General features: G+C 48.5%; 46 protein-coding genes. 39 read left to right on the top strand and 7 right to left on the bottom strand.

Annotated features, from left to right (window positions below; translation table 11 throughout):
* Window positions 1–80: 80 nt before the first annotated feature.
* Window positions 81–2,129, bottom strand: coding sequence for a methyl-accepting chemotaxis protein (locus tag ACQ5DJ_RS26170; RefSeq protein ID WP_429844994.1), 2,049 nt, complete (start codon window positions 2,127–2,129; stop codon window positions 81–83).
* A 234-nt stretch (window positions 2,130–2,363) separates the two neighbouring features.
* Here ACQ5DJ_RS26170 and pstB point away from each other — a divergent pair, with 234 nt between their 5' ends.
* Window positions 2,364–3,116 carry a phosphate ABC transporter ATP-binding protein PstB gene (pstB, locus tag ACQ5DJ_RS26175; RefSeq protein ID WP_376900471.1) on the top strand — a complete coding sequence of 251 codons (753 nt, stop codon included), beginning with the start codon at window positions 2,364–2,366 and terminating at the stop codon, window positions 3,114–3,116.
* A 64-nt stretch (window positions 3,117–3,180) separates the two neighbouring features.
* Here the strand turns inward: pstB and ACQ5DJ_RS26180 are convergent, their stop codons facing one another.
* The gene (locus ACQ5DJ_RS26180) at window positions 3,181–3,519 is read right to left on the bottom strand and encodes a winged helix-turn-helix transcriptional regulator (protein ID WP_429844995.1); all 339 of its coding nucleotides are present in this window, start codon (window positions 3,517–3,519) and stop codon (window positions 3,181–3,183) included.
* 174 nt (window positions 3,520–3,693) lie between these two features.
* On the opposite strand from ACQ5DJ_RS26180, the gene ACQ5DJ_RS26185 reads away from it, so the two are divergent.
* The 8 genes from ACQ5DJ_RS26185 to ACQ5DJ_RS26220 all read left to right on the top strand — a co-directional run bounded on the left by ACQ5DJ_RS26185 (window position 3,694) and on the right by ACQ5DJ_RS26220 (window position 10,241).
* The gene (locus ACQ5DJ_RS26185; protein ID WP_429844996.1) at window positions 3,694–4,317 is read left to right on the top strand and encodes an ester cyclase; all 624 of its coding nucleotides are present in this window, start codon (window positions 3,694–3,696) and stop codon (window positions 4,315–4,317) included.
* Between the two features lie 28 nt (window positions 4,318–4,345).
* Window positions 4,346–4,897: an NAD(P)H-dependent oxidoreductase gene (locus ACQ5DJ_RS26190; RefSeq protein ID WP_429844997.1), complete on the top strand. Its 552-nt coding sequence runs from the start codon at window positions 4,346–4,348 to the stop codon at window positions 4,895–4,897.
* 35 nt (window positions 4,898–4,932) lie between these two features.
* The gene (locus tag ACQ5DJ_RS26195; RefSeq protein ID WP_429844998.1) at window positions 4,933–5,646 is read left to right on the top strand and encodes an SDR family oxidoreductase; all 714 of its coding nucleotides are present in this window, start codon (window positions 4,933–4,935) and stop codon (window positions 5,644–5,646) included.
* A gap of 107 nt (window positions 5,647–5,753) precedes the next feature.
* Window positions 5,754–7,046: an arsenic transporter gene (locus ACQ5DJ_RS26200; protein ID WP_429844999.1), complete on the top strand. Its 1,293-nt coding sequence runs from the start codon at window positions 5,754–5,756 to the stop codon at window positions 7,044–7,046.
* A 136-nt stretch (window positions 7,047–7,182) separates the two neighbouring features.
* Window positions 7,183–7,572, top strand: a complete 390-nt coding sequence (locus tag ACQ5DJ_RS26205; RefSeq protein ID WP_144617979.1) for a hypothetical protein — start codon at window positions 7,183–7,185, stop codon at window positions 7,570–7,572.
* 27 nt (window positions 7,573–7,599) lie between these two features.
* Entirely contained in the window at window positions 7,600–8,202 is a 603-nt protein-coding gene (locus ACQ5DJ_RS26210) for a gluconate 2-dehydrogenase subunit 3 family protein (protein ID WP_429845000.1), read from the top strand.
* Complete coding sequence (locus ACQ5DJ_RS26215) at window positions 8,189–9,808, top strand: GMC family oxidoreductase (protein ID WP_429845001.1); 1,620 nt, start codon at window positions 8,189–8,191, stop codon at window positions 9,806–9,808. Before ACQ5DJ_RS26210 ends, ACQ5DJ_RS26215 begins: the two co-directional genes overlap by 14 nt.
* 97 nt (window positions 9,809–9,905) lie before the next feature.
* Window positions 9,906–10,241, top strand: a complete 336-nt coding sequence (locus ACQ5DJ_RS26220) for an ArsR/SmtB family transcription factor (protein ID WP_144617976.1) — start codon at window positions 9,906–9,908, stop codon at window positions 10,239–10,241.
* Between the two features lie 21 nt (window positions 10,242–10,262).
* Here the strand turns inward: ACQ5DJ_RS26220 and ACQ5DJ_RS26225 are convergent, their stop codons facing one another.
* On the bottom strand, window positions 10,263–10,514 hold the full coding sequence (locus tag ACQ5DJ_RS26225; RefSeq protein WP_429845002.1) for a glutaredoxin family protein: 252 nt from the start codon (window positions 10,512–10,514) through the stop codon (window positions 10,263–10,265).
* Window positions 10,515–10,685: 171 nt separating this feature from the next.
* On the opposite strand from ACQ5DJ_RS26225, the gene ACQ5DJ_RS26230 reads away from it, so the two are divergent.
* The 14 genes from ACQ5DJ_RS26230 to ACQ5DJ_RS26295 all read left to right on the top strand — a co-directional run bounded on the left by ACQ5DJ_RS26230 (window position 10,686) and on the right by ACQ5DJ_RS26295 (window position 22,990).
* The gene (locus ACQ5DJ_RS26230) at window positions 10,686–10,934 is read left to right on the top strand and encodes a gamma-type small acid-soluble spore protein (RefSeq protein ID WP_069852110.1); all 249 of its coding nucleotides are present in this window, start codon (window positions 10,686–10,688) and stop codon (window positions 10,932–10,934) included.
* Between the two features lie 155 nt (window positions 10,935–11,089).
* Window positions 11,090–11,476 (top strand): holo-ACP synthase, encoded by a 387-nt coding sequence (acpS, locus tag ACQ5DJ_RS26235; RefSeq protein WP_429845003.1) that lies wholly within the window; start codon window positions 11,090–11,092, stop codon window positions 11,474–11,476.
* A 266-nt stretch (window positions 11,477–11,742) separates the two neighbouring features.
* The gene (locus ACQ5DJ_RS26240; protein ID WP_429845004.1) at window positions 11,743–12,780 is read left to right on the top strand and encodes a DUF4367 domain-containing protein; all 1,038 of its coding nucleotides are present in this window, start codon (window positions 11,743–11,745) and stop codon (window positions 12,778–12,780) included.
* A gap of 615 nt (window positions 12,781–13,395) precedes the next feature.
* Window positions 13,396–14,769 carry a hypothetical protein gene (locus tag ACQ5DJ_RS26245; protein WP_429845005.1) on the top strand — a complete coding sequence of 458 codons (1,374 nt, stop codon included), beginning with the start codon at window positions 13,396–13,398 and terminating at the stop codon, window positions 14,767–14,769.
* A 184-nt stretch (window positions 14,770–14,953) separates the two neighbouring features.
* Complete coding sequence (locus tag ACQ5DJ_RS26250; RefSeq protein WP_376900458.1) at window positions 14,954–15,394, top strand: hypothetical protein; 441 nt, start codon at window positions 14,954–14,956, stop codon at window positions 15,392–15,394.
* Between the two features lie 2 nt (window positions 15,395–15,396).
* Window positions 15,397–16,599: an alanine racemase gene (gene alr / locus ACQ5DJ_RS26255; RefSeq protein WP_429845006.1), complete on the top strand. Its 1,203-nt coding sequence runs from the start codon at window positions 15,397–15,399 to the stop codon at window positions 16,597–16,599.
* A 229-nt stretch (window positions 16,600–16,828) separates the two neighbouring features.
* Complete coding sequence (locus tag ACQ5DJ_RS26260; RefSeq protein ID WP_007721089.1) at window positions 16,829–17,128, top strand: CopG family ribbon-helix-helix protein; 300 nt, start codon at window positions 16,829–16,831, stop codon at window positions 17,126–17,128.
* 3 nt (window positions 17,129–17,131) lie between these two features.
* Window positions 17,132–17,482 (top strand): type II toxin-antitoxin system PemK/MazF family toxin, encoded by a 351-nt coding sequence (locus ACQ5DJ_RS26265; protein WP_005830205.1) that lies wholly within the window; start codon window positions 17,132–17,134, stop codon window positions 17,480–17,482.
* A gap of 210 nt (window positions 17,483–17,692) precedes the next feature.
* Entirely contained in the window at window positions 17,693–18,121 is a 429-nt protein-coding gene (locus ACQ5DJ_RS26270) for an anti-sigma regulatory factor (RefSeq protein WP_007721070.1), read from the top strand.
* 5 nt (window positions 18,122–18,126) lie between these two features.
* On the top strand, window positions 18,127–19,128 hold the full coding sequence (locus ACQ5DJ_RS26275) for a PP2C family protein-serine/threonine phosphatase (RefSeq protein ID WP_429845007.1): 1,002 nt from the start codon (window positions 18,127–18,129) through the stop codon (window positions 19,126–19,128).
* A gap of 24 nt (window positions 19,129–19,152) precedes the next feature.
* Window positions 19,153–19,479, top strand: a complete 327-nt coding sequence (locus ACQ5DJ_RS26280) for an anti-sigma factor antagonist (RefSeq protein WP_429845008.1) — start codon at window positions 19,153–19,155, stop codon at window positions 19,477–19,479.
* Window positions 19,479–19,973, top strand: coding sequence for an anti-sigma B factor RsbW (rsbW, locus tag ACQ5DJ_RS26285; protein ID WP_429845009.1), 495 nt, complete (start codon window positions 19,479–19,481; stop codon window positions 19,971–19,973). The genes ACQ5DJ_RS26280 and rsbW overlap by 1 nt, the downstream gene beginning before the upstream one ends.
* Window positions 19,942–20,730 (top strand): RNA polymerase sigma factor SigB, encoded by a 789-nt coding sequence (gene sigB, locus ACQ5DJ_RS26290; RefSeq protein ID WP_429845010.1) that lies wholly within the window; start codon window positions 19,942–19,944, stop codon window positions 20,728–20,730. The genes rsbW and sigB overlap by 32 nt, the downstream gene beginning before the upstream one ends.
* Before the next feature lie 97 nt (window positions 20,731–20,827).
* On the top strand, window positions 20,828–22,990 hold the full coding sequence (locus ACQ5DJ_RS26295; RefSeq protein ID WP_429845011.1) for a Tex family protein: 2,163 nt from the start codon (window positions 20,828–20,830) through the stop codon (window positions 22,988–22,990).
* Window positions 22,991–23,033: 43 nt separating this feature from the next.
* Here the strand turns inward: ACQ5DJ_RS26295 and cmpA are convergent, their stop codons facing one another.
* Complete coding sequence (gene cmpA / locus ACQ5DJ_RS26300; RefSeq protein WP_012684250.1) at window positions 23,034–23,156, bottom strand: cortex morphogenetic protein CmpA; 123 nt, start codon at window positions 23,154–23,156, stop codon at window positions 23,034–23,036.
* 76 nt (window positions 23,157–23,232) lie between these two features.
* The gene (locus ACQ5DJ_RS26305; RefSeq protein ID WP_429845012.1) at window positions 23,233–23,571 is read right to left on the bottom strand and encodes a hydrolase/acyltransferase; all 339 of its coding nucleotides are present in this window, start codon (window positions 23,569–23,571) and stop codon (window positions 23,233–23,235) included.
* 113 nt (window positions 23,572–23,684) lie between these two features.
* On the opposite strand from ACQ5DJ_RS26305, the gene ACQ5DJ_RS26310 reads away from it, so the two are divergent.
* The 7 genes from ACQ5DJ_RS26310 to ACQ5DJ_RS26340 all read left to right on the top strand — a co-directional run bounded on the left by ACQ5DJ_RS26310 (window position 23,685) and on the right by ACQ5DJ_RS26340 (window position 30,548).
* Entirely contained in the window at window positions 23,685–24,146 is a 462-nt protein-coding gene (locus ACQ5DJ_RS26310) for a SprT family protein (RefSeq protein ID WP_429845013.1), read from the top strand.
* A gap of 99 nt (window positions 24,147–24,245) precedes the next feature.
* Window positions 24,246–25,262, top strand: coding sequence for a thiamine-phosphate kinase (gene thiL / locus ACQ5DJ_RS26315; RefSeq protein WP_429845014.1), 1,017 nt, complete (start codon window positions 24,246–24,248; stop codon window positions 25,260–25,262).
* Between the two features lie 5 nt (window positions 25,263–25,267).
* The gene (gene tsaE, locus ACQ5DJ_RS26320; RefSeq protein WP_429845015.1) at window positions 25,268–25,738 is read left to right on the top strand and encodes a tRNA (adenosine(37)-N6)-threonylcarbamoyltransferase complex ATPase subunit type 1 TsaE; all 471 of its coding nucleotides are present in this window, start codon (window positions 25,268–25,270) and stop codon (window positions 25,736–25,738) included.
* Entirely contained in the window at window positions 25,719–26,441 is a 723-nt protein-coding gene (tsaB, locus tag ACQ5DJ_RS26325) for a tRNA (adenosine(37)-N6)-threonylcarbamoyltransferase complex dimerization subunit type 1 TsaB (RefSeq protein WP_429845016.1), read from the top strand. Before tsaE ends, tsaB begins: the two co-directional genes overlap by 20 nt.
* Window positions 26,442–26,445: 4 nt before the next feature.
* Window positions 26,446–26,901, top strand: a complete 456-nt coding sequence (gene rimI / locus ACQ5DJ_RS26330) for a ribosomal protein S18-alanine N-acetyltransferase (protein ID WP_429845017.1) — start codon at window positions 26,446–26,448, stop codon at window positions 26,899–26,901.
* Complete coding sequence (tsaD, locus tag ACQ5DJ_RS26335) at window positions 26,901–27,983, top strand: tRNA (adenosine(37)-N6)-threonylcarbamoyltransferase complex transferase subunit TsaD (protein ID WP_429845018.1); 1,083 nt, start codon at window positions 26,901–26,903, stop codon at window positions 27,981–27,983. The genes rimI and tsaD overlap by 1 nt, the downstream gene beginning before the upstream one ends.
* A gap of 327 nt (window positions 27,984–28,310) precedes the next feature.
* The gene (locus ACQ5DJ_RS26340; RefSeq protein ID WP_429845019.1) at window positions 28,311–30,548 is read left to right on the top strand and encodes a hypothetical protein; all 2,238 of its coding nucleotides are present in this window, start codon (window positions 28,311–28,313) and stop codon (window positions 30,546–30,548) included.
* 7 nt (window positions 30,549–30,555) lie between these two features.
* On the opposite strand, the gene ACQ5DJ_RS26345 is transcribed toward ACQ5DJ_RS26340, so the two are convergent.
* On the bottom strand, window positions 30,556–32,490 hold the full coding sequence (locus ACQ5DJ_RS26345) for an ABC-F family ATP-binding cassette domain-containing protein (protein ID WP_429845020.1): 1,935 nt from the start codon (window positions 32,488–32,490) through the stop codon (window positions 30,556–30,558).
* Window positions 32,491–32,597: 107 nt separating this feature from the next.
* Here ACQ5DJ_RS26345 and ACQ5DJ_RS26350 point away from each other — a divergent pair, with 107 nt between their 5' ends.
* The 6 genes from ACQ5DJ_RS26350 to ACQ5DJ_RS26375 all read left to right on the top strand — a co-directional run bounded on the left by ACQ5DJ_RS26350 (window position 32,598) and on the right by ACQ5DJ_RS26375 (window position 36,566).
* Window positions 32,598–33,176, top strand: a complete 579-nt coding sequence (locus ACQ5DJ_RS26350) for a 5-formyltetrahydrofolate cyclo-ligase (RefSeq protein WP_429845021.1) — start codon at window positions 32,598–32,600, stop codon at window positions 33,174–33,176.
* A 131-nt stretch (window positions 33,177–33,307) separates the two neighbouring features.
* Window positions 33,308–33,823 carry a MogA/MoaB family molybdenum cofactor biosynthesis protein gene (locus ACQ5DJ_RS26355; RefSeq protein ID WP_007721035.1) on the top strand — a complete coding sequence of 172 codons (516 nt, stop codon included), beginning with the start codon at window positions 33,308–33,310 and terminating at the stop codon, window positions 33,821–33,823.
* On the top strand, window positions 33,817–34,818 hold the full coding sequence (locus ACQ5DJ_RS26360) for a molybdopterin-binding protein (RefSeq protein ID WP_429845022.1): 1,002 nt from the start codon (window positions 33,817–33,819) through the stop codon (window positions 34,816–34,818). Before ACQ5DJ_RS26355 ends, ACQ5DJ_RS26360 begins: the two co-directional genes overlap by 7 nt.
* Before the next feature lie 61 nt (window positions 34,819–34,879).
* A complete protein-coding gene (gene tatA, locus ACQ5DJ_RS26365; protein WP_429845023.1) occupies window positions 34,880–35,245 on the top strand; it encodes a twin-arginine translocase TatA/TatE family subunit in 366 nt (121 codons plus the stop codon).
* A gap of 21 nt (window positions 35,246–35,266) precedes the next feature.
* Window positions 35,267–36,043: a twin-arginine translocase subunit TatC gene (gene tatC, locus ACQ5DJ_RS26370; RefSeq protein ID WP_429845024.1), complete on the top strand. Its 777-nt coding sequence runs from the start codon at window positions 35,267–35,269 to the stop codon at window positions 36,041–36,043.
* 103 nt (window positions 36,044–36,146) lie between these two features.
* Window positions 36,147–36,566, top strand: a complete 420-nt coding sequence (locus ACQ5DJ_RS26375; RefSeq protein WP_429845025.1) for a hypothetical protein — start codon at window positions 36,147–36,149, stop codon at window positions 36,564–36,566.
* A 67-nt stretch (window positions 36,567–36,633) separates the two neighbouring features.
* On the opposite strand, the gene ACQ5DJ_RS26380 is transcribed toward ACQ5DJ_RS26375, so the two are convergent.
* Window positions 36,634–37,953, bottom strand: a complete 1,320-nt coding sequence (locus ACQ5DJ_RS26380) for a CAP domain-containing protein (RefSeq protein ID WP_429845026.1) — start codon at window positions 37,951–37,953, stop codon at window positions 36,634–36,636.
* A gap of 265 nt (window positions 37,954–38,218) precedes the next feature.
* On the opposite strand from ACQ5DJ_RS26380, the gene groES reads away from it, so the two are divergent.
* The 3 genes from groES (at window position 38,219) to ACQ5DJ_RS26395 (ending at window position 41,150) form a co-directional block, all read left to right on the top strand.
* The gene (groES, locus tag ACQ5DJ_RS26385) at window positions 38,219–38,503 is read left to right on the top strand and encodes a co-chaperone GroES (protein WP_007721023.1); all 285 of its coding nucleotides are present in this window, start codon (window positions 38,219–38,221) and stop codon (window positions 38,501–38,503) included.
* A 55-nt stretch (window positions 38,504–38,558) separates the two neighbouring features.
* Window positions 38,559–40,190, top strand: coding sequence for a chaperonin GroEL (gene groL, locus ACQ5DJ_RS26390; protein ID WP_429845027.1), 1,632 nt, complete (start codon window positions 38,559–38,561; stop codon window positions 40,188–40,190).
* A gap of 177 nt (window positions 40,191–40,367) precedes the next feature.
* Window positions 40,368–41,150, top strand: a complete 783-nt coding sequence (locus ACQ5DJ_RS26395) for an HAD family hydrolase (protein ID WP_429845028.1) — start codon at window positions 40,368–40,370, stop codon at window positions 41,148–41,150.
* Window positions 41,151–41,396: the final 246 nt, after the last annotated feature.

A 41,396-nucleotide genomic window follows, 5' to 3' on the forward strand; every position in this document is an offset into this window, starting at 1 on the left:
GGTCGCATTCTCTTGAAGGTGTTTTGATTTGTCTTACGTTATGGGGTCAGTCCCTGTGCTTGCAGGAGGGCTTTTTCTTATCATTGTGAATGTCTTTGGAGAGAGGGGCTGTCTTCCGCTTTGAAAAATTTGATCGCTTGCTCCAGATCCTCAACGATATCTGCCAAACGCAGGGAGTCATCGAGAAATTGCTCCGATAAGGATAGACTTTCTTGATTGGCGGCTACGGCTTGCTGTGTGCCTGATACGACTTGATGTGCAGAGGCAGACAGATTGTCTACGCGCTGTGAAATGGCTTGGCTCTGCGTCGAGATTGTTCCTGTGAGCATTCTGATCGATTCAAATTGCGCAGTCAACGCTTCACTGAGCTGGATCGTATTGTGAAAGATAGAAGCGGCCTGGTGCAAGGTTTGAATGCCATTTACAGTAGCGTGATCGGTCGTTTGCAAGCAGGCGGCTACGTGCTCCATTCGTTCTTCCCCTGATTCAATTACCTTTTGAATGCGGGCCGATGCCTCTTCAGTCTGGTCGGACAGCAAGCGAATCTCGTCTGCTACAACACTGAAACCAATTCCGGCTTGTCCAGCCCTGGAAGCTTCGATTCGAGCATTGAAGGACAAAAGCTTGGTTCGCTTGGAGATGGCGGAAATCAGACCGAGCATTTCGTTGATGTCACTCATGCTTTCTCTCATGGAGGACATGGCATGCATAGAAGCTTTCATATCCTCTGAGATACTGTGCATATTTTCTTTTAGCAAATCAATGGAGGTTGCTGCTTTCGCATTTTGCTGACGTGATTCCTGGCTCTGTACGATTGCTTGTTCCATGGAGTCTGTGATCCGAGACATTTCTTGCGTGATGTCGGCCATCGTGGCGTGGATATCATCGATCTGCTCCTGCTGGTTGTCCATTTCTTGGGCAAGCCGTTCTGTTACGGATACGACTTCTGACTGCATGGCGTGAGAATGGCGGGAGCCTTTTCCCACATGATCGGCTACTTGTTTGACGTCTGAGATGACATACTGGATTTTACCGATGATTGTTCGGATTTGTTCACTCATTCGATTGAAGCTGTCAGCTAGCTGGCGAATTTCATCATTGCTTTGAACGTGCATGGTTTGCAGGAGATCGCCCTCGCTAAAGGCGGACATTTTTTGTTGTGCTTCCTTAATCGGCTTGATGATTCGACGTACGTATACATACAGCATCAGGGCGAGTGCAGCGAGCCCGACGAGTGAGACGGCCAAAATGGTAAGCTGGAGGCGACGGACCTCTTTTTTTACCTCGGATACCGACTGAGCGACGATCACACCCCATTTTAGGGAGGGGTCAAATTGATAGGCGGCAAAAGAGTCCACTCCATTAATCCTGCTCGGTTCGTAGCCAGATTGACCAGCGATGACGTTTTGCACGATCGCAAGCTCTGAGAGAAGGGGGCGCTGCAGCGCGTAGGATTGATCGGGATGAGCGACCAGCTTGCCTTGTTGATCAACGATCATGGCATATCCAGTTTCCCCTAGTTTAATCTGCCCGATGGATTCGCTCAGCTTCGGGACAGAGACAAATGCCACGACAACGCCTACGGGCTCCTCGTCTTCATTGCGCAAAGGGAGTGAGACGGCGATCTTGGGAAATTCCGTCTCGGAAAATTGGAAGACATCTGAGACAAAAACCCCCTGCTGCGGCTGATTCAATGCGCCCTCATACCAGTCCATTTTTCGCGGATCGTAGGAGCTGTCGAGGGGTGATCCCGGAAAGGTCAAATACCGTCCGTCTGTGGTGACGATCTGTAACTCGGAAATCGTAGGATTGCTGGCAGACATATCTGTAAAAATGCCAAAGATCTGATTGTTGGTGACCTTACTGTTTTTATAAGTGGAAGCAAATGATTGCAAGGCGGTTACGATGTCATAGACCCTGCTATGTACTTTCTGTAGAGCTGCACCTGATGCCTCGTGTAATTGCTGCTTTGTTTTTTCATTAAGCGTGGCTTCGGATTGATAGCTGATGAAGAAAGCGGCGATTGCCATCATGCAGACAACCATCCCCATAATGCCTGCGAACAGCCTGGTAAAAATTGAACGATAATGAAACGACGAGTGACCCCATAGTTTTCTTATGTCTGGCATTCATTGTTCTCCCCTTATTCGTCAAAACGTTCAGTTTCATTGTAGGGGGTACCTAGGGGAGCGTATATGCTTTACCAGCAAGATTTACCATAACTTAATGTAAAATGACCTATGTACAAAGTCCCAAAACAAAAACTTTATCGAAACTTAATAAACATCACACGGAACCCTAACATTGGTGCGCTATAGTGGGGAAGTAAAAGGACGTAACAATCACGAAGGAGCGAAGACCGTATGAGCGTTATTTCGGTGAGAGAGTTGAATCTCTTCTACGGTAATAAGCAAGCCCTCTATCATATAAATCTGGATGTAGAGCCTGATTCTATTACAGCCTTAATTGGTCCGTCCGGTTGCGGTAAGTCTACCTTTTTACGGACGTTGAATCGAATGAACGATTCTGTACCGAACACGAAAATTACGGGAACAGTTAAAGTGTTCGATGAAGATATTTATAGTAATCGCGTTGAAGTTGAGCGACTTCGCAAAAATATCGGCATGGTGTTTCAGCATCCGAATCCTTTTCCGAAGAGCATCTATGACAACATCACGTACGGGCCGAGACTCCATGGCATGAATGATCGTAATAAGCTGGACGAGTTGGTAGAGACAAGCCTCAAGGCAGCAGCCCTTTGGGATGAAGTGAAGGATGTACTGAAAAAGCCAGCAACAGGGCTTTCCGGTGGACAGCAGCAACGCCTCTGTATCGCACGAGCACTTGCTGTTCAGCCACAGATCATTTTGATGGATGAGCCAACCTCTGCCCTTGATCCGATTTCTACTGCGAAAATCGAAGAGCTGTTGGAAGAGCTGAAGAGCCGGTATACGATTGTAATCGTGACGCACAACATGCAGCAGGCAGCACGTATTTCAGATAAAACTGCGTTTTTCTTGAATGGTGAGCTAGTCGAGTTTGACAGTACCCCGACGATCTTCCAAAATCCTCGTGACAAAAGAACAGAGGATTACATTACCGGACGTTTCGGATAATTCAACAGGCATGATAGTAGGAGAGCGGACTTTTCGAGGTCCGCTCTTTTTGATTTGAAAACGTTTATAACTGTAACCCAAATCTCTTTAACTCAATGAAAATACCTTCCAATCGTTTCCCTTTCTCCGTTAACGTATATTCCACACGCGGAGGGACTTCTGGAAACACCTTCCTTTCCAATATGCCGTGCTCCTCCAATTCCTTAAGTCTGAGCGACAGTGTTTTCGGACTAATCCCATCCATGGATTTCAGCAGGTCGCTGAAACGCAGTGTTCCTTCGATAAGCAGGTCCCGAATGATTAAAAAGGTCCATTTCGTCCCTATTACGTCAAGCGTTTTGGCAATGGGGCAAGGTTGGCCCGGGGTTCCTTTGTTCAGTTCGATTGGCTCAATAACGTTCATCGGAATATCCTCCAAAAAAATTTCAAAAGATTCTTTGGCCTAGTATAGCTCAAAACTATCTTTTCGGAAACTATATGAATAAAATATCACTACTTCCATAAATGAAGTTAGTGTATTTACAATATAAATGTGAACCGATACTTCCCCTCTAAATAAGGAGTTGATCCGAACGACATGATTTCACGCACCAAAAAAATGAGTTCGATAGCTGGTATTGCTGTCATCTTCGGGACGATGCTGTTCGCAACAGCATGCGCGAATGATTCGAAAACGTCTGCTTATGAGAATCAAGCTGCTAAGTTGTCCTCCAAGATAGACGTTCAACTATTGAAGGATCTTCCTCAACCCGTTTCGATGACAATTGATCCCTCATTGGATACAAAAAAAGCTACCGAAATGGTACAGGCCGCTCAACGTTTCTACGGATTCTGGAACACCGGGAATGAGGATCTCATTGCACAAACCGTTTCTCCAAGTTTCATGGATAACACGTTGCCGAAAGGAAGACCTCAAGGTCCCAATGGCCTGTTATTCGCTTCTCGCAACTTTCGTAAAGCAGTTCCCGACTTGCAATGCAAAATTGAGGATTTATTGGTAGTGGGGGACAAGGTGACAGCTCGTCTTTCCTTTACGGGTACGAGCAAAGGCGAGTTTATGGGAAAACCCCTGACTGGAAAGCCCATTCAATTTATGGCGATCGACGTTTTGCGTATCAAGGATGGGAAGCTTGTTGAAGACTGGCACCTGGAAGACAATTTAACTTTTATGCAACAAATTGGCGTCGTAGCGGAAAATTGAATGTCCTAAGGTAAAGGAGATGTAAAAAATGAAAAAAATCCTGATCATCAATGGTCACCAAAAATATGGCTCATCGGAGGGGAAACTGAACCAAACGCTGATGGATCATATGGTGAGTCTGCTCGAGAAAGAGAACCATGTGCAAACGACTATTATTCAAAATGGATACAAAGTCGAAGAAGAGCACCAGAAATTTCTCTGGGCAGATATGGTCATTTATCAAACGCCCATCTACTGGTTCAGTGTCCCTGGGTTATTGAAAACATATATGGATGAAGTATATGCGTACGGTTTGTTTTTCAAGGGTGCTAATCAATACGGAAGAGGCGGTTTATTAACCGACAAAAAATATATGTTCTCGACGACTTGGAATGCTCCAGAAAAAGCATTTAACGATCCGACCCAATTTTTTAAAGGGGAAAGCTTGGAGGATTCAATCAGCCATTTACACCGCGTACAGGAATTTTTGGGCATGCAACCTGTCAAGAGCTTTGCTTGCTATGATGTCATCAAAAATCCGCAGATCGATCGATTTGTATCCGAACTCGAGACGCATCTCAAACAAGTATTAAGTTTCTAATGAAAATCTCACAGTAAAAGGGGAGAGATCCAATCATGTTGCACAATCAAAAGATAGTGATCATCGGCGGAAGCTCCGGAATTGGTTTGGAGACAGCCAGACAGGCAGTAGCGCTAGGAGCAGAAGTGATCATTGCCAGCCGTTCCGAAGAAAAATTGCAGAAGGCAAAAGAGAGTCTGGGCTCCAAAGCCTCGGCGTATACGCTGGATACCACCGATGAGCAGCAAGTTCAGGCCTTTTTTGAAAAAGTAGGCACGTTTGATCATCTGGTCGTCAGTGCGGCGGAAACATCTGGAGGTTCATTCCTTCAAACGGATACAGCCCAAGCACGGAAGTTGTTCGATAACAAATTCTGGGGTCAATATTACGCAGCGAAGTACGGAGCGCCGAAGATTTCAACAAACGGTTCCATCACCTTATTCTCTGGGGTTGTGGCCTACAAAGCGATGATTGGTTCGTCTGCGCTTGGTGCAGTAAATGCGGCTGTATCGAATCTGGGGCAAACCCTCGCCTTGGAGCTAGCACCAATCCGAGTGAATATCGTTTCACCTGGCATTATTGATACGCCATCACGCAGCAAAATGCCTGAAGACGTGCGCAATAATTTTTATGCAACATTGGCAGACAAACTCCCTGTGAAACGAGTTGGGCAAGCCAAAGACGTCGCACAAAGCGTACTATACCTGCTCCAAAATAGTTTTGTAACCGGAACGGTTCTTCATGTAGAAGGTGGCCACATTTTACTGTAAAGGATTCCATTACCGGACGTTTCGGATCATTTTAATTTGTAGTATGGTAGGAGAGCGGACTTTTCGAGGTCTGCTCTTTTTTGGTTTTTGGAAAGGAGATACATGCAGTGGTTTGGATTTCATTCTTTCTTTTTCTGATCACGTTGACATTGGTCATCTGGCAACCACGGGGGCTGTCGATTGGCTATCCGGCAGTCGGTGGAGCACTGTTGGCCTTGGCGATCGGGGTAGTCACAATAGCGGATGTCGCAGAGGTCACCTCGATTGTTTGGAATGCAACGCTCGCGTTAATCGGAATTATTATCATTTCACTTGTATTGGACGAAATCGGTTTTTTTGAATGGGCTGCGCTTCATATGGCTCGTTTTGCCAAAGGGAATGGGCGGCTGATGTTCGTTTATGTCATCCTGCTTGGTTCACTCGTATCCGCCTTGTTTACGAATGATGGGGCAGCCTTGATTTTGACACCGATTGTGTTGGCACAGGTGCGCGCACTAAAACTGGATGGGAAAACGGTTTTGGCATTTGTCATGGCGAGCGGATTCATTGCAGATACGAGTTCTTTGCCCTTTGTGATTAGCAATCTGGTGAATATTGTTTCGGCTGACTATTTTGATATTGGCTTTGCTGTGTATGCGGCCAAAATGATCATTCCCACTTTGTTTTCGATTGGTGGAAGTCTGCTGGTTTTGTACCTATATTTTCGCAAAAGCATCCCGGCGCAGGTTGACCTTTCCCATCTGAAGAATCCGGAGGAAGCGATTCGCGACCTCAGAATGTTTCGCTTGGCGTGGCCGATTCTTGCGGTCTTGTTGATTGGCTTTTTTATTAGCGAGTCTATCCATACACCCGTTTCTATCATCATTGCGGGGGCGGCCATCATTTTTTGCCTGGCTGCAAGAAAAAGTGAAGCGATCGCTATGCGGCGAATTATGAAAGAAGCGCCGTGGGTAGTCGTTATTTTTTCGATTGGCATGTATGTCGTGGTGTGGGGACTGCACAACGCGAGATTGACTGACTTGGTCAAGGACACCTTGGATTGGTTCATGGCGCATGGTTTATTGGCTACAACCTTGGGAACAGGCTTTCTCGCTGCTGTTCTTTCCTCTGTCATGAACAACCTTCCGACAGTCATGTTCAACGCGTTGGCGATTGCTGGGACACAGGCAGACGGAGTGTTGCGGGAAGCCATGATCTACGCGAATGTGATCGGGAGCGATTTGGGGCCGAAAATGACCCCGATTGGATCACTGGCGACCTTACTCTGGTTGCATGTTTTGGGACGTAAAGACGTGACGATAACGTGGGGACAGTACTTTCGGACGGGGGTTATTTTGACCGTACCGACATTGACGGTGACCTTGCTTGGATTGTATTTGACGTTAGTTTATTTTTCATAGGGAATGAAAAGCCTGCTGGTTAATAGTCAGCGGGTTTTTTTCTATTCATCACGATGCTTGAAGTGAAATAGGCAGAATAGGACCTGACAAGGACGGAAAAAATAGGCACAACGTACGTAAAAAGGAGGATGTTTCCATGTGGCATGGCTGGCCGATCGAACGCGTACTAATACTTTTTGCTGGATTGGCGTTTGCCCTGATTGCGGTTCAGGTCACACTTTTTCACTCCAGACAAAACTTCCGGCATTGGGCAATGTGGATTCCCGTGCTTGAACTCCCTGTATTTGCGGTTACTGCTATTGTTTTATCGTTTGTGAATGTGGGGTGGCTGCGTTGGGTGTTTGCCTTGATGATGGTGGTTGGTGTGGCTGGTGGTTTGTACGGAGCCTATTTGCATACGGTCGGGGTTGGGCAGCGTGTGGGAGGTTATTCACAAGGTCAAAATTTTCTCGTCGGTCCTCCTGTGATTCTTCCTTTACTGATCACGGCAATGTCGGCATTAGGGCTTCTTGCGCTGTTTTGGTAAAAATCGTTTTCGAAGGGGTGAGAGGACATGGAGAAGCCTGGACGTTACCCATCCTATGATGTTTGGGACCAGCATACAGAGTGGGATGCTCACACCAGGAAAGTAGTAGGGGCCAGGCGAATGCCGGCGATTGCCAACCAATTTTTTACGAAGCCTGAATCCTTGCTCTTACAGACAGTCGTGGGTGTATTGGTCCATGATCACCGTTTGGAGGTGCTGACCTTTGTGGTAGAGCATCTGGATAATACGACGGCTAGTAATATCGGCGAATCGCAACGTAAGGTCGGAGTTCCACCCAAAAAAGAGCTTTATCGCTCGGGCTTGAAAGGGATTGATGCGGAGAGTCATGCCGCTTATGGAAATGATTTTGTCGCGTTAAAGCTAGACCAGCAGGAAGCCGTTCTTCAGCACGTCGCGAATGGGGGTATCCAAAACCAGGAGGCGTGGACGAACTTGGCTCCCGCAGATTTTTTTAAGCAGTTGCTGCATGACACAGTCAGTGCGTACTATTCACATCCGTTGGTTTGGTCGGACATCGGCTACGGCGGACCCGCTTATCCGCGCGGCTATGTACGGGTGGAAAAAGGATTGACGGACCCATGGGAGGCGAAAGCAAATGACGAGTCATGACCATCGTACGATTACTCATCGCCCCACTCCTGTGGATCACAGACAATTCGCCGATGACGCAGATGTATGCATCGTAGGTGCTGGAGCGGCAGGAGGCGTACTGGCTTATGAGCTGGCAAAAGCCGGGTTACGCGTAGTCGTATTGGAAGCAGGGCCGTTTTGGGACCCGCAACACGATTTTGCCAGTGATGAGCTGTCGATGCGGAGATTGGCATGGCAGGAAACGAGGCTGGTAGCAGGCAATGACCCACTTCGTTTGGGACATAACAACTCAGGACGGGGAATTGGAGGAGGCACCGTGCATTTTACTGGGGTGTTCCTGCGGTTCCACGAGAGTGATTTTAAGACGAAGACCGCAGACGGCGTAGGGGAAGACTGGCCGATTACGTATCAGGATCTTGCCCCGTATTACGACAAGATTGAACGGGAGATTGCGGTCTCAGGTCCCAATCATTTTCCGTGGGGTACCTTTCAAGGCCCGTATCCGTACCCCGTTCGGGAGCCAATCAGTGCCAATGCCCAACTGTTCCGGGAAGGGTGCGAGAAGCTGGGAATCGAGAGTGTGGTCGCCCCTCTGGCGATTTTATCGGCTCCCTTTGATGGACGTCCCCCCTGTATCAATCGTGGCTTTTGCAATCAAGGGTGCATGCCGAATGCCAAGTACAGCGGGTTGATTCATCATATCCCCAAAGCGATAGCGGAGGGGGCAGAGGTGCTGTCCGACTGCATGGTGACGGAAATTTTGATGGCTGGCGACCGGGTCAGTGGCGTGTTGTTCAACCACAATGGTTTGACGCACAGGCAAATGGCTCGTGTGGTCATTTTGGCCGGGTTTGTAGTGGAGACTCCCAGATTGCTGCTCAGTTCGGCGAATGCTCAGTTTCCGCAAGGGCTGGCGAATTCGAGTGGATGGGTAGGAAAAGCTATTATGCCTCACTCCAGTCATGATGTATACGGACGACTCCCGGAGGAAGTGCGATTGTATAAAGGAACACCTGTCCTTGCTTTGACCCAGCATTTTTATGAGACGGACCGGGAACGAGGATTTGCCCGCGGATATACATTGAGTGCACACGGGTCACGTCCAGTCGGGATGGCGGCTGCTATTGCTGCCGAGAGGGAAGACGGCTCGTATTTATGGGGAAAACAGCTTCGAGAGACCATGCTGGATTACAATATGTATGCGCGGATCACCTTGGTCGGGGAAGTGTTGCCTCATCCCGATAACAGAGTGACGCTCTCTGGAGAAAAAGATGAATACGGAATGCCGATCCCTACGGTAACGTTCAGTTATCAGGAGAACGACAAACAACTGTACAAGCATGCTATTGGGCAAATGAACAGGATTATAGAAGCGATGGGGGGGCAGCCGGAGCATGTGGTATCTGATACCGCTCATCTCATGGGAGGATGCCGAATGGGGAATGACAGGGAAACTTCTGTTGTGAATGAATATGGGCAGTCACATGACATACCCAATCTTTTCATAACAGGTGCTTCTACGTTCGTTACCTCGAGTGGCAGCAACCCGACAAATACAGTGATGGCGCTGGCTGCGCGCACTGCAGACAAGATTATTGAAACGATGAAAAAGCAAGATGTATAAGCAGGGTTCACATAACTTTTGCGATCCTATCTTCCCCATCATATAAGCCATATAGTATACTGATAAACAGATATGTAAGGCAAAGGTGGGTATCCTTATGGAAATGGATTTGATGCAGGTTCTGTTTTTGTCAGAGACTTATAAGCTACTTGGTGACAAGACGCGCTTGACGATCATGGCTCTCCTGCAAGTACAGTCCTTATGTGTTCGTGATCTCGTGGAAATTTTGCAAACTTCCCAGCCTTCTGTTTCCCAGCACTTAGCTAAGCTCAAAACTCATGGTTTGGTCAAAGAGCGTCGGAAGGGACCGTGGGTATATTACTCCGTTAATGCAGAATGCGGACCTGAAGTTAAGCAAATTTTGTCTAACTTGCCGGATATGTCGCCAATCGTCAAACAAAAATCAGTTGCAAGTGAACCTTCATTTGGCTGATCAGTCGTAAAAAGCGTTGGATCAATTGAGATCCAACGCTTTTTTTAGTTCTTCTTTGTCAAATCCATGGATGACCATTTGCTCGCCGTTTTCTTTTTCAATGTAGGTTACAGGTGTCATGCTGGCGCCTAATTGAATGGCTTCCTGGAAATAAGCCTGGTTTTGTCGGATGTCTCTGTCTTCGAAAGCAATGTTGTTTGAAGTCAGCCACATTTTTTCTTCCTGACAAGGACCGCAAGTGACTTGGGTATAGATAATAACCTTGTGAGCCATACAGAATTGCTCCTTTCAAAAGCAGAGTAAAAGCTTCGCACTTTCCAATATGAATGATCGGTCGAGACAAAGCAAGTCAACAACAGCATGATTTGGAAAAATGAGGATGGATACACACATAGGGGGCTGTACAAATTATATTCAGTGACGTCGAGGAGGTGAATGTAAACGATGCCTAAACAAAACAAACAAGCTGGTATGGGCAAAGCGAACCAAGCTAGCCAAGCAGCAAACACTGCGACTGAATTCGCAAGTGAAACAAACGCAGCAGAGGTTCGTAGTCAGAACCAACAATCCGCACAACGCGCTGCTTCCCAAGGCGCTGCGACTGAGTTCGCAAGTGAGACAAATGTTGCGGAAGTTCGCCGTCAAAACCAACAATCGGCTGCACAACAATCTTCTGGCCAAGCTACTGAGTAAGAGCCAGCGGAAAAAGGCCCTCGCAATTTGCGGGGGTTTTCTTATTTTTACGGAAAGTCTATGCGAGTAATGTGGTTTCTATCCTCGCGCTTGCAAAAGCGTGGAAGTGGATGATACTGTGATTCGTAAAACAGCCCACTAGGAGGCAATTGCTCATGATCATTGGAACAGGCGTAGACATAGTGGAAATAGAGCGCATCGCTACTTTGATAAAAAGACAAGAGCGTGCGATCAAACACTTTTTGACCACAGATGAACAACAGCTCCTGCATGGAAAGACAGAGACGAGACAGGCGGAAATGGTTGCAGGCAGATTTGCAGCCAAGGAAGCGGGAGCAAAGGCTCTTGGCACAGGCATTGGTGCCGTACTCAGCTTTTTGGATATGGAAATCCTCCCGAACAATTTGGGTAAGCCGATCATGACTATAAAGCATGAGGTGTACAGTAAACTCGATCTGGACCCCGCTCGCGTTCATATTCATGTGAGTATTTCGCATAGCCAAACGCATGCGATTGCGCAAGTCATTGTAGAAGAACGATAGATGTTTTGAATACCTTCGATAAACTTGTCTGCATATTGGGACGAGGATGGACATACATTTATATCGCGTAGATCAGGAGGGACTACCTGCTCTTACACAGGAAGGCTAAGTCTGTAGCCGATCCAAGCGATATATCGCCAACTTCGTATTCATTTGCAACCATTGACACGATGTGCGCTGCATGGGCGAGAGACTGACAGATTTCCCAGGAAATAGACAGGGATGCCCTTCTTTGTCGAAAATATTGACAAGGAGGAGTTCATTGAATGAAACGGGTAGCTTTACCACTGGTGTTATTGTTGGTTTTCACCCTGTTCCTCGGCGGTTGTTTCGGTCAAAAAACACCAGAAGATGTGGTGAGCGACCTGAACGGTACGCTGGGAAAAATGACTGGGTACAAGTCTCAGGCTGTTTTGACCATGCAGACAGGCTCTACCCCCATGGAGTACGATGTTCAGGTCTGGTATGAAAAGCCAACCAACTATCGGGTAGCTCTCACCTCGAAGCAGCGTGGCATTACACAAATCATCTTGCGAAACAATGAGGGAGTCTTTGTACTGACCCCGCATCTGAACAAGAGCTTCCGCTTCCAAAGTGGCTGGCCTGAGAACAACGGACCGTTGTATCTATACGAAACGCTGGCCAAGAGCATTATCGATGACACTGAACGCCAAATGAAGATGGAAGAAAAACAGTATGTATTCGAAGTGAAAGCGAACTACAGCGGCAATCGTTCTTTGACCAAGCAAAAAATTTGGCTGACAGAAGATTTCAAACCGACGCACGCCGAAATTATGGATGCTAGCATGAATCCGCTCGTACGGATTGATTTCACTGATTTTTCGTTCAACCCTATGTTTGACAAAGACTCCTTTGACAAAGAGCGCAACATGACAACAAGCTCGTTGACAACGATCCCAACAATGGCGCAAGCAAATGGACAGGTCGTGAAACAGCCGAACAGCCAATTCGGTGTCATCGTCCCTACGTATATGCCAGAAGGGGTTAAGCAAGGAGATATCGAGCCGGTTACCCGTGATGGGGAGAGAAAAGTCATCTTGACCTACAAAGGGGCCTACAATTACAAGGTAATCGAAGGGCGTCCGACAGCAGCATCTGTGTCGTATGAGCAAGGGATGCCTGTGAACCTCGGCTTTACGGTTGGTGTGCTTGCGCAGACAGGTGAAAATCAACGACTGCTGACATGGGAGCTAGACGGCATCGAATATACAATCGCGGGGGATCTGCCTGAGGAAGAAATGGTGAATGTCGCACAGTCGACATATGGTCTCAGCGCAAAATAAAAGTGTGGGAGAGGGGACGGTGAATGCCGTCCTCTTTTGCTGTCTTCTGGGAAAGTGGCTGCGGTGGAGGGGAAGAAGCGCATTTCCAGTCTACGCTTCGGCCTACGCCCTGCAAGGAGTTAAACTGTCCGCTCCGGAGGCGCTTGAACTGGAAATGCACTTCTTCCCAAGTGGCTTTGTCCCACTACTCAAAGGATGATCTTCCTAAGTTTTAAAAAAAGCGATGAATCAAAAAAGCTGGCGAAAAGAAAAAGCACAGGGCTCGCAGACCTTGACAACGTCTACCCAGTCGGAACTACAAAAAGAGGACCACGCTTGTCGAACACTTCTTCCTAGCGAAGCATCCGCCCGTAGGGTGGCTTTGGCTCGACGATCCTCTTTTTGCAGTGGAGACGGCCAGCGAATCCCCCTGCTGGCGTGTCAGAGTCGAAGAGAACTGTGCTTTTTCTTTCCTCCACCATGTTGACTCAAACCAAAATGCCCTCCATAGTTTTTTACGATTTTCCCTCAAGTTTTCCTTTTTTCTCAAACGGGAATCTAAAAATACCCATGTACACTTGGTCTTGTACCAAAGAGGCAGCACACACCACTAGCAAATGAAAGGGTTGAGTGTATATGTTTAGCAAAGCGAAAATGGGAATGCTGATGGGAACGATGGCAGTGGTTCTGAGTCTGGGTAGCATAGGCGGAGCAATGGCAGCCGATTCAGCACAAAAAACTTCCTTAAATAAACCGGCAGAAGTAAAATTCAAAACAGGCAAAATGGGCCACCACGGTGGAGTGGGTTTCAAAGAAAATACAGAGCTGCTCTCGTTGTTGAAGCTGGATGCTGACAAGCTGAAAGAAGAGCTTGCGGCAGGGAAAACACTCGCAGCGATTGCACAAGCCCAAGGAGTTGACACCGCAGATGTCGTGGCACTCCTGGTTGAACAGCAAGAGACCAAACTGAAGGAAGCAGTAACAGCAGGCAAGCTAACGCAGGAGCAAGCAGATAAGCTGTCTGAAAATCTGAGCGATCGCGTAAAAGAACAGGTAGAAAACACGAAACCAGATAAGGGCTTCGGCAAAGGAGTCTTCATCGGTGGCTTCGAGAAAAACGAAGAACTGTTGTCCCTCTTGAAACTGGACGCCGATAAACTCCAGAAAGAGCTGAAAGCGGACAAATCGCTGGCTGCTATCGCAGAAGCCCAAGGCGTATCTGTGGATGATCTGGTGTCTCTGTTGGTAAAACAACAGGAAACCCAGCTGAAAGAGGCGGTAGCGGCAGGCAAGCTCACGCAGGAGCAAGCCGACAAGATGAATGAAAAAGCGAGCGAACGAGTAAAAGACATGGTGCAAAATACGCATCACGGACGTGGGCCGGGTAAAGGAATGGGCTTCGAGAAAAACGAAGAACTGCTGTCCCTCTTGAAGCTGGATGCCACTAAACTCCAAGAAGAGCTGAAAGCGGACAAATCATTGGCTGCCATCGCAGAAGCCCAAGGAGTATCCGTGGATGATCTGGTAGCGCTGTTGGTGAAACAACAAGAAGCCAAGTTGAAAGAGGCGGTAACCGCCGGGAAGCTGAAACAGGAACAAGCCGACAAAATGAATAAGAATGCTAGTGAGCGGGTAAAAGACATGGTGCAAAACACACATCACGGACGTGGACCGGGTAAAGGAATGGGCATTGAGAAAAACGAAGAACTACTGTCCCTCCTGAAGCTGGATGCAGACAAGCTGAAGGATGAGCAAAAGGCAGGAAAATCGTTGGCGACCATCGCCAAGGAGCAAGGTGTAGAAGTGGATGACGTCATTGAGCTCATGGTAGGTCAGCACGAAGCCAAGCTGAAAGAAGCAGTAAAGGCAGGCAAGCTCACACAGGAGCAAGCCGACAAGCGCAGCGAGGAATTGACTGCGATGGTGCAAAAGATGGTGGATGGCAGCTTTGAAAAAGTCGTTTTCCCAAGACATGAAAAAGAGGGAAAAGACCAGGAGAAAACCAAGTAGAACAGTCAGCAGGTGGGAGCTAATCCCATCTGCTTTTTTATTTTCTCGGGATTGGTCGATGAGGGCCGATTTGTACATAAAAACCAACGTGCGAATGAGGTGAAAGGACAATCCGCGAATTGACACATAACGGGAAAACACGATACATTCAGAGTAACTTATTGAATGAGGTGGCATGCTTTACATGAAGAAACCGTCTAACGAAGTTTTGTACGAGGAAGCATCGACCTACAAAGACATGCTCCTGCGAAAAAGCTGGAAAATGCGCATTAACGAGACTGTCATGTTTGTGCTGGGGATGATGATTCTCTCTCAATTTTTCCCGACCAATGACACGAGATTCAAAGTGCTTGTCTTTGCCATTGCCATTGCTGTTGTTGGATTGTCTCCGTTTCTGTACAAATCGATTTTCCGTCCGGTGTACAAGCTGACCAAGACCCACCTGATTATATCCATGTCAGGACAGGAAAAGAGCTACCCGCTGTCTGAAGTCGAGCAAATTTATGAAGGCCGTCATTTTTATCGTGTAGGCGGCAAAAAGGAATCACTGATGGTTTCCAGGCAATTTCTCAGTCATTTAAATGAACGCTTGTTTTACTATAAAAAAGGGAACAAGAGGAGATAGGAATGAAATCGTTTTGTCGTGACACTTGGGTAGAGGTTGATTTGGATGCCATCCGGGCAAACCTCGAGACATTCAAACGCCATTTGCCAGAAAAAACGGGTATTATGGCTGTTGTGAAAGCAGATGGGTATGGTCATGGCGCTGTCCATGTTGGAAAAGAAGCGTTGGCGAGCGGGGCAGATTCACTTGCAGTCGCATTGCTCGATGAAGCGCTTATTTTGCGCAGGGCAGGGATCACAGCGCCGATTTTAGTGTTGGGATACACACCTGTCGAATCCATTGTCACTGCAAGCGAGCTGGATGTGGAGTTAACCGCTTACAGCGTCGAATGGATCACGAAAGCGAACGACATTCTTCAGAAAAACGATCACAAGCCTGTCGGGGTTCATGTAAAGATCGATACGGGCATGGGACGTTTGGGCGTACGGACAAAGGAAGCTTTGCTTGCGGTTGTAGGTGCCCTTGAAGAATGCTCAAAGCTTAAGTGGACAGGCATTTTTACGCATTTTGCCTGCGCGGATGAACCAGATACAACCCATGTGCGACGACAACACGACTTGTTTCAATCCTTTTTGCAAGCACTGCGTGAAGCAAATAAAACATTGCCGACTGTTCATTGCTGCAATACGGCTGCGGCTATCGCATTTCCCGATTGGGGGTATGATACGATTCGTTTAGGCATAGGTTTATACGGATTGTATCCTTCTTTGTACATGAAAGAACGTGCGGATGTCATTCTTGCCCCCGCCCTGGCGCTCAAGACCAGAATTGCCCACGTGAAGAAGGCAGATGAGCCATTCACGGTCAGCTATGGTGCTACGTATGTAGCAAAGCCTGACGAGTGGATTGCAACGCTGCCGATCGGATACGCAGATGGCTATTCTCGCCTTTTGTCCAATCGTGGTGAGGTGTTGTACAACGGATCGCGCTACCCGATTGCAGGCAGAGTTTGCATGGACCAAATCATGGTCAGCCTGAATTCGACAGAAGCAGCGGTCAATGATGAGGTCGTCTTGTACGGAAAGCAGGGGGACGAGGAAATCTCCTTGGATGAAATTGCCGATTTGCTGGGAACAATTAATTACGAGGTTCCTTGTATGCTGAATTACCGAATTCCGCGCCTCTATTTGCGCGACCAGAAAGTAACGGACGTATTTCACCCATTGACGATGAAGCACTCGTCCCGTGAAAATGTAAATATCTAGCAAGGAAAATCAGCAGGAATTTTCCCGTGGAACACGAATACTAGTTAAGCGAAAAAGCTGGCTTTTTTGGGTAAACGAAGTCTTCACCTGCACCTTTGGATTGTTTACACTCACGTTTTCACACCGAAAAAGCGACAGTAGGTATATTTTTGCAATGGATTCGACATAATGGTATTGTTCATATTGGCTGTTCTTTCTAGAACCAGCATTGCGGATGGAAGTTACGGTCATGGTTGGAGGTGGATTTGTCTTGTCGAAGTCAAACACGAAACGCATCATGATCAGCTTGCCACAACACTTGCTTCAGGAAGTGGATGGCGTTATTCAAAAGGAAAAATCCAATCGCAGCGAGTTTATTCGTCAAGCGATGCATTTGTATTTGAAAGAGCGAAAAAAACGCACAATCCGTGAGACTATGCAAAAAGGGTACATGGAGATGGCGAAGATCAATCTGAATATGGCATCGGAGGCTTTTGGCGCTGAAGAAGAGGCTGACCATACTCTTGTCCGCTTAGTTAGCGGGGTGTGACTGGTGATTGTCAAACGTGGCGATGTGTTTTTCGCGGACCTGTCCCCGGTCGTTGGCTCTGAGCAAGGAGGCGTACGGCCTGTTTTAGTCATTCAAAACGACATTGGAAATCGATTTAGTCCGACGGTCATCGTCGCAGCCATTACGGCGCAGATTCAAAAGGCGAAGCTGCCTACGCATGTGGAAATTGACGCAAAAACTTATGGATTTGATCGTGACTCCGTCATTCTGTTGGAACAAATACGAACCATTGACAAACAACGTCTAACTGATAAAATAACGCATCTCGATGACGAGATGATGGATCGGGTTAATGAATCCTTGCAAATCAGTTTAGGACTCATTGATTTTTAACGTGTGAAAAAAAAAGATCAGACTATTTGATAGGAAAAGCCACTTGAGTGAAGCAAGTGGTTTTTTGCTGTCAGATTTGCAGGGATTTTATAGGTGAACAGCGAACTGTTCGAAAAGAGATTTTAAGACAAAATGTGACACAATATGATTTATTTTCGAGGTAGAGAAAAAACTCATTTCTACCTACCAAGCGAGGCGGAAGGGGTTTTTTTGGTTGTGGCAGACTATTCTCCTGAGACAATCAATATAGAACAAGAATCAGACATCGTGACGGCGCGGCAAGTGGGGAGAAATATGTCGAAGTTGTTTGGCTTTGGCACGATCACGCAGTCCCGCATCGCCACGTCAATCTCTGAATTGGCTCGCAATATTTATTTGTATGCGGGTACGGGGACGATCACCATTTCGCCGATTGAGCGCGAAGGAGTGATCGGCTTGCAAATAACAGCGAATGACAGCGGACCAGGGATTCCTGATATTCGCCAGGCGTTAGATGATGGCTATTCGACTTCGGGTGCCCTCGGGGCCGGATTGCCGGGTGTCAGGCGCATGATGGATGAATTTGAAATCCACAGTACCCTGGGAGAAGGGACGCGTGTCGTTGTTGTGAAGTGGAGCGATCAAGCAAAGGAGGAATGAGATAAATGGTAACCCGGAGCTTCCAGGAAGAGTATGTAAAAATTCTTCGGGATTACCTGAGTGCTCAAGGGGAGGACCAGCTTTACGGAGCCCAGCAGTTGGGCAAATGGATGCTTTCTCAAGATATTTCACCAGAAGAAATAACGGATCTGCATGCGCGAGCGCTTGAGCAGCTCGGGGAAGTGCCAGAGTTTGTACGCTCCTCCTTCTCCATTTTGACAGAGGTCATGATTGAATATGGGAACGAGCACCGATCCGTAAACAGCTGGCGCAACAGGCATCAGCAGATGGAATCAGAAATAGCCGTGGCGAAAGCAATGCAGCAATCACTTTTACCAAGTGAGGTTCCAGTCTATCCAGATCTGGAGATTGGCGTAGTAAGTATTGCAGCGAAACAAATTTCGGGCGACTATTACGACTTCATTGAGCAAAGTGAAGGGCGTTTTGGCCTCGCCATAGCAGACATTACTGGAAAAGGAATGCCTGCTGCAATGTGTATGTCGATGGTGAAATATGCGATAGACAGCCTTGGACAAATGGAGCTGGGTCCCGATGAAATGCTGCACCATTTAAACCGGATTGTGGGAAGAAATATTGATCCGAGCATGTTTGTGACGATGCTGTTTGGCAGTTACGAATCGAAGGAACACTGTTTCCGTTATGCGATGGCAGGACACGAGCCAGGATTTTTGTACAGGTCGGCCGAAGGGAAGTTCTACGATCTCGAAGGGCAAGGGAATGCACTCGGTTTATGCCCAAACAGTGAGTACGAGGTTCAGGAGATTCATTTAGAAATCAATGATGTTCTGATTCTTCTGACGGATGGTGTAACAGAATGCAAAAATAACCGATATTATTTGCAAAGGGAAGAGCTTGTACACCATTTGCAAAAAGAGGTGGGCGAATCTGCCCAAAAGATGGCAAACGGCCTGTACAATAGACTACTTCTGCTCTCCCAATTTGACCTGCTGGATGATTACACCATGATTGTACTTCGAAGAACCTAAGCAACGTACGGGGGGTAGACGCAGATGGACCTGCTAATTAAGACAACAAGCCTTGAAACTGAGCACCGAGTGGTCCTTGGTGGAGATATTGATGCTTTTACAGCGCCGAAAGTAAAGGAAACACTCATGTCACTCGTCACCAAGCCGGATATCAATCGCATTACGGTTGATTTGGAAGCGGTAGAATACATGGACAGTACCGGAATCGGAATTTTCATCGGGATTATGAAAGAGTGCATCCAACGAAATCGTACATTTGAGGTGCACAAATTGTCTCCGCGTGTGGAAAGGCTATTTCGCATCACTGGCTTATACGATCATATTGCCATCCGCAAAGGAGAGAGCGAGTAATGGGTCCAAATCGACCTCAGGCAGACGTGATTCAAATGACCCTGCCAAGCAAGGCGGAGTATTTGGGAGTAGCGCGTCTGACTGTATCCGGTATAGCCAACCGTATGGGCTTTTCTTATGAAGAGATTGAGGATATCAAGCTTGCCGTCGGAGAAGCATGCACGAATGTAGTAAGACATGCATACAAGGAAACAGAGAATCCTGGCTCCATTCATATCCAATGCCACGTTTATGAAGATCGGTTGGTGATCGAGGTAAGCGATCAGGGAGTAGGATTTTCAAATGAGCTCATTGCTGAGCAACTGACGCCGATTTATGCAGGGAAAAGCCTAGAGGATTTGGATGAGGGCGGGCTCGGGCTCTATCTCATTCACACGCTTATGGATGAAGTGGAGACTCGTTCTGAATCAGGGGTGGTAGTCTCCATGACCAAGTATGTTCGGCAGGATGGGGTGGCTGGCAATGACTGGACAATCTCGGAAGCAGAAATATAGTCCAGAGGAGTTGAAGGAGCTCATCCAGCTGTATGGTGAAACAAAAGATCCTGCGATACAGGAACAACTGGTGAGGGCCTATACTCCTCTTGTGGAATCGTTAGCGAAGAAGTTTGTTCGCGGACAAGTCATGTACGAAGACCTCGTGCAAGTCGGATTAATCGGCCTGCTTGCTTCCTTTCGTCGGTTCGACCCTAGTTTTGAGCGGACATTTGAGAGCTTTGCGATCCCGACCATTGTGGGAGAGATTAAGCGCTATATTCGGGACAAGACTTGGAGTGTCTATGTTCCGCGCAGAGTAAAGGAGCTGAGCCCGAAGATCAAACGGGTGGTCGACGAGCTCACGATCAAGCTGCAGCGATCTCCCCAAATTGCGGACATTGCCAACAGCCTAGGCGTTACAGAGGAAGCGATTCTGGAAACCTTGGAGATGGGCCGCAGTTATCATTCTCTCTCTATGGACAGCGAGCTGGAAGCGGATCTGGACGGAAACACCATTTCTTTACTCGACCTAGTAGGGACGAAGGAAGAAGGGTACGGAGCAGTCGAGCAGAATCTGATGCTGGAGCGGGCCCTGCAAGTTTTGGATCACCGTGAAAAAGAAATCATTCAATTAACTTTTTATCAAAATTTGAGTCAGAAGCAAGCTGGGGACATCATGGGGATGTCGCAGATGCATATCTCCCGCCTTCAGCGCAGGGCGTTGGGCAAGCTGAGAGAAGCATTGAAAGTGGAACAGCTGGAAACCGTGACGTAGAGGGGCCAAGTGGCTCCTCTTTTTTCTTCCCTTTTTCCAGTCCTTGTTAGCAAATGTGGTACAATAAACGACGAAGAATGAGCGCAGGAGGACAGGTATGGAGCTTACGTTGATGATCCAGACAATCGCCCAAGATACGGGTGTCAAACCTCACCAGGTGGAGCGCACGGTTGCCCTCCTGGATGAAGGAAACACGGTTCCTTTTATTGCCCGCTACCGCAAAGAAATGACGGGGCAGCTAGATGAAACACAAATTCGAGCGATTGAGGAACGCGTTCGCTATTTACGCAACCTGTCAGTGCGGAAGGAAGAAGTCGTTCGGCTCATCGATGAGCAAGGCAAGCTGACGGATGAGCTGCGCACAGCTATTGAGCGTGCGACCAAGCTGCAAGAGGTAGAGGACCTGTACCGCCCTTACCGCCAAAAACGCCGCACGCGTGCAACCATGGCCAAGGAGAAGGGACTAGAGCCACTTGCCAACTACCTCATGAGTTTACCGAGAACCGGGAATCCGAAAGAAGAAGCAAAACCATATATCAACCCGGAAAAAGGCGTAGAGACGATCGAGCAAGCTCTGCAAGGAGCAATGGACATCGTGGCGGAACTTCTGTCTGATGACCCAGAAATTCGCCAGTGGGTTCGTCAACGCTCCGTGCAAAAAGGATTGCTTTTGACTGAGCAGAAAGCCGAAGAAGCAGACGAGAAAAATGTATACCAAATGTATTACGCATATAGTGAGCCTCTGAAAAAGGTCGTTCCACATCGGGTACTGGCCATCAATCGGGGAGAAAATGAAGGCATTTTGAAGGTTTCCATTGAAGCGCCTGTCGCAGAGATTTTGGCTTGGATGCAAAAACGCAGGATTCCTCGTGATACAGTTGCCCGCGATCTGCTGGCATTGACAGTCGAGGACGCGTATAAACGTCTAATTGCTCCTTCTATTGAACGAGAGGTGCGCGCAGAGCTGACAGAGGTAGCCGAGGAACGTGCCATTCACATCTTTGCAGAAAACCTGCGCAATTTGCTGCTTCAACCGCCTGTAAAAGGTAAAGTCGTACTTGGGGTCGATCCGGCGTTTCGGACAGGCTGTAAGCTCGCCGTTGTAGACGAAACCGGCAAACTGCTGGAGGTTGCCGTTGTTTATCCGACCCCTCCGGCCAATAAAGTGGCAGAAGCTACAGCGAAAGTGAAGCAGTTGATCGAAACCTATAGAGTTACGGTTGTCGCGATTGGCAACGGTACTGCTTCGCGCGAGACAGAACAGTTCATTGCCACACTGCTGAAAGAGCTGAAGCGAGAAGTAATGTACATCATCGTGAACGAGGCAGGTGCATCTGTGTATTCTGCTTCCACGCTGGCCAAGGAAGAATTCCCGGACTTGGATGTAGCAGAGCGAAGTGCAGCTTCGATCGCACGTCGCTTGCAGGACCCGCTCGCTGAGCTGGTCAAAATCGATCCGAAGTCCGTCGGAGTTGGCCAATACCAGCACGATGTTTCCCAATCGCGGCTGGCAGACAGTCTGCAGTTTGTGGTTGAGTCTGCGGTAAACCATGTCGGAGTAGATGTGAATACCGCTTCTTCTTCTCTATTGCAGTATGTATCAGGGATCAGCCGTCAAGTGGCGGGGAATATCGTGAAAAAACGGGACGAGATCGGGAAGTTCACGGAGCGCTCCCAGTTGAAGGCGGTTCCGCGCTTGGGTGCTAAAACGTACGAGCAGTGTATCGGGTTTCTTCGCGTGATGGATGGAGCGAATCCACTGGACAAAACACCGATTCACCCGGAAACATACGATGCAACCCACCAGTTATTGTCGATGCTTGGCATTAGCGCTCAGGAGATTGGCAGTGAGAACTGCAAGGAACGCGTGCAGTCTTTGGATGTAAAAGAGACCGCTGCAAAGCTCGGGATTGGCGAGCCAACGTTGCAAGACATTGTGGACAGCCTCTTGCGTCCTGGTCGTGACCCGCGTGACGAGCTACCAAAACCACTCTTGCGAAGTGATGTCCTTCAGCTGACTGATCTGAGTGTGGGCATGAAGCTGCAAGGTACTGTGCGCAACGTGGTCGACTTCGGAGCGTTTGTGGATATCGGTCTGAAAAACGACGGTCTCGTGCACATTTCCCGTTTGAAGAAGGGTTTTGTGAAGCATCCGCTTGAAGTGGTGACCGTTGGCGATATCGTAGATGTGTGGGTAGTAGAAATTGACGAGAAACGTCAGCGTGTAGGGATGACCATGATCGCACCAACGGAAGGATAAGATTCTCGCTACACTTAAACATGAACTAAAAGGCGGCCCCCTGTCAGTCAGGGCGGCCGCCGTTTTTTTCTAAATATAAGAACCAGCAACTGTTGAGCACACGAATTTGGCGAACGTCCTTTCCATTAAAGGCACGTTGCAACTGCCTGCGCATCCATTGTGGCATGAAAGTACCTCCTGGAGATATTCGTCTATAGGCAATGTATGCGCAGAGACGAGCAGGAGGTGCCTAGAATTTTCATTTACTCTTCTTCTTCGTGCAAATACTCCAATTGGGCTTGCAGGGCACGGATCTCTGTCAATAAAGAGATGAGTGGATACTCGGTCTCTTGCAGGGCAGCGAAGCGGCGCTCCAGACCACTGACGTACTCCAAACCATCCACGATCGAAAGCTCGCTCTCTAACCGTTCCACATCCGCACAGTCTGCCAGAACCGTAGGCAATTCCGGGAGCTCTGTGATCGTCAATTTGTCAATTTCCTTGTAAAGTCGTTTCAATAGAGCGATTAATTGGTACATATGCGTTTCGGGCAACGAGACAAACTGTAGTCCGTCACGGGACTGCAACAACAAATAGCGCATGAGCTCCTCCACCATTCTGACAAGATCGTTTATTTGCACTCAGTGTAGCCTATCTGTCTGGCACTTTTCAACTGGAACTGCTATGGTGAAAGGAAGGAAGCGGAGGAGATAAGATGACCGATTCGGAACTGCAAATGCTGGTAGAGCAGATATCCAGCGAATTTTTTGCCAAGCCCTTTCGCCATCAGGCCCGCTTTAACAGCAGATTGCGTACGACTGGCGGAAGGTACTTGCTGCGCTCGCATGATATTGAATTGAATCCGAAGCATTTGCAGGAGCATGGTGTGGAGGAATTGATTGCGATCATCAAGCATGAACTTTGCCATTATCATTTGCACATAGAAAAGCGCGGGTATCGTCACGCGGATCGGGATTTTCAAATGCTTCTGCGCCATGTTGGAGGAAGCCGATACTGCCAACAGGTAGGAAACGGTCGGACAACCCTGCCTTACCGCTACGAGCTGGTTTGCAAAGCATGTGGCATGAGCTACAAACGCAAACGAAAGATGGACCCGAGCCGCTATCGTTGCGGACGCTGCAAAGGAAAGCTGCTGCTGAGCGAGCTTGTGACGTAAAGAGTCAAAGGCAGTTGAGCTTTCTTGCGCGTCTTTTGACAGCAGGGGTATAATGAACAGACGAAAAATGTTTTCCGCGAAGAAAAAGGAGCGTTTGAAGTGGCACACGACGAATTTTCCCTGATCCGGCAATGGACGAGTCGTTCTGCGGGGCAGGAAGGGAACGGTTTGACCGTCGGGATAGGGGATGATGCCGCTGTCTTCTCCCCAGCGCCAGAAATGGAAGTCGTGGCTTGTTGCGATGCGATGGTGGAGACGGTTCATTTTTTGAAGAAAACGATGAATCCTAGTGATATCGGATATAAGGCTGTTATCAGCAATGTGAGCGATGTTGCAGCGATGGGCGGGGTTGCTCGATATGCGCTTGTCAGTATCGCGGTAAGTCCGCAATGGACGCCTGACGAATGCCAGCAAATTTATGAAGGTATTTACGAGGCTTGTCAGGTATATGGAGTTCGTGTCATTGGTGGTGATACCGTTTCTGCGCCTGATGCCCTACACCTGAGTGTCACCGTATTGGGTGAGGTGGAAAAAGGGCGTGCCATTCGTCGTTCACAGGCAAAGCCTGGGCAGCTTGTTTTTGTTACAGGGCATGTCGGAACTTCAGCAGCAGGACTACATTTTCTTCTGAAAGGCGAGACTGCTGAAAGAGGCGTCTCTTTACCTTGGAAGACATTGATGGATGCTCATCAGCGTCCCGTTGCCCAAATAAAAGCAGGCAGACTGCTCCTGGAATCAGGGGCATGCAGCGCGCTGAATGATGTAAGTGATGGACTTGCATCAGAGCTGTGGGAGATTGCCGAGGCGAGCGGCGTATCGATTTTGGTCGATGCTGCAACGGTACCGATCCATGACGAAGTTCGGGAGTATGCACGGCACGTAGAAAAAGATCCGCTGGAATGGGCTTTCTATGGCGGTGAAGATTATCAATTGGTCGGAACGCTTGCGAAAAGTCACTACGAAGCCGTAAGCAAGCAATTTGCCGCTAGTGGTGTACCCTTTACTGTCATCGGTGAGGTGGTAGGAAAAACGCATGAGCCAGAATTGATGCTTCGGCGCGATGATCAACAGCTCCCGTTGCCCAAAGCGGGATTCAACCATTTTAGGAGTGGATGAAAGAGATGAGCTATACATGGAGGCTCACGGGAGCGCAGGAGACGCAGCGCTTTGCCGAGCAACTGGCAGGTCTGCTTGAGCCAGGTGACTTCCTCGCGATGGAGGGAGATCTGGGAGCGGGGAAGACGACTTTTACCCAGGGGTTGGCCAAAGGACTAGGTGTCCGACAAGTAGTGAACAGTCCGACCTTTACTATCATAAAAGAATATCAGGGGCGCTTGCCGCTTTATCATATGGATGTCTACCGGGTAGGCGATGACCCAGACTCTCTTGGTCTGGACGATTACTTTTTTGGAGAAGGTGTCTGTGTCGTAGAGTGGGCCTCTTTGATCGAGGATGTCCTACCGACAGATCGGATGACCGTCTTCCTGCGTAGAGATGGGGAGGAACAGCGGATGATCGAGCTGGTTCCTCAAGGGAATCGTTATGTGAAATTGTGTGAGGAGTTTGATTTTGATGCGCGTACTGGCGATTGATACATCGAATCTGGTGCTAAGTGTAGCTGTGGTAGAGGAAGAGCGGGTCTTGGCAGAAATGACGACGAACCAGCAAAAAAACCATTCCGTGCGTATGATGGACTGCGTCAGTGAACTGCTCGATGCAACAGGAACAGCGCCAGAGGAACTCAGCGGCTTCGGGGTGGCAAACGGACCGGGCTCGTACACGGGAGTGAGAATCGGTGTTGCCTCTGCGAAAAGCATGGCTTGGTCACTGAATGTGCCAGTCATTGGTGTATCCAGTCTGGAGGTAATTGCCATGAATGCCACGGGCTTCTCTGGATTGATTGTACCGCTGTTCGATGCGCGCAGAGGTCAAGTGTATACTGGCTGTTATCGTTCCCATGGCATGGAGGCGGTGCAAGCGCAGTCCACAGAACAAATCATCCTGTTGCGAGAATGGCTGCCACTGTTGCGAGATCAAGCACAAGGAGAGCCGATCGTGTTCTTGGGTGAAGATGTAAGGCTACATCGGGAGACGATTGTGCAGGAGCTCGGAAATCAGGCGCAATTTGCTTCCCCAGCGTTTAATCACCCGCGGGCTGCCCATATCGGCTATGTGGCACTGCGCAAGCTTCAAGACGGCGGAAATGCGCATGAACTGGTTCCAGAGTATTTGCAACTGGCAGAAGCAGAAGCGAAGTGGCTTGCCCAGAAGCAGGCGGGGGCCGTAAAGGAGTAAAAGCATGAGTCAACCAATCGATTTGGAATATCGTTATATGATGATGCAGGACGTTGGGGCTGTGGCAGAGCTGGAGCGCTTAGCTTTTACGACTCCATGGCCGCATGATGCATTTGTCAACGAGCTGACGAGAAATCCAAATGCACGCTATGTAGTCGTCGCTCACCAAAATCGGATTATCGCCTACTGCGGCATGTGGATCGTGATCGATGAGGCACATATTACAAATATCGCCGTCCATCCGCTATATCGTGGAAAAAAGGTTGGATTGGCACTGATGATCAAAATGATGGGTGTTGCCAAGATGCAGGGTGCACATAGCATGACGCTGGAAGTTCGACCTTCGAACACAGTCGCGCGGAACATGTATATCAAGCTCGGCTTTAAAGAACATGGGCGGCGCAAGGGATATTATTCGGATAACAATGAGGACGCAATCATTATGTGGGTGACATTGTAATGAACAAGACGTATACGTCGCGCTACGAGAAGCGCATACAGCAAAAATACGAAGCACACAGGGAATTAGGTGCTCCTACTTATATTTTAGGAATTGAAACAAGCTGCGACGAGACATCGGCTGCTGTCATCTGTGATGGCCGAGAAGTGCTGTCGAACGTCATCGCTTCCCAAGCCGATATCCACAAAAGGTTTGGCGGAGTCGTGCCGGAGGTGGCTTCACGCAGACATGTAGAGAATATTACGCTTACCATCGAAGAGGCCCTAACTGAGGCTGGGAAAACGTTGGATGACATCCAGGCAATTGCGGTGACGTACGGGCCTGGGCTTGTCGGAGCCCTGTTAGTTGGCGTAGCAGCAGCAAAAGCTATTTCTATGGCCAGAGGCATCCCGCTGATTGGTGTGCATCATATCGCGGGTCATATTTACGCGAATCGTCTGGTGCAAGAAATGGAGTTTCCGCTGATCGCACTCGTCGTATCGGGCGGGCATACAGAGCTTGTCTGGATGAAGGAGCACGGTCAGTTCGAGATTTTAGGGGAAACGCGAGATGATGCTGCAGGGGAAGCGTATGACAAGGTAGCACGAGCGCTGAATATGCCGTATCCAGGAGGACCTCATATTGATCGCCTCGCACATGAAGGGGAAGCAAATGTACCGCTCCCTCGTTCATGGCTGGAGCCAGACTCCTACGATTTCAGCTTCAGTGGATTGAAGTCAGCGGTGCTCAATACTTTGCATAATGCAGCTCAGCGAGGAGAGACGATCGAACCGGCGAATCTGGCTGCGAGCTTCCAAGACTCCGTAACAGAAGTGCTCGTAGAAAAGACGATTCGGGCAGCTCGTTCTCATGGAGCGAAGCAGGTATTGCTGGCAGGCGGCGTCGCGGCAAATCGCGGATTGCGTGAGCGATTGCAAGCAAGGTGCGAGGCAGAAGGAATTCCGTTGGTGATTCCACCGTTCACGCTATGCACGGATAACGCGGCGATGATTGCGGCGGCAGGCTTTATCAAGTATGAAAGAGGACAGTTTGAGGGGCTTGATTTGAACGGAGTCCCAAGCTTGTCGCTTTCTGAGCAATAGAGTGAATGGATGAAAAGCATCTCTGAAGTTAAATCAGAGATGCTTTTTTTGTTTGTGTAAACGAGCGGCTGTAGTGGGGGGAAGAAGCGCATTCCATTCTACGTTTCGGACTACGCCCCACAAGGGGGATTCACGTTTTCCCCTCCAGAACGTATTACACCCCTTGATTTATCCACATCATAGGATAACTTTCTGGATTGTTCACATATACTCCTGTGAATACTGGTGATAACACGAGAAAATGACCGGGAAAACCGCATGCACTCTGTGGATTGTTCTGTGGAAAATGTGGATAAAAAAGTCGAGTTATCAACAGGAGGGAGACTCGTGAGAAAGAAACTCGCGCTGATTTGCTTGTTATTCCTGATATTGTTTCTAGCTACAAATATAGGAAAACCATTGATAGCAAAGGAAAAACCACGAGTCATCATGCTGTTTGTGGAGGGAATGTCGTTTCATGATCTGGAGCAGCTAAAAAAGTTATCTACTGTGGATAAATGGTTGGATGCTGCAGGAGCTGGGGCTCTGTCCATAAGAACACCCGGATCGCGCACAGCCGCAAACGGCTACCTGCTCATGGGGAGCGGTGGTCAAGCGCTTTACTCTGAAAAGAGCGGGACAGGCTATCATCCGTATGAAGTGCTCTCGTCCAGGGAAACAGCCGGTGAACGGGCGCAAGAGCTGGGCAGTGATCAGACGCAGGAGATGGCGCGCTCCTCGATTATTTTTCCGGGTATTTTTCGGCTCTTGGCAGATAATCGGGAGAAACCTTACTCTGCGCAAATCGGGCTCCTTGGGACCGTACTTGCTGCAAACAACATTCAGGTCTCTTTATATGGAAACGGTGACTATGAGGATACCCGACAGAGACATGCTGTTTTGTTTGCGATGGATCAGCAAGGAAGGGTTCCGACAGGGGACATTTCTACAAAAAGCATGGAGCTCCTTCGTGGCTATCCGTACGGGATCAAGACAAACTACGCTTACCTGCTTGAGAAAATTCACAGCGAGAGTCAATCGGGATTGATCATTGCTCAACTCTCAGATTTATCTCGGTTATACCAGCTGAGTGCGGATATGGACCCAGGTCAGTTTACCCTGCAGTATCAGCGCGTTTTGCGCGACTTGTCCCTTTTCCTTGACCAGCTCCTTGTGGAACGTAAACCACACCAACGCATTGTATTGGCATCGCCAGCCGTCAATCATGTGGCGACAAAAGAAAAGGCTCTCTTACCTCCAGTGTTCATTTGGGGAGAGAAAGCGAGTGGAGTTTTGACATCAGCTACCACGAGGCAGTCGGGATTAGTCAGTGGACTGGATATGGTACCAACTGTACTGACTTGGCTGGACGTCCACATACCAAAAGGCTTGGCTGGTCATGTCATACGTATCGAAAAAGGGAATGGTCTCACTGCCCTTCAGAATCAGGTAGGCGAAATTCATCATACGTATGCGACACGGCCAGCAGTGCTCTATACCTACGTCATGCTGCAGATTGTCATTGTAGGGTGTGCAGTCGTTCTTTGGTGGTTTGGGCGGAAGAGAGAAGGGGCGGGACTTTTGCGGCTTCGTAGAGGAATACGTCTGGCGTTGCTGGCTTTATTATGGTTTCCCGCATTGCTTTTGGCAGAGAGCCTGCTCGACTGGCAAGTTTCTGGAGCGGTAGTCTTGGGCGTGCTCATCATGACTGCTCTGATCGCGGCCTTTTGGCAGGAAGCCCATGCTCTCCCGCGAATCGTGATGACGGTTAGCGGAGTGACGACAGCCATTCTGCTCGTGGATGGATGGACTGGCGCTCATTTGATGCGGCAATCGTACCTCGGGTATGATCCGGTAATCGGAGCGAGGTTTTACGGGCTAGGAAATGAATACGAAGGGGTCCTGATCGGCAGCACGATCATGCTTGTGGCTTCGCTGTACGAAAGAATGCGTGGGGGACAAAAGGGTCTGAGTCGGGAAAATAAATGGTTACCTGCTGTTTCCGCAGCCATATACAGTGTCGTGCTTTATTACATGGTAGCACCGAACTTGGGAACGGATGCAGGCGGATTTCTTGCGGGGCTGATCGGATTTACCGTGGCATTGTCACGTCTTGAGGGTTGGCGAATCGGCAAAAAAGGCCTCCTGCTGTCGGCAGGCGGCCTGGTTATGGGTGTATGCAGTTTGATGGCGATCAGTCTCATGTCAGATCAGCCCTTGACCCATGTCGGACGGCTTTCTCAGCAGATTGTACATGGTGAATGGTCTGAGGTAGGGCAGATGATTGAACGCAAGTTGGCGATGAATCTCCGCTTGATTCGCATTTCCATTTGGAGCAAAGCATTTGTCGTCTCCTTGATTGCTCTAGGCGTTCTCACCTTGAAAAACGACCGTTTTTTGCACCATCTGGCGAAGGACACGCCTTACTTGGTCAAAGGCTTTGCTGGTGTCATTGTCGGCGCACTGGCTGGGCTAATCCTCAATGACTCAGGCATCGTCACTGCAGCTACCTGTATTACCTTTCTGGTGGTTCCTGCTCTCTATGCCGCCTTGGAGGAGCCTGCGCAGGAGCGCTGTTCTACGTGAAGAGGGGCTACTCTTCTGATAGCGCGCTCCACTCGTCATATAACTGCTCCAGTTCTTCTTTGGCAGCATGGATTTGATCGTTGTGTTCTTTTGCCTGCACATGATCGCTATAAATTTCCGGGAGACAGAGTTCTTCTTCCCATTTGACAATGTCAGCTTCTCGTTTTTGGATCGTGACCTCAATCTCTTCCAAGCGGCGCTGACGTTGACGTTCGCGACGTTTCGCTTCCTTATCTAGCTCATAAGAGGATTTCTCAGGCTGTGCCGCCACGGTACCGCCTTGTTTTTTTGCGGGCTGCGCTGCTTGTTCGGCTGCGAGCTCTTCCAGTTCCTGCTTTTTCTCCACGAAGTAATCATAGTTACCCAAATAGCTGGTCACGCCATCACCTGTCAGCTCTAGGACGCGGGTGGCAATCTTGTTTAAGAAGTAACGGTCATGGGAGACGAACAGGATCGTACCCGGATAATCGTAGAGGGCGTTCTCAAGCACTTCTTTGCTGAAAATATCCAAGTGGTTCGTTGGCTCGTCGAAGATCAGGAAGTTTGCTTGCTTCAGCATGAGCTTTGCCAGAGAGACGCGTGCACGCTCTCCTCCAGACAGGTCGCTGATCTTCTTTTGTACATCATCACCGCTAAACAAGAAGTTGCCAAGCAAGGTGCGGACGTCCTTTTCCAGCATGTTCGGGTACTCATCCCAAATCTCGCCGAGCACTGTATTTCGTTCGTTCAGGTTACGATGCTCCTGGTCGTAGTATCCGATTGTTACATTGCTTCCGAAATGAATATCGCCGCGCAGCTTAGGCAACTGTTCCACAATCGTTTTTAACAGAGTCGATTTCCCGATACCATTGGGACCGACCAAGGCCACACGTTCCTCGCGCTCGATTTCAAACGTAAGGCCCTGAGAAAGGACAGCATCCGGGTAGCCAATCGCGACGTTGTTTGCTTTCATCACAATGGTGCCGCTCATTTTTGCCACATCAAAGGAGAAGTGGACAGATTTGTTGTTCATAATCGGCTTGTCCAAGCGGTCAATCTTTTCCAACGTCTTTCGTCGGCTCTGCGCTCGTTTAGTCGTCGTAGCCCGCGCAATGTTTCGCGCGATGAAATCCTCCAGCTTGGCGATCTCTTCCTGCTGCTTATCGAATCGCTTCAAATCCTGTTCGAGTCGAGCCGCCTTTTCATCGAGGAAGCGGCTGTAGTTACCGACATAACGGGTAGCGCGTGTCCGTTCGATTTCATAGACAACGGTCACGAGCTTGTCCAGGAAGTAACGGTCATGGGAAACTACGAGAATGGCGCCCTGATAGTTTTGCAAATACGTCTCCAGCCAGGTCAGCGTCTCGATGTCCAGGTAGTTCGTCGGCTCATCGAGTAGGAGTATGGTGGGAGATTGGAGCAGCAGCTTGGCTAATGCCAGACGAGTCTTTTGTCCGCCGCTCAATGTGCGGATCTGCGTCGTGTAATCGAAGTCCGCAAAGCGCAGGCCGTGCAAAACCCCACGAATCGCACCTTCGTAGCTGTAGCCGCCCTTTTCCTTAAAGGCTTCCGAGCGGTGAGAGTAATTTTCCAACAGTTGCTGGTAACGCTTCTCATCAGCGAGAATAGCCGGATCGCCCATTTTGGCCTCGAGCTCTCGAAGCTCCAGCTCTTCTTTTTGTAGATGGGAAAATACGGAGAGCAACTCATCCCAAATGGATCGTTCTGATTCAAGGCCACTGTTTTGTGCCAAATACCCAAGTGTAACATCCTTTGGAATACGGATGATTCCTTTGTCGTAGCTTAGCTCGCCGGCAAGGATCTTCATCAGCGTCGATTTGCCTGCACCGTTTACGCCAACCAGACCAACCCGTTCCCCGGTTTGAATTTGCAGGGAGATGTCTTGTAGAATGGTTTCGATACCATACGTTTTTTCTATATGTTCAGCTTGTAGCAAAATCATCGGATTCACCTCTTTATATACTAATGCCAGTGTAGCCTAGAGAGAGCGCATGGGACAAGCCTCGTGGGAATGTCCCAAGTACGTGACGAAAGAGGGAAGAGGTTGTCATGGACCCAAAAACGAATAAAAAACAGCTGCGAAGCCATATTTTGGAGAGCCGCAAGTCCATGTCTGCAAAGGAACGCGAGCAGCTTTCCAGAGAAGTATGCAATCATTTGCTTTCTCATGAAAGGCTGGCTGATGCCAAAGCAATCATGGCTTTCCATCCTTTTGGCGATGAATTGGATATTCTGTCCTTTCTACATGAGGCAAAAAAGCGAGGCCAAGACATATGGCTACCGCTCACCAATGTTGCCGAGAGACGTCTCATTCCCTATCGGTATACGGGACCGCACATGCTAAAGCAAGGAGTCTACGGGATTTGGGAGCCAGACCCTGCCCTGGCAGAGGAAGCGGACGTATCACACTTGGATGCGATCATTGTTCCCGGTGTTGCTTTTGACAGCAAGGGCGGGCGAATGGGGTATGGCGGTGGTTATTATGACCGCTTTCTGGCAACGCTGAAAAAGCTCCCGTTCTTAGTTGGAGTCGGTTTCTTTATACAGGTTGTGGAGCATGTACCCTTAGAGTCTCATGATGTTTTGCTAGATGCAGTTGTCACCGAAAAAGGTCTTCTGCATTTTTGAATGTTTTGTGTCAGTAGCTTTGTCATGCCTTCTACTGTAGCGAATGGTGCTATCCGCCAAGGAAAAACGACGAGACGTTTTTGACAGAAAAGTGTACAATACTATCGAATGAGAAACCGGAGGAATGTATCGTGAGCAAATGGAAGGTAGGCGTTATTTCTGCAAGTGATTCGATTGCCAGAGGAGATCGTGTGGACGATCGTATGCCAATCGTTCGTCATCTGACAAGGGAATGGCTTCACGTAGATGTCGCTGTATACCGTGCCGTTAGTGATGATATGGAAGATTTGCAAGAACATATGATTGAGCTCGTAGACCGCGAAAAATGCGATCTGTTGATTGTTACGGGGGGCACAGGACTTAGCCCGCGTGACGTTACACCAGAAGTGACCGCGTGGGTTATTGACAGACCAGTTCCAGGCTTGGCCGAAGAAATGCGCCGTGCTGGTTTGAAGCAATCCCGACGGGCGATGTTGACCCGTGCAGTTGCGGGAACCAGGGGTAATTCGCTGATTATCAACCTTCCTGGTAATCCGAAAGGCGTAGAAATCTGTTTCAATGCGATTGGCGATATGCTGTCCGATGCTTTGCACATTTTGCAAGGAACGGGAGAAGCAAACGAAGATTGGGGAGGATTGCATTGGTAGAAAAACCTCAGATGCGGGAAGTGCCAGTGCGTGAAGCGATCGGCATGATGCTTCCTCACGATATGACGCAAATTTTGCCTGGAGAATTCAAAGGACGCTTGTTCAAAAAAGGACATGTTGTCACCGAGGCGGATATTGAGCCGCTGTTGTCCATTGGCAAAGAGCATATTTACGTACTAGAGATGCCAGAAGGCTACATCCATGAGGAAGAAGCGGGCATTCGTATTGCGAAGGCTGTTTCCGGACAAGGCTTGACCTTGACACCTCCTTATGAAGGCAAGGTGTCGATGAAGGCCGCGAGAACAGGTTTAGCCAAAATCAACGAGGAAGCTGTCCATGCGTTGAACAAGCTCGAAGGAATTGCGTTCTCCACGATTTACGGCGATCAGGTTGTACATCCGGGACATACCTTGGCGGCTACGAGAATCATCCCGTTAATTATGGAAGAGTCTCGAATCATTGAGCTGGAGCAACTGGCCAAACAGTTTGACGAACCGATTGTCCAAGTAAAAACGTTTCAGGATAAAAGAGTGGGACTTGTTACGACAGGGGGAGAAGTTTTCTCTGGCAGGATTGCAGACAAGTTCGGTCCTGTCATTCGAAACAAGGTAGAAGCTCTCGGCTCTACTCTCGTTGACCAGCGGTTTGCGCCGGATGACAAGGAAGCGATCGAACAACAGATTCATTCGTTCCTCGATGAAGGGGTCGATCTGATCTTGGTCACGGGGGGCATGTCTGTCGATCCAGATGATCGCACGCCGGGAGCGATTGCGGGAGTAGGAGCGGAAGTAGTACGCTACGGTACGCCGATGCTGCCGGGCTCCATGCTGATGGTTGCTTACAAAGGCGAAGTACCAATTCTCGGATTGCCGGGAGCGGTCATGCATGAGACGTTTACTTCCTTTGATGTATTTTTGCCGCGCATTTTGGCTGGGGAGCGAATTGTGGCATCCGATATGACAAGACTCGGATATGGTGGTTTACGAAAGTGCTAGCTGGTTAGACTGGCAAATAACGAAAAGCAAACGACTTCACAAGAAAAAGGAGTGAACACGTATGAGCTCAATCGGGATTCCTGGATTAATCTTAATTTTAGTTTTAGCCTTGGTGCTTTTCGGTCCGAAAAAGCTTCCAGAATTGGGGCGTGCGGTAGGTCATACTTTGAAAGAATTCAAAAATGCTACGCGTAGCCTGACAAGCGACGATGAAGACGACGATGAGGAGAAAAAGCGCAAGGAGCTGGCCTCCAAAGAAGCGTCTGCCAAAACAACGCCTGCTGTCGATGAGAAGGAAGCAACGGAGCGGGAGCGAATTGAACGCGAAGTTCGTGAAAAAATGGAACGCGAGCGCTTGGAAAAAGAGATCCGCGAAAAGCTGGAGCTAGAGCGCCTGCAAATGGAAAAAGAGCAGAAGAACGCGTAACAGGTAAGGTTGGTGGTTACCGTGAAGGATCAGGAAATGACAGTGGTAGAACACCTGACGGAACTGCGCAAGCGCATCATATGGGTGCTGGCCGTGTTTATTGTCGCATTGATCGTCGGTTTTTTCCTCGCCGGTCCACTCGTGGATTATTTAAAGCAAGAACCGATTGCGGATGGCGTGCCCATTGTCTCGTTGCATCCGTCAGACGCACTTCGTGTTTACATGCAGGTTGCCTTCATAGTGGGCGCTGTCATCACACTGCCTGTAGCACTTTATCACGTTTGGCGTTTTGTTTCGCCAGGGATGGAAGTACAGGAGAAGCGCGGGACGCTTTACTTCATCCCGGCGGCTTGTTTTCTGTTTATCGTTGGTATCCTGTTTGGCTACTACGTCGTTTTCCCGATGGTCATGCAGTTTATGACCAGTATTACAGCGTCGATGGGCGCAGACCCGAACTACGGAATCGCGCAATACTTTGGCTTCATGTTTAATATGGTCATTCCGTTCGGGATACTGTTCCAGTTGCCGATAATCGTCATGTTCCTGACGAGACTGCGCATCCTCAATCCAATGAGGCTGGCAAAAGCACGACGCTACGCTTACTTTGCACTGGCTGTCGTCGGGATTACCTTGACGCCTCCTGAGATTGTCAGCGATATTCTCGTGATCATCCCTTTGCTGCTTTTGTACGAGCTGAGCATTTGGCTATCCCGTATTGTTTATCGCAAGCAATTGAAAGAACAAGAAGCGTGGGAACAAGAATACGGCAGTCTGGAAACAAACGAACCCGTTCAATAATGAGCATGAGAAAAGTCTTCTGTCCCGAGTGGCAGAGGACTTTTTTGTATTTCAGCAGAAATTTGGAAATACTACGGACGTTATGATCCGGGAGGTGCTGAATATGTGGCTGATCGTATGTTTGGCGTTACTCTTTTCAGGGAGTACTGCTAATGCCGCTGGGCTGGGGGAGCCCATCGAACTGTTTGATACGGACAAGCAGCGCGTTGTGGCTAACTTTGAAAATACAGATGGCTTTCAGGAGGAAGCTCAGCAGATTTTGCAGAGTGTGAGCGGGCGGGTCTTGGAGTTTAATCCATCATTGGATTCCGCTATGATCGTGAAAATTCCGCTAGTCCCCCCAAAGCCGATAAAGCTAAAGTCAGCTAATCTCGATGCGATGATTGCAGAGATGTTTGTCATCATGCCCAAAAAAGGGGAGCGTCGTCCGTGGCTGATTCTGCACACGAAAGAATATGAGACGGTCGTTGTGGAGTTTACCGAAAAAGTTGACCATCTGAGGGAGCATGTGAAATTGCCATAAAGTGGCGCTGCTTCTTGCATAAATAAGCCCGGTCGTCCATAAAAAGCGACGAAACCGGGTTTTTCGATTATTTTCTGGGAGTGAGGAAGGTTTGAGTGAAGTAGTCTGTAAATACGCCCACTCCTAACTGGGTGAAGCCTTTTTCGAGTACGTTTTTGCGATGGCCTGGACTGTTCATCCAGCCTTCATGGGCTTCGATGGCATCCGTGTAGCCGGCTGCAATATTCTCACCAGCCATGCTGTAAGCGAGAGAGGCATTTTTCATGCGGTCAAATGGATTACTCCCGGTAGTCGCAGAGATGTGATCGAAGAAATTGTTGCCCTCCATGTCCATGCTGTGTTTTCGTGCCACATCGGCAGCTTTTTCGTTCCATTGGAGGGGCGGAAGCTTGTATCGATAGCGGGAGACATTGACCAGATCGAGGATTTGCCGCTCAGATGCAGCATTGACCTGTTCTCGATCACCAACACGAAGCGGCGGGGGATCAAAATTGGGTGCCTGACCTTGATAGGTCCATTTCGTTTCGTAAAAACTGCCGCGCAATAACATTTGTGTTTCCATCATACGTACGGCGGTGACCTTGTTGCCATTCTGCTTGTCCAAGTAAAAAAGGTAGGGGGTGCCGTCTTTCATGACGAGAGGCCGTTGCTGCTTTTGATTGGTAATCTGGATTTGTGCCCCCTGAAAAGAGAAAGAAACAATGTTTTGTACATTCAACTGACGCTCGAGTGATTGCTGGCTGGTGCCGACTCCGATGTTTCCGAGCTTTGCTGTCGGAGCGAGCGAGTACACATCGACGACTTTGTTATTTGCGATGCCGACTTGCATGTATCGGGCAGGCTCGCGATTGTACACCCACCATTGATAGCCGAGAATGCTTGGCTCTTTGCGGGCAGGCTCACCTAATAGCTTGTGTACTTCCTCAGAAGACATGCCGAGAGCTATGTCAAAAATCGTGTTAGGCTTCTCCTCTCGAATGGGTGCTGCAGGTGGTTTGGTTGATACAGGCTTTTGGGGAAGCGGCAGAGAGGCAGGAACTGCATCGGGTGTAGGCTGTTTTTCAGGCTGTCCGCTAGAGAATACAGGAGCTTGACCGACCCAGGCAGTTTGGGAAGTTTCATCCCAACCGATAGGCTTATTCAAGTGGCGACTGATCATGGGCAGCGGTACATATAGTGTTCCTTCGTATTCGAAGGAAGTAGGTATTTCCTTGCCTTCCTCCGTGTAGTACCCGGGCTTTTCGCTTGCGACGATTTCACGGCCATCCCAATAGATGGAGGCTGGGTTAAGATTGACCCGTATAAAGGAAGTAGTATCCGAAGTGAAGAGATGGCTGATTCCCAAGACTCCCAGGGCAATTAAGCCAATCCAGAGCCATTTGTGCATGGAACAATTCCCTCCTTGGCGAGCTTGCCTGATTCTATGTTTCATTTATATGAGCGTGTCCGAATACTAGAACCTTTTTGCTAGAGAATGCAATTTAATAGGAGGAAGAGTAGTCAAGCAGTTCCAGATGGAAAAAAGTGAGGGAAACTACTTGCAAAGTACATAGTGATTCATTATTATAGGAATTGGGTGTTAGCACTCATAACAGTCGAGTGCTAACAACAGAAATATTGTTTACCTACATTTTTTGAGGAGGGTGTTTTTAGTGCTTAAGCCATTGGGTGACCGTGTGGTAATCGAAGCTATCTCCAAAGACGAAACGACTGCAAGCGGTATCGTTTTGCCTGATTCTGCAAAGGAAAAACCGCAAGAAGGCCGCGTAATCGCAGTAGGTTCTGGCCGTGTTGCTGACAACGGCGAGCGCATCGCTTTGGAAGTAAAAGAAGGCGATAAAGTAATCTTCTCCAAATACGCTGGTACTGAAGTAAAGGTAGACAACAAAGAATACCTCGTGCTGCGCGAATCCGATATCCTCGCGATCATCGGTTAAGGCTCTTAACATAGGAAGTCGAACGAATAAACACATAACAGGAGGTTGAGTTTAGATGGCTAAACAAGTCAAATTCTCTGAAGACGCTCGCCGTTCCATGCTCCGCGGTGTTGAAACTTTGGCAAATGCGGTTAAAGTAACCCTCGGTCCAAAAGGCCGCAACGTGGTTCTTGAGAAAAAATTCGGTTCTCCGTTGATCACTAACGACGGTGTTACCATTGCGAAAGAAATCGAGCTGGAAGACGCTTACGAAAACATGGGTGCGCAACTGGTTAAAGAAGTTGCTACCAAAACCAACGACATCGCTGGTGACGGTACAACAACTGCAACTGTACTTGCTGCAGCTATGATCCGTGAAGGTCTGAAAAACGTAACTGCTGGCGCTAACCCAATGGTTATCCGTCGTGGTATGGAAAAAGCAGTTCGTGCAGCTGTAGAAGAAATCAAATCCATCGCGAAGCCGGTTGAGAACAAATCCTCTATCGCGCAAGTAGCTGCTATTTCCGCTGACGATCCAGAAGTAGGTAACTTGATCGCAGAAGCAATGGAAAAAGTGGGCAAAGATGGTGTAATCACTGTTGAAGAATCCAAAGGATTCGTAACAGAGCTGGAAGTAGTAGAAGGTATGCAATTTGACCGTGGCTACGCTTCCCCTTACATGATCACTGACACTGACAAGATGGAAGCGGTTCTGAACAACCCTTACATCCTGATCACTGACAAAAAAATCTCCAACATCCAGGAAGTTCTGCCTGTACTTGAGCAAGTTGTACAAAGCGGCAAACCACTCCTGATTATCGCTGAAGATGTTGAAGGCGAAGCGCTCGCTACTCTCGTAGTGAACAAACTGCGTGGTACCTTCACAGCTGTAGCGGTTAAAGCACCTGGCTTCGGCGATCGCCGCAAAGCTATGCTGCAAGACATCGCTGCTCTGACTGGTGGCGAAGTGATCACAGAAGAGCTGGGTCTGGACCTGAAATCCACTAAGCTGGAGCAATTGGGCCGCGCAAGCAAAATCGTGGTTACAAAAGAAAACACAACTGTTGTTGAAGGTGCTGGCGACAAAGCTTCCATTGAGGGCCGCGTAACTCAAATCCGTCAACAAATCGAAGACACCACTTCCGATTTCGATCGCGAAAAACTGCAAGAGCGTTTGGCTAAACTGGCTGGCGGTGTAGCAGTAATCAAAGTTGGTGCAGCTACAGAAACAGAATTGAAAGAGAAGAAGCTCCGCATCGAGGACGCACTGAACTCTACTCGCGCTGCAGTAGAAGAGGGTATCGTTCCTGGTGGTGGTACTACTCTCATCAACGCAATCAAAGCTGTTGAAGGCGTTAAAGTAGATGGCGAAGAAGCAGTTGGTGTACAAATCGTACTCCGCTCCCTCGAAGAGCCAGTTCGTCAAATCGCAGCGAACGCAGGACTCGAAGGTTCTGTAATCGTAGAGCGTCTGAAAAAAGAAGCAGTGGGCATCGGTTTCAACGCAGCTACTGAAGAGTATGTAAACATGCTCGAAGCTGGTATCGTTGACGCGGCGAAAGTTACTCGCTCCGCACTGTCCAACGCTGCATCTGTAGCGGCTATGTTCCTGACTACAGAAGCAGTAATTGCTGACAAACCAGAAGAAAACAAAGCTCCTATGGGCATGCCAGATATGGGTGGCATGGGCGGTATGGGCATGATGTAAGAAAGCGGCTCGCCGTTTTCTTCAAAGAGAGGCAGACAAATCGTCTGTCTCTTTTTTTATGTGCTGGTGATCCCGAGGATAGCTCATTTGATCGGAGTGTGGGATGACTTCTTTTAGCACCATTCCGTTAAGCGTGCTTACACTATTCATCGAAGGATTTACGTTGGGGGCGATAAAATGAGCAAACGCTGGATTAGCTTTGATCTGGATGGAACCTTGATGCAAAACCCATTTGGAGCGTGGGTATTTCCGGAGATTGCGCGTGTAATCTCCAGACAGTTAGGAAGAGAGTACGACATTGTTTCAGAAATGGTAACCGAGCATGAGCGGCGCATGTCCCAAGAACGCTACGTAGAAGCGTATGATTGGGATGATATCCTTGTTAGTAGATGCAATGCATTGTGTATAGAAAAAAAGATTGATATTGAATCGTTGGTTCGGAAACACTCTGTAATGCCCAAGGTTAATTTGCTCGAGGATGGAATTCTCCAGATGCTCGAGGAGACAAAGAAGCAGGGTTTTTCCCTTGCAGTGGTTACGAATGGCTTTTACAAGTTTCAGGCACCAGTAATGGAGGCATTAGGCTTACTGGATTACTTTGATGAGATCATTACGCCAGAACGAGCTGGTACTGGCAAGCCTGACCCAGTTGTTTTGCAAAAATTGCTGGGAGAAGTAATTGCTCATGTAGGAGATCGTTTGGATCATGACATTCAACTTGCTAACCGCAGTCATGTAACTTCTATATTAATAGAGCGAAAATTGCCAGAGGAATTGTTGAGGCTCCAACCACAGATACGTGCAAAGGATCACAGAATGCGTTTGTTTTGTTTGGAGAAGTGGAGGAGGGAGTGCAAGAATCCATTATTGTCAGAGATTCCAGAGCTTTTTATGCCGCGAATGGTTATTGGTTCTATGGGAGAATTGTTGTCTGTTCTGGATAAACAGGGGATGGGATAAAATTCTAGGTAATAATGCTTGCGTTTTTGCTCCCGGCTTGGTATGATAACTCTTGTCGCTTTTGAAGGGAATTTTAGAGAGAATGAAAAAAACTTCAAACTCCTAAAAATAACCCTTGATTTTCAAAAGAAGATCTGATATAGTTTAAAAGGTCGGCGCCACAAGCGTTAACGACGAAAGAAAAGAATGACATGCTCTTTGAAAACTGAACAGCGAAAGCGTTAATGAGTCTATCATTAAATGATT

Origin of the sequence: Brevibacillus sp. FIR094 (assembly GCF_050477165.1) — a bacterium.
Taxonomy (GTDB): domain Bacteria; phylum Bacillota; class Bacilli; order Brevibacillales; family Brevibacillaceae; genus Brevibacillus.

Excerpts from the sequence above, each read along its gene's own strand:
- ACQ5DJ_RS26170 (WP_429844994.1), bottom strand. The coding sequence starts at position 2,129 with ATGCCAGACATAAGAAAACTATGGGGTCACTCGTCGTTTCATTATCGT.
- pstB (WP_376900471.1), top strand. The coding sequence starts at position 2,364 with ATGAGCGTTATTTCGGTGAGAGAGTTGAATCTCTTCTACGGTAATAAG.
- ACQ5DJ_RS26180 (WP_429844995.1), bottom strand. The coding sequence starts at position 3,519 with ATGAACGTTATTGAGCCAATCGAACTGAACAAAGGAACCCCGGGCCAA.
- ACQ5DJ_RS26185 (WP_429844996.1), top strand. The coding sequence starts at position 3,694 with ATGATTTCACGCACCAAAAAAATGAGTTCGATAGCTGGTATTGCTGTC.
- ACQ5DJ_RS26190 (WP_429844997.1), top strand. The coding sequence starts at position 4,346 with ATGAAAAAAATCCTGATCATCAATGGTCACCAAAAATATGGCTCATCG.
- ACQ5DJ_RS26195 (WP_429844998.1), top strand. The coding sequence starts at position 4,933 with ATGTTGCACAATCAAAAGATAGTGATCATCGGCGGAAGCTCCGGAATT.
- ACQ5DJ_RS26205 (WP_144617979.1), top strand. The coding sequence starts at position 7,183 with ATGTGGCATGGCTGGCCGATCGAACGCGTACTAATACTTTTTGCTGGA.
- ACQ5DJ_RS26210 (WP_429845000.1), top strand. The coding sequence starts at position 7,600 with ATGGAGAAGCCTGGACGTTACCCATCCTATGATGTTTGGGACCAGCAT.
- ACQ5DJ_RS26215 (WP_429845001.1), top strand. The coding sequence starts at position 8,189 with ATGACGAGTCATGACCATCGTACGATTACTCATCGCCCCACTCCTGTG.
- ACQ5DJ_RS26220 (WP_144617976.1), top strand. The coding sequence starts at position 9,906 with ATGGAAATGGATTTGATGCAGGTTCTGTTTTTGTCAGAGACTTATAAG.
- ACQ5DJ_RS26225 (WP_429845002.1), bottom strand. The coding sequence starts at position 10,514 with ATGGCTCACAAGGTTATTATCTATACCCAAGTCACTTGCGGTCCTTGT.
- ACQ5DJ_RS26230 (WP_069852110.1), top strand. The coding sequence starts at position 10,686 with ATGCCTAAACAAAACAAACAAGCTGGTATGGGCAAAGCGAACCAAGCT.
- acpS (WP_429845003.1), top strand. The coding sequence starts at position 11,090 with ATGATCATTGGAACAGGCGTAGACATAGTGGAAATAGAGCGCATCGCT.
- ACQ5DJ_RS26240 (WP_429845004.1), top strand. The coding sequence starts at position 11,743 with ATGAAACGGGTAGCTTTACCACTGGTGTTATTGTTGGTTTTCACCCTG.
- ACQ5DJ_RS26245 (WP_429845005.1), top strand. The coding sequence starts at position 13,396 with ATGTTTAGCAAAGCGAAAATGGGAATGCTGATGGGAACGATGGCAGTG.
- ACQ5DJ_RS26250 (WP_376900458.1), top strand. The coding sequence starts at position 14,954 with ATGAAGAAACCGTCTAACGAAGTTTTGTACGAGGAAGCATCGACCTAC.
- alr (WP_429845006.1), top strand. The coding sequence starts at position 15,397 with ATGAAATCGTTTTGTCGTGACACTTGGGTAGAGGTTGATTTGGATGCC.
- ACQ5DJ_RS26260 (WP_007721089.1), top strand. The coding sequence starts at position 16,829 with ATGGTTGGAGGTGGATTTGTCTTGTCGAAGTCAAACACGAAACGCATC.
- ACQ5DJ_RS26275 (WP_429845007.1), top strand. The coding sequence starts at position 18,127 with ATGGTAACCCGGAGCTTCCAGGAAGAGTATGTAAAAATTCTTCGGGAT.
- ACQ5DJ_RS26280 (WP_429845008.1), top strand. The coding sequence starts at position 19,153 with ATGGACCTGCTAATTAAGACAACAAGCCTTGAAACTGAGCACCGAGTG.
- rsbW (WP_429845009.1), top strand. The coding sequence starts at position 19,479 with ATGGGTCCAAATCGACCTCAGGCAGACGTGATTCAAATGACCCTGCCA.
- sigB (WP_429845010.1), top strand. The coding sequence starts at position 19,942 with ATGACTGGACAATCTCGGAAGCAGAAATATAGTCCAGAGGAGTTGAAG.
- ACQ5DJ_RS26295 (WP_429845011.1), top strand. The coding sequence starts at position 20,828 with ATGGAGCTTACGTTGATGATCCAGACAATCGCCCAAGATACGGGTGTC.
- cmpA (WP_012684250.1), bottom strand. The coding sequence starts at position 23,156 with ATGCCACAATGGATGCGCAGGCAGTTGCAACGTGCCTTTAATGGAAAG.
- ACQ5DJ_RS26305 (WP_429845012.1), bottom strand. The coding sequence starts at position 23,571 with ATGCGCTATTTGTTGTTGCAGTCCCGTGACGGACTACAGTTTGTCTCG.
- ACQ5DJ_RS26310 (WP_429845013.1), top strand. The coding sequence starts at position 23,685 with ATGACCGATTCGGAACTGCAAATGCTGGTAGAGCAGATATCCAGCGAA.
- tsaE (WP_429845015.1), top strand. The coding sequence starts at position 25,268 with ATGAGCTATACATGGAGGCTCACGGGAGCGCAGGAGACGCAGCGCTTT.
- tsaB (WP_429845016.1), top strand. The coding sequence starts at position 25,719 with ATGCGCGTACTGGCGATTGATACATCGAATCTGGTGCTAAGTGTAGCT.
- rimI (WP_429845017.1), top strand. The coding sequence starts at position 26,446 with ATGAGTCAACCAATCGATTTGGAATATCGTTATATGATGATGCAGGAC.
- tsaD (WP_429845018.1), top strand. The coding sequence starts at position 26,901 with ATGAACAAGACGTATACGTCGCGCTACGAGAAGCGCATACAGCAAAAA.
- ACQ5DJ_RS26345 (WP_429845020.1), bottom strand. The coding sequence starts at position 32,490 with ATGATTTTGCTACAAGCTGAACATATAGAAAAAACGTATGGTATCGAA.
- ACQ5DJ_RS26350 (WP_429845021.1), top strand. The coding sequence starts at position 32,598 with ATGGACCCAAAAACGAATAAAAAACAGCTGCGAAGCCATATTTTGGAG.
- tatA (WP_429845023.1), top strand. The coding sequence starts at position 34,880 with ATGAGCTCAATCGGGATTCCTGGATTAATCTTAATTTTAGTTTTAGCC.
- ACQ5DJ_RS26375 (WP_429845025.1), top strand. The coding sequence starts at position 36,147 with ATGTGGCTGATCGTATGTTTGGCGTTACTCTTTTCAGGGAGTACTGCT.
- ACQ5DJ_RS26380 (WP_429845026.1), bottom strand. The coding sequence starts at position 37,953 with ATGCACAAATGGCTCTGGATTGGCTTAATTGCCCTGGGAGTCTTGGGA.
- groL (WP_429845027.1), top strand. The coding sequence starts at position 38,559 with ATGGCTAAACAAGTCAAATTCTCTGAAGACGCTCGCCGTTCCATGCTC.
- ACQ5DJ_RS26395 (WP_429845028.1), top strand. The coding sequence starts at position 40,368 with ATGAGCAAACGCTGGATTAGCTTTGATCTGGATGGAACCTTGATGCAA.